The 56804-nt window shown below is 59.6% G+C and carries 56 protein-coding genes (2 of these 56 only partly in view); 27 read left to right on the forward strand and 29 right to left on the reverse strand.

Annotated elements, in window-relative coordinates:
- From RXV86_RS11515 to rbfA, 4 genes are all read right to left on the reverse strand, one after another.
- A protein-coding gene (locus RXV86_RS11515) for a carboxyltransferase domain-containing protein (protein WP_316300258.1) crosses the window boundary here: on the reverse strand, window positions 1–749 show its 5' portion. 4 nt of this gene lie to the left of the window's left edge; only the first 749 of its 753 coding nucleotides appear in the window; the start codon lies at window positions 747–749; its stop codon lies beyond the left edge, outside the window.
- 108 nt (window positions 750–857) lie between these two features.
- Window positions 858–1772, reverse strand: coding sequence for a tRNA pseudouridine(55) synthase TruB (gene truB, locus RXV86_RS11520; RefSeq protein WP_316299743.1), 915 nt, complete (start codon window positions 1770–1772; stop codon window positions 858–860).
- A gap of 64 nt (window positions 1773–1836) precedes the next feature.
- Window positions 1837–2562, reverse strand: a complete 726-nt coding sequence (locus RXV86_RS11525; RefSeq protein ID WP_316299745.1) for a phosphodiester glycosidase family protein — start codon at window positions 2560–2562, stop codon at window positions 1837–1839.
- Between the two features lie 4 nt (window positions 2563–2566).
- Window positions 2567–2962, reverse strand: a complete 396-nt coding sequence (rbfA, locus tag RXV86_RS11530; protein ID WP_316299748.1) for a 30S ribosome-binding factor RbfA — start codon at window positions 2960–2962, stop codon at window positions 2567–2569.
- Window positions 2963–3049: 87 nt separating this feature from the next.
- Between rbfA and dapB the strand changes: the two genes are divergently transcribed.
- Together dapB and RXV86_RS11540 are read left to right on the forward strand one after the other, a co-directional pair.
- Window positions 3050–3859: a 4-hydroxy-tetrahydrodipicolinate reductase gene (gene dapB, locus RXV86_RS11535; protein ID WP_316299750.1), complete on the forward strand. Its 810-nt coding sequence runs from the start codon at window positions 3050–3052 to the stop codon at window positions 3857–3859.
- 1 nt (window position 3860) lies between these two features.
- On the forward strand, window positions 3861–4310 hold the full coding sequence (locus tag RXV86_RS11540) for an HIT family protein (RefSeq protein ID WP_316299751.1): 450 nt from the start codon (window positions 3861–3863) through the stop codon (window positions 4308–4310).
- Window positions 4311–4315: 5 nt separating this feature from the next.
- On the opposite strand, the gene RXV86_RS11545 is transcribed toward RXV86_RS11540, so the two are convergent.
- Entirely contained in the window at window positions 4316–4495 is a 180-nt protein-coding gene (locus RXV86_RS11545; RefSeq protein WP_316299754.1) for a DUF1674 domain-containing protein, read from the reverse strand.
- A 44-nt stretch (window positions 4496–4539) separates the two neighbouring features.
- Between RXV86_RS11545 and RXV86_RS11550 the strand changes: the two genes are divergently transcribed.
- The 8 genes from RXV86_RS11550 (at window position 4540) to RXV86_RS11585 (ending at window position 14349) form a co-directional block, all read left to right on the forward strand.
- The gene (locus RXV86_RS11550; protein ID WP_316299756.1) at window positions 4540–5796 is read left to right on the forward strand and encodes an RsmB/NOP family class I SAM-dependent RNA methyltransferase; all 1257 of its coding nucleotides are present in this window, start codon (window positions 4540–4542) and stop codon (window positions 5794–5796) included.
- 100 nt (window positions 5797–5896) lie between these two features.
- Window positions 5897–7639 carry a heparinase II/III family protein gene (locus tag RXV86_RS11555; RefSeq protein ID WP_316299758.1) on the forward strand — a complete coding sequence of 581 codons (1743 nt, stop codon included), beginning with the start codon at window positions 5897–5899 and terminating at the stop codon, window positions 7637–7639.
- Window positions 7639–8712: a hypothetical protein gene (locus tag RXV86_RS11560; protein ID WP_316299761.1), complete on the forward strand. Its 1074-nt coding sequence runs from the start codon at window positions 7639–7641 to the stop codon at window positions 8710–8712. Before RXV86_RS11555 ends, RXV86_RS11560 begins: the two co-directional genes overlap by 1 nt.
- Window positions 8713–8811: 99 nt before the next feature.
- Entirely contained in the window at window positions 8812–10401 is a 1590-nt protein-coding gene (gene purH, locus RXV86_RS11565) for a bifunctional phosphoribosylaminoimidazolecarboxamide formyltransferase/IMP cyclohydrolase (RefSeq protein ID WP_316299763.1), read from the forward strand.
- Between the two features lie 73 nt (window positions 10402–10474).
- Window positions 10475–10969: a signal peptidase II gene (gene lspA / locus RXV86_RS11570; protein WP_316299765.1), complete on the forward strand. Its 495-nt coding sequence runs from the start codon at window positions 10475–10477 to the stop codon at window positions 10967–10969.
- A gap of 53 nt (window positions 10970–11022) precedes the next feature.
- Window positions 11023–11544: a DUF3035 domain-containing protein gene (locus RXV86_RS11575; protein ID WP_316299767.1), complete on the forward strand. Its 522-nt coding sequence runs from the start codon at window positions 11023–11025 to the stop codon at window positions 11542–11544.
- A gap of 160 nt (window positions 11545–11704) precedes the next feature.
- A complete protein-coding gene (locus tag RXV86_RS11580; protein ID WP_316299769.1) occupies window positions 11705–13042 on the forward strand; it encodes a pitrilysin family protein in 1338 nt (445 codons plus the stop codon).
- Between the two features lie 2 nt (window positions 13043–13044).
- Window positions 13045–14349, forward strand: coding sequence for a pitrilysin family protein (locus RXV86_RS11585; RefSeq protein ID WP_316300260.1), 1305 nt, complete (start codon window positions 13045–13047; stop codon window positions 14347–14349).
- 36 nt (window positions 14350–14385) lie between these two features.
- Here the strand turns inward: RXV86_RS11585 and RXV86_RS11590 are convergent, their stop codons facing one another.
- Together RXV86_RS11590 and deoC are read right to left on the reverse strand one after the other, a co-directional pair.
- Entirely contained in the window at window positions 14386–16728 is a 2343-nt protein-coding gene (locus RXV86_RS11590) for an aldehyde dehydrogenase family protein (protein ID WP_316299771.1), read from the reverse strand.
- Between the two features lie 4 nt (window positions 16729–16732).
- Window positions 16733–17716, reverse strand: a complete 984-nt coding sequence (gene deoC / locus RXV86_RS11595) for a deoxyribose-phosphate aldolase (RefSeq protein WP_316299773.1) — start codon at window positions 17714–17716, stop codon at window positions 16733–16735.
- Window positions 17717–17867: 151 nt separating this feature from the next.
- Here deoC and RXV86_RS11600 point away from each other — a divergent pair, with 151 nt between their 5' ends.
- The 7 genes from RXV86_RS11600 (at window position 17868) to RXV86_RS11630 (ending at window position 24954) form a co-directional block, all read left to right on the forward strand.
- Entirely contained in the window at window positions 17868–19358 is a 1491-nt protein-coding gene (locus RXV86_RS11600; protein WP_316299774.1) for a DUF4173 domain-containing protein, read from the forward strand.
- Entirely contained in the window at window positions 19343–20029 is a 687-nt protein-coding gene (locus tag RXV86_RS11605; protein ID WP_316299776.1) for a response regulator transcription factor, read from the forward strand. Before RXV86_RS11600 ends, RXV86_RS11605 begins: the two co-directional genes overlap by 16 nt.
- The gene (locus RXV86_RS11610) at window positions 20014–20979 is read left to right on the forward strand and encodes an ATP-binding protein (protein WP_316299778.1); all 966 of its coding nucleotides are present in this window, start codon (window positions 20014–20016) and stop codon (window positions 20977–20979) included. Before RXV86_RS11605 ends, RXV86_RS11610 begins: the two co-directional genes overlap by 16 nt.
- Window positions 20980–21078: 99 nt before the next feature.
- A complete protein-coding gene (locus tag RXV86_RS11615) occupies window positions 21079–22035 on the forward strand; it encodes a zinc ABC transporter substrate-binding protein (protein ID WP_316299780.1) in 957 nt (318 codons plus the stop codon).
- Between the two features lie 7 nt (window positions 22036–22042).
- The gene (locus tag RXV86_RS11620) at window positions 22043–22843 is read left to right on the forward strand and encodes a metal ABC transporter ATP-binding protein (RefSeq protein ID WP_316300263.1); all 801 of its coding nucleotides are present in this window, start codon (window positions 22043–22045) and stop codon (window positions 22841–22843) included.
- 3 nt (window positions 22844–22846) lie between these two features.
- A complete protein-coding gene (locus RXV86_RS11625; RefSeq protein ID WP_316299782.1) occupies window positions 22847–24028 on the forward strand; it encodes a metal ABC transporter permease in 1182 nt (393 codons plus the stop codon).
- On the forward strand, window positions 24025–24954 hold the full coding sequence (locus RXV86_RS11630) for a metal ABC transporter permease (protein ID WP_316299783.1): 930 nt from the start codon (window positions 24025–24027) through the stop codon (window positions 24952–24954). Before RXV86_RS11625 ends, RXV86_RS11630 begins: the two co-directional genes overlap by 4 nt.
- Here the strand turns inward: RXV86_RS11630 and RXV86_RS11635 are convergent.
- The 3 genes from RXV86_RS11635 to RXV86_RS11645 form a co-directional block, all read right to left on the reverse strand.
- Window positions 24951–25448, reverse strand: a complete 498-nt coding sequence (locus RXV86_RS11635) for a 2-dehydro-3-deoxygalactonokinase (protein ID WP_316299785.1) — start codon at window positions 25446–25448, stop codon at window positions 24951–24953. The genes RXV86_RS11630 and RXV86_RS11635 overlap by 4 nt on opposite strands.
- A gap of 4 nt (window positions 25449–25452) precedes the next feature.
- Entirely contained in the window at window positions 25453–26376 is a 924-nt protein-coding gene (locus tag RXV86_RS11640; RefSeq protein WP_316299787.1) for a DMT family transporter, read from the reverse strand.
- 509 nt (window positions 26377–26885) lie between these two features.
- Window positions 26886–27587 (reverse strand): hypothetical protein, encoded by a 702-nt coding sequence (locus RXV86_RS11645; protein WP_316299790.1) that lies wholly within the window; start codon window positions 27585–27587, stop codon window positions 26886–26888.
- Between RXV86_RS11645 and RXV86_RS11650 the strand changes: the two genes are divergently transcribed.
- Window positions 27580–29364 carry a winged helix-turn-helix domain-containing protein gene (locus RXV86_RS11650; protein ID WP_316299793.1) on the forward strand — a complete coding sequence of 595 codons (1785 nt, stop codon included), beginning with the start codon at window positions 27580–27582 and terminating at the stop codon, window positions 29362–29364. The two genes, RXV86_RS11645 and RXV86_RS11650, sit on opposite strands and share 8 nt — an antisense overlap.
- Window positions 29365–29496: 132 nt before the next feature.
- Here the strand turns inward: RXV86_RS11650 and RXV86_RS11655 are convergent, their stop codons facing one another.
- From RXV86_RS11655 to RXV86_RS11670, 4 genes are all read right to left on the reverse strand, one after another.
- Entirely contained in the window at window positions 29497–30081 is a 585-nt protein-coding gene (locus RXV86_RS11655) for an HD domain-containing protein (RefSeq protein ID WP_316299795.1), read from the reverse strand.
- Window positions 30078–31208 (reverse strand): TauD/TfdA family dioxygenase, encoded by a 1131-nt coding sequence (locus tag RXV86_RS11660; RefSeq protein WP_316299797.1) that lies wholly within the window; start codon window positions 31206–31208, stop codon window positions 30078–30080. The genes RXV86_RS11655 and RXV86_RS11660 overlap by 4 nt, the downstream gene beginning before the upstream one ends.
- Window positions 31209–31320: 112 nt before the next feature.
- On the reverse strand, window positions 31321–32022 hold the full coding sequence (locus tag RXV86_RS11665; RefSeq protein WP_316299800.1) for a response regulator: 702 nt from the start codon (window positions 32020–32022) through the stop codon (window positions 31321–31323).
- Window positions 32019–32516, reverse strand: coding sequence for a MarR family transcriptional regulator (locus tag RXV86_RS11670; RefSeq protein ID WP_316299803.1), 498 nt, complete (start codon window positions 32514–32516; stop codon window positions 32019–32021). The genes RXV86_RS11665 and RXV86_RS11670 overlap by 4 nt, the downstream gene beginning before the upstream one ends.
- A 174-nt stretch (window positions 32517–32690) precedes the next feature.
- On the opposite strand from RXV86_RS11670, the gene RXV86_RS11675 reads away from it, so the two are divergent.
- A complete protein-coding gene (locus RXV86_RS11675) occupies window positions 32691–33557 on the forward strand; it encodes a branched-chain amino acid aminotransferase (protein ID WP_316299805.1) in 867 nt (288 codons plus the stop codon).
- 423 nt (window positions 33558–33980) lie between these two features.
- On the opposite strand, the gene RXV86_RS11680 is transcribed toward RXV86_RS11675, so the two are convergent.
- The 7 genes from RXV86_RS11680 to RXV86_RS11710 form a co-directional block, all read right to left on the reverse strand.
- Window positions 33981–34778 carry an SDR family oxidoreductase gene (locus RXV86_RS11680; RefSeq protein WP_316300265.1) on the reverse strand — a complete coding sequence of 266 codons (798 nt, stop codon included), beginning with the start codon at window positions 34776–34778 and terminating at the stop codon, window positions 33981–33983.
- A 91-nt stretch (window positions 34779–34869) separates the two neighbouring features.
- A complete protein-coding gene (locus RXV86_RS11685; protein WP_316299807.1) occupies window positions 34870–36114 on the reverse strand; it encodes an ABC transporter permease in 1245 nt (414 codons plus the stop codon).
- A gap of 5 nt (window positions 36115–36119) precedes the next feature.
- Window positions 36120–37370: an ABC transporter permease gene (locus RXV86_RS11690; RefSeq protein ID WP_316299808.1), complete on the reverse strand. Its 1251-nt coding sequence runs from the start codon at window positions 37368–37370 to the stop codon at window positions 36120–36122.
- Between the two features lie 78 nt (window positions 37371–37448).
- Window positions 37449–38528 (reverse strand): ABC transporter substrate-binding protein, encoded by a 1080-nt coding sequence (locus RXV86_RS11695; protein ID WP_316299812.1) that lies wholly within the window; start codon window positions 38526–38528, stop codon window positions 37449–37451.
- Between the two features lie 116 nt (window positions 38529–38644).
- Window positions 38645–39745: an ABC transporter ATP-binding protein gene (locus tag RXV86_RS11700; RefSeq protein WP_316299816.1), complete on the reverse strand. Its 1101-nt coding sequence runs from the start codon at window positions 39743–39745 to the stop codon at window positions 38645–38647.
- A gap of 212 nt (window positions 39746–39957) precedes the next feature.
- Window positions 39958–41355, reverse strand: a complete 1398-nt coding sequence (locus tag RXV86_RS11705) for an aspartate aminotransferase family protein (RefSeq protein WP_316299818.1) — start codon at window positions 41353–41355, stop codon at window positions 39958–39960.
- 104 nt (window positions 41356–41459) lie between these two features.
- Window positions 41460–42146 carry a GntR family transcriptional regulator gene (locus RXV86_RS11710; RefSeq protein ID WP_316299821.1) on the reverse strand — a complete coding sequence of 229 codons (687 nt, stop codon included), beginning with the start codon at window positions 42144–42146 and terminating at the stop codon, window positions 41460–41462.
- 140 nt (window positions 42147–42286) lie between these two features.
- On the opposite strand from RXV86_RS11710, the gene RXV86_RS11715 reads away from it, so the two are divergent.
- From RXV86_RS11715 to RXV86_RS11735, 5 genes are all read left to right on the forward strand, one after another.
- Complete coding sequence (locus RXV86_RS11715; RefSeq protein ID WP_316299823.1) at window positions 42287–43372, forward strand: polyamine ABC transporter substrate-binding protein; 1086 nt, start codon at window positions 42287–42289, stop codon at window positions 43370–43372.
- Between the two features lie 69 nt (window positions 43373–43441).
- A complete protein-coding gene (locus RXV86_RS11720) occupies window positions 43442–44566 on the forward strand; it encodes an ABC transporter ATP-binding protein (protein WP_316299825.1) in 1125 nt (374 codons plus the stop codon).
- Entirely contained in the window at window positions 44563–45453 is an 891-nt protein-coding gene (locus RXV86_RS11725) for an ABC transporter permease subunit (RefSeq protein ID WP_316299828.1), read from the forward strand. Before RXV86_RS11720 ends, RXV86_RS11725 begins: the two co-directional genes overlap by 4 nt.
- On the forward strand, window positions 45450–46271 hold the full coding sequence (locus RXV86_RS11730) for an ABC transporter permease subunit (protein ID WP_316299831.1): 822 nt from the start codon (window positions 45450–45452) through the stop codon (window positions 46269–46271). The genes RXV86_RS11725 and RXV86_RS11730 overlap by 4 nt, the downstream gene beginning before the upstream one ends.
- Complete coding sequence (locus RXV86_RS11735) at window positions 46268–47605, forward strand: FAD-dependent oxidoreductase (RefSeq protein ID WP_316299834.1); 1338 nt, start codon at window positions 46268–46270, stop codon at window positions 47603–47605. Before RXV86_RS11730 ends, RXV86_RS11735 begins: the two co-directional genes overlap by 4 nt.
- A gap of 25 nt (window positions 47606–47630) precedes the next feature.
- Here RXV86_RS11735 and RXV86_RS11740 read toward each other — a convergent pair whose 3' ends face one another.
- Window positions 47631–48371 carry a glutamine amidotransferase gene (locus RXV86_RS11740; RefSeq protein ID WP_316299837.1) on the reverse strand — a complete coding sequence of 247 codons (741 nt, stop codon included), beginning with the start codon at window positions 48369–48371 and terminating at the stop codon, window positions 47631–47633.
- Window positions 48372–48562: 191 nt separating this feature from the next.
- Here RXV86_RS11740 and RXV86_RS11745 point away from each other — a divergent pair, with 191 nt between their 5' ends.
- Window positions 48563–49780: a glycosyltransferase N-terminal domain-containing protein gene (locus tag RXV86_RS11745; protein ID WP_316299839.1), complete on the forward strand. Its 1218-nt coding sequence runs from the start codon at window positions 48563–48565 to the stop codon at window positions 49778–49780.
- Window positions 49780–50781 (forward strand): tetraacyldisaccharide 4'-kinase, encoded by a 1002-nt coding sequence (lpxK, locus tag RXV86_RS11750; RefSeq protein ID WP_316299842.1) that lies wholly within the window; start codon window positions 49780–49782, stop codon window positions 50779–50781. Before RXV86_RS11745 ends, lpxK begins: the two co-directional genes overlap by 1 nt.
- Before the next feature lie 88 nt (window positions 50782–50869).
- Here the strand turns inward: lpxK and RXV86_RS11755 are convergent, their stop codons facing one another.
- From RXV86_RS11755 to RXV86_RS11765, 3 genes are all read right to left on the reverse strand, one after another.
- The gene (locus RXV86_RS11755; RefSeq protein WP_316299844.1) at window positions 50870–51982 is read right to left on the reverse strand and encodes a CaiB/BaiF CoA-transferase family protein; all 1113 of its coding nucleotides are present in this window, start codon (window positions 51980–51982) and stop codon (window positions 50870–50872) included.
- Window positions 51983–52263: 281 nt separating this feature from the next.
- On the reverse strand, window positions 52264–52905 hold the full coding sequence (locus tag RXV86_RS11760; RefSeq protein ID WP_316299847.1) for a DsbA family protein: 642 nt from the start codon (window positions 52903–52905) through the stop codon (window positions 52264–52266).
- Window positions 52902–53432: a DciA family protein gene (locus RXV86_RS11765; RefSeq protein ID WP_316299849.1), complete on the reverse strand. Its 531-nt coding sequence runs from the start codon at window positions 53430–53432 to the stop codon at window positions 52902–52904. The genes RXV86_RS11760 and RXV86_RS11765 overlap by 4 nt, the downstream gene beginning before the upstream one ends.
- 79 nt (window positions 53433–53511) lie before the next feature.
- Between RXV86_RS11765 and RXV86_RS11770 the strand changes: the two genes are divergently transcribed.
- Window positions 53512–54555, forward strand: coding sequence for an A/G-specific adenine glycosylase (locus RXV86_RS11770; RefSeq protein ID WP_316299852.1), 1044 nt, complete (start codon window positions 53512–53514; stop codon window positions 54553–54555).
- Between the two features lie 69 nt (window positions 54556–54624).
- Here the strand turns inward: RXV86_RS11770 and ureG are convergent, their stop codons facing one another.
- The 4 genes in view from ureG to ureC are tightly spaced (at most 11 nt apart) and all read right to left on the reverse strand, a layout consistent with a single transcriptional unit that may run on beyond the window.
- Window positions 54625–55272, reverse strand: coding sequence for an urease accessory protein UreG (gene ureG / locus RXV86_RS11775; protein WP_316299855.1), 648 nt, complete (start codon window positions 55270–55272; stop codon window positions 54625–54627).
- Window positions 55269–55922: an urease accessory protein UreF gene (locus RXV86_RS11780; protein ID WP_316299857.1), complete on the reverse strand. Its 654-nt coding sequence runs from the start codon at window positions 55920–55922 to the stop codon at window positions 55269–55271. The genes ureG and RXV86_RS11780 overlap by 4 nt, the downstream gene beginning before the upstream one ends.
- Complete coding sequence (gene ureE / locus RXV86_RS11785) at window positions 55906–56355, reverse strand: urease accessory protein UreE (protein ID WP_316299860.1); 450 nt, start codon at window positions 56353–56355, stop codon at window positions 55906–55908. Before ureE ends, RXV86_RS11780 begins: the two co-directional genes overlap by 17 nt.
- Before the next feature lie 11 nt (window positions 56356–56366).
- On the reverse strand, window positions 56367–56804 hold the 3' portion of the coding sequence (gene ureC, locus RXV86_RS11790; protein ID WP_316299863.1) for an urease subunit alpha. The gene runs 1272 nt beyond the window's last position; the window shows 438 of its 1710 coding nt (coding positions 1273–1710); the start codon falls outside the window, past its right edge — the gene reads right to left on this strand; its stop codon occupies window positions 56367–56369.

The following is a 56804-nucleotide window of genomic DNA, read 5'->3' on the forward strand; positions in this document are numbered from 1 at the left end:
TCCGTGATCTCCAGTCGCGCGCCACCGAACCCGTCTGCGTTGCCGCGTTCGATGCGGTCGAACTCCTCCGCCGACACCTGCGCAAACTGCAGCACATCACCGGGTAGCAAGGGAAACGGTTCTGCCGCTCCGGCGCGATAAGGTTTGAACGCCGACCGCCCCACCTGCCGCCATCCGGTGGGTGACGCATTAGCAAACACGATCAACTGCCGCACGGCGACCACAAGCGCTCCGGCAGGTACCTGCGGGTTAATCTCCTGCAGCCGTGGAATGTCCCACCGCTCGGGCAGCATCCCAAGATAGGGCTGTCCCGGCGCAAATCCGATGGCAAGAACCCGTACCGGGTGCGCCAGCAGATCGGCCACCGCCCGTTCCTCGCGCATTCCCAACAGAGCAGCAGTATCGGCCAGTTGCGGGCCATCTTCACCGCCGAACACAACCGGTATATGCCAACGCCGTTTCGGAGCCTCTTCGGGCAGGGACAACCAATCCGTCTGTCCCAACAAGGCTTTCAACCGGGCCGCCAACCGCGTTCGATCCGTCCGATCCGGATCAAACCGCAGATAGGCCGATGAGAGCGTCGTCGACATCTCAACCACGCCCTCGGGCATCGCTTCGTCAAGATAATCGGCAAAGCCCAAAACCGCGCGATTGGCCGCGTCATCCAGCCGTGTCGAAAACCGCACCAACAGCCCGTCCGCACCCAGCGGCAGGATCTCGGGGGCTGGTGTTTCATCAGGCTGGGTCAGGGCGTTTCCTTCGCGTTTTCAACCGCAATCTTTCCCTATCCGGTGCCCAAAGAAAAGCCCCGCGCAAAGCGGGACCAAATCAAGCCATTCAGGCCATGTTAGAGACTGTTACTGTGCAGCCCGGACAAAAACCCGGCTCGGATGCAGTTCTCCGGACTTGTAAATCCCGACGGCAACCGCCTCGCCATTCAGCGAGGCCCAGCATTCATCGCCATAGTCCACGTCCGCCGGGATCACCATGCCCGGATTGCCATTGCGCAGCCGCGCGGCCCCCTGCTCGGTCGTCTTGACCTCGGGCAGTTCGGCCAGGCCTTCTTCCAAGGGGCGCAGCCACTCGTCCATCTCCGGCGTTTTCGCCAGCTCTTCGATCTGTGCAAACGTGATCCCGTCCTCTGCCTCAAACGGCCCCGACCAGACCCGGCGCAACCAACCGACATGACCGTAACACCCCAGCGCCTCTCCCAGGTCGCGCGCAATCGAGCGCACATAGCCACCCTTGCCGCAGGTCATTTCCAAAATGGCGCTGTCGGGTCCCGGCCGATCCGCAAGCAGCAGCTCGTCCACCCAAAGCGGTCGCGCCTCGATCTCGACATCTTCACCGGCGCGGGCCAGTTTATAGGCGCGTTGCCCGTCGATCTTCACCGCCGAGAACTTGGGCGGTACCTGCATGATGTCGCCAAGGAACCCGTTCAGCGCTTCGATGATCTCATCGTCGCTGGGCCGCGCATCCGAGCGCGCAATCACCTCGCCCTCGGCATCATCCGTATTGGTCGCCTGCCCGAACCGCACCTCGAACCGGTACGCCTTCAGCGCGTCGGTGATATAGGGCACCGTCTTGGTCGCCTCGCCCAGCGCCACGGCCAAAACGCCGGTCGCCTCAGGGTCAAGCGTACCGGCATGCCCGGCTTTCTTGGCGTCAAATGCCCACCGCACCTTGTTCACCACGGCAGTCGAGGTCATCCCGGCGGGTTTGTCGACAACCAGCCAGCCGGAGATGTCGCGCCCTTTGCGTTTGCGTCCCATGAAATACGGTCCCTTTTGATAAGGCGCGCTGGGTAACCTAGCGCATCTGGCCCGTCAACAAGCCTCAGTCGCCAACAACACCCACGATCGGCCCCATCCGAAACCCGGGGTCCGACCGCTCCAGATCCGGCGCATGAAGTCGCGAGATATTTCCGTCGAAATAGAGCGCTTGCGGCAGGCCCAACCCCTCTTTGAACAGCATGCCGAATTCATAGAATGTCACCGGATGGTTCGAGATGGCAAAAACCACCCGTTTGCCATCCTCCGATGTCCCAACCCCGTTGCGCACATAGCGGCTGCTGCTGTCCTTAAGGAACCTGGGATGCAGATTGCCATTTATGACCAGCATCGGCCCCGATTGGGTGGCACCGCGGCAGTCCGGTTTGGTCTTGGCAAAGCGCCTGGTCTCGATCACGTCCGCGCGGCTGTCGCGGATACAGAAAACCCCGTTGGGCAGCATCCCGAAATTTCCCGGCCCCTTGGCCGTGATCAGCTTCTGCACCTGCTGGCCTTCTTCAAGATAAAGACCCACCGGCGCGCGGTCGTCGTGATACATGCCAGCGTTCATGGCAAAGCCCAGGGTCTTTTTCGTCTGGGTAAGTGTGGTCTCGAGCGAATGAAAGTGGCCATACAGCGTGCCGCTCGGGTCGCGCAGAAATAGGCGCAGTTCTTCCTTCTCGGCATCCACCTCACACAGGGTATAACGATCGTCCTGAAACTTGACATCCTGGCACTCCACTGCGGCAACCGGTCCTGCCGCCAGCAATAGGAATGTCAAAACCCGCCACATGGGCCTAACCCTCGATATCCCGGCGCACCTGCTCGTCACTGAAAAGCCGCCGGGTCTCGTCCATCTGGTCGAAGGTTTCATCCAGCCGGAAGCGCAGGTCGGGTGTGTATTTCATCGCCAGTTTTTTGCCGATCAACCGGCGCAGCTCGCCCCGGTTGCGAGCCAGCAGGGCAACCGCGTCTTCCTGCCCCTGCCCGCCAAGCGGCAATACATAGGCCGTCGCGATTTTCAGGTCGGGCGAAGTCCGCACTTCGCCCACCGTCATCGACAGCCGGTTCAATTCGGGGTCATGCACGTCGCCACGCGCCAAAACCTCGGACAGGGTGCGTCGGATTAATTCACCCACCCGAAGCTGCCGTTGACTGGGCCCGGGGCCATCTTGGAATGTGTTCTTTGCCATGCGCCGGACATAAGCCTTTGTCGGACCTTTGCCAAGCGCAAGCAGCTAGGCTAAGGAAAGCCCTAGCCAACGCATAGGAGCAAAAACATGTCCGACACCCCCGGAATCGTGATCACCGGCGCCTCGGGGCGCATGGGCCAGATGCTGATCAACACCGTGGTGGCATCCGACAAGGTCAAGCTCGTCGGCGCGATTGAACGCGACGGTCATGACTGGCTTGGTCGCGATGTGGGCGAGGCGATGGGCGGTCAGGCGCTGGGCGTCACCGTCGAAAGTGACCCATTGGAATGCTTTGCCCGCGCTCATGCTGTGATCGACTTCACGGCGCCGATGGCCACGCTAAATTTCGCCAAATACGCCGCCCAGGCGCGGGTTGTACATGTGATCGGCACTACTGGCATGGATGACGACCAGATTGCCGCGCTGGAGCCCGCTTCCCGTCATGCCGTGATCGTGCGCGCCGGCAACATGAGCCTCGGTGTGAACCTGCTGACCCAGCTGACCCGCAAGGTGGCCCAGGCGCTGGACGAGGATTTCGACATCGAGGTGATCGAGGCGCATCACAACCAAAAGGTCGATGCCCCCTCGGGCACGGCCCTGATGCTGGGCCAGGCCGCTGCCGATGGCCGCGGTGTTGACTTGAACGAGGTGGCCGACCGTGGTCGCGATGGCATCACCGGCGCGCGCAAACGCGGTGACATCGGGTTCACCGCCATTCGTGGTGGCGACATCGTTGGCGAACATGACGTGTTGTTTGCCGCCCCCGGCGAACGCATCGTCATTCGTCACATCGCAACGGATCGTTCGGTCTTTGCCCGTGGCGCGCTCAAGGCAGCGCTCTGGGGGCTCGACAAGAAACCGGGTCAGTATGACATGATCGACGTTCTGGGTCTCTGACATGACTATGGCCGACCACGCCGATTGCATCTTCTGCAAAATCGCCCGTGGGGAAATTTCGGCGACCGAAGTGTACCGCGATGACCGGATTGTCGCGTTTCTCGATCTCGGCCCGATCCGCCCTGGCCATGTCTTGATCATTCCGCAGGAACATTTCCCCTATTTCGACGATCTCCCGGCCGATCTTGCAGCAAGCATCATGCATCTGGGCCAGCGGCTTGCACGGGTTCAGAAATCAGAGCTTGGCGTGGACAAGGTCGGGTTCATGTTCTCGGGTGGTGACGTGGCGCATGTGCATGCGCACCTTGTGCCAATGCATGAAAAAACCGATCTCACGTCGCGACGCTATATCGTGGAAGAAAACGTCAGTTTCGCGCCATGCCTCCCGGCTGACGTGGATGATCTTGCAGCGATGGCAGAACAGATTTCGAAGGGGCTCGCGTCTGACTAGGTCTGTCAGAAATCGACCGCGATCCCTTTCTTTTCCCAATCGCCAAACCGCACTGGCTCGGGGCCGTCACGACCGCCGAGTTCCTTGGGCATCGCCTTGGCCTCGGCCTCGGCTTTCTTGCGGCGCGCTTCGGCTTCTTTCAGAGCGCGGATGGCGGCGGGGGGAAGGTCTTTCTTCTCAGTCATGGCGTTGATATACGCGCGGCTTAGGCCTTTGCCAAGGATAGCACATGCCCAAACCCTCTGCCCGCCGCTCCGCCATCTACATGCTCGACCAGATTCTGGGCGAAGGACGGCTGCTCAGCGAGCTGACCCCGTCCCTTGAACGACTCACCACTGCGGATCGCGCTCGGGCGCAACGGCTGACCACTGAAACCCTGCGCGGGCTGGAACGGGCCGATAAACTGCTCTCGCGCCACCTGCGCAAGAACCCCGCGCTCTTTATCCGCAATGTTCTGCGCCTTGCCACCGTCGAACTGGCGCTGGGCGGCGATGCCCATGGCGTGGTCAACGACGCGGTCAGCATCGTCGCGGAGCACAAGCGCCACAACCGGCTCAAGGGGCTGGTGAATGCCGTTTTGCGCAAGATGGTCGATGAGGCCCCGGCCAAGTGGGATTCCTTGCGCATCCCCCGCTTGCTGAAATGGCTGCGTGGCCCCTTGGTCGAAGCCTATGATGCCCCCACCGTCGCCGCCATCGAGGCGGCACATTTCCAGGGCGCACCGCTCGATATCACGGCTAAAACAGATCCTAACAAGACCGAAAAGACGCTGGAAGGCACGCTTCTGCCCACCGGTTCCATCCGCCTGCCCGGTGCGCCGCAGGTCTCGGCCTTGCCGGGGTACAGAGGCGGGCACTGGTGGGTGCAGGACGCCGCTGCTGCCGTACCGGCCAAGGTTCTCGCCCCACAACCGGGTGAGAAAATCCTCGACATGTGCGCCGCTCCGGGCGGCAAGACCCTGCAACTCGCCGCCGCTGGGGCCAAAGTCACAGCGCTCGACATCTCCGAAGGTCGCCTTGAGCGGGTCCGAGAAAACCTGCACCGTGCCCGCCTAAAGGCGAATGTTGTGGCGCAGGATGCTCTGGAGCATCAGGGCAGCTATGACGCCATCCTGCTTGATGCGCCCTGTTCCGCCACCGGTACCATCCGCCGCCACCCAGATCTGCCCCATGCCAAGGACGGTTCGGAATTTGGCGGGCTGATCGAACTGCAAGCGCAAATGCTCGACCACGCTCTGGCGCTGCTTAAACCAGGTGGGCGGCTGGTGTTCTGTACCTGCAGCCTTTTGCCCGATGAAGGCGAATGCCAGGTAGATGAGGCCCTGAAACGCCACCCGGACCTGATGGTGGATCGCGATGCGCTTAATCTTCCTGGCATCGACCGCGCCTGGCAAACTGAAGAAGGGGGCCTTCGCCTGCGCCCCGATTATTGGGCCGATCAGGGCGGAATGGACGGGTTCTATATCGCTTGCTTGCGAAAGTCTTAGGCAAATTCCCACCTGTGCGCACTTGTCTGATGACCTTGTGACCAAGCCGGGCTATCATGCATCGCAATGACGCCGATAACGGTGCAACAAGGTCGAGCTGATGTCCGAATCCCATGGCATGCGCGCGTGGTTCACGCGTTTTGCGAACCGCTGGCACGCGCGGACCTCTACCCGCGCCAAGGCGGTCACGGCCTTTGTCTCGCAACCCGAACCACGCACCATTGGCCTGTTTGCGCGTGGCAGACAGCTTGTCGCCGGCAATTTTCTCTTTGCGGGTAAGCTGGTTGAGGACAAGGAAAACAGCCTTTTTGCGCTGAGGGTGCAAAACCCAGCGTTTCTGGAAGAGATCCATGGCTTTGCCTGGCTTGATGACCTTGTTGCGGTGGGCGATGGCTCCGCCCGCACCCGGGCGCAGGACTGGACCTGGGACTGGATTGAGCAATTCGGACGTGGCACCGGCCCCGGCTGGACCCCCGAACTCACTGGTCGCCGCCTAATCCGCTGGATCAACCACGCGATCTTCCTGCTGCACGGCCGCGAGAAGGATCAGTCCGACGCTTTCTACCGCTCGCTCGCGCAGCAGACGATCTTCCTGTCGAAACGCTGGCCCGCCACCCGCCCGGGCCTGCCGAAATTCGAGGCGCTGACCGGTATGATCTATGCCGGGCTGTCACTTGAAGGGATGGAGGAGCATGTCGATCCGGCAGTCAGGGCTCTGGCGCATGAATGCGCCTCGCAGGTCGATGATCAGGGCGGCATTCCCACCCGTAATCCCGAAGAGCTGCTCGAGGTCTTTACCCTGCTGACCTGGGCCGCACTTGCGCTGGATGAGGCCGGGCGCACCGTGCCTATTCCGCATTTTGCGGCGATTGAACGGATTGCGCCAACCCTTCGTTCGCTGCGCCACTCCGATGGCTCGCTGGCCCGGTTCCATGGCGGTGGCAAGGGGCTGGAAGGGCGGCTTGACAATGCGCTCGCCCAATCCGGAGTAAAAACCCGCCCCTCAGAAGGGCTCGCCATGGGCTTTGCCCGCATATCGGCGGGTCGTACCTCGGTCATCATCGACGCCGCCCCGCCACCCAAAGGGCGGGCCAGTTTTGATGCTCATGCCAGCACGCTGGCTTTTGAGCTGACCTCGGGTCGCCGCCCGGTCATCTCCAATTGTGGTTCCGGCGCCAATTTCGGCGAGGACTGGCGCCGGGCCGGCCGCGCCACCCCGTCCCATTCCACCCTATGTCTCGAGGGGTATTCCAGCGCCCGTCTTTCCAGCGGTGATGGCGCCCGTTCGGAGTACTTTTCGGATGTGCCTGCCCATGTCCCGGTGGAAATCAGCCCGGTCCCCGATGGCATCCGGTTTCAGGGCGGCCATGATGGCTGGCTCAAGACTCATGGCCTGACCCATGCTCGCACGCTGGAGCTGACCTTCGATGGCCGTGGTATGGTGGGCGAGGACCTTCTCGTCTGCCTTGAAGATGCCGACAGGAAGCGCTTTGCCAAGGTCCAGGAAAACGCGCTTGAACCCGGTGTGTTGTTCCAAATTCGCTTTCACATTCACCCCGAGGTCGATGCCGAGCTCGATATGGGTGGCGCGGCCGTTTCGCTTGCGTTGAAAAGCGGCGAGCTTTGGGTTCTGCGCAGCGATGGCACCACTGCGCTGACACTGGAACCCTCGATCTATATGGAAAAGGGCCGTCTGAAACCGCGCGCAACCAAACAGGTGGTCCTGACCGGCCGTGCCGTGGATCAGGCGACTCGCGTGCGCTGGTCCCTCAGCAAGGCCCAGGACACCCCGATCAGCATTCGCGATCTGCAAATGGACAACGTGTACCCGGAGACAAGCTGATGCGCTTCTTGTTTATTGCCGCTTTGATCACAATCCCGCTTGCCGGGCAGGCGGACACGGCGCGCAAGGCAACGCTGACCATCACCGGGAACTCCACCTGCAATCACGGCGGGCGTATTGATGTGCAAACCTCGACCGACGTCATTCCACTGACCTTGCCACCTGTTGATGGCCCCGTTCAGGGCAAAGGAAAATACTCGGTCAGTGGCACGTTGGGGCCATACACTCTATCGGGACCAAGCGCCTCTTCAGGCCATGTTAGAGACGATTCTGATCTGGTTCTGACCTACGGTCAATGGAACTACAACGGCGAATGGATGAACTCTTCTGCGCCGTTCGTACCAACCCAGGGACAGCCCGTCGTCATCCCACTCGATCCGGGTGCTGAAACCGTGGTCAGCTTCACAAATGCCGGCCCACCCGAGGCCCCGTGCACCGGCCAGATGGTCTACAAGATCGACTTCACGCGTGAGACCCAGGTCTGGCAGGTGTCGCTGCCCGGCCATGTGCGGCTTGTATATCATAACAGGTACGAGCAGGTGGATCCGGCAACCGGGGTCTACAGTCCGCTCAACTACACCCATGGGTTCACCTTCCGCTACAAGATGGCAGCCGAAGTCACGCTGGAGAAACGCAAGGGCAGTTGGCAGTACAAATCCGGCACCGTGACACAGGCCCAGGTCGCCCCGGAATACGAACAGGCGCCTCCGCTCTACCAGGTCACAGGTCAAAGCTGCGCCAGGTGCAACAAGGTCGCCGCGCTCAAGGGTACTGCAATTGGCGGCACATCCGATGGCAAGACGCTCACGCTGAACTGGCCTGACATTCGACCCGCGGCGACGGTCTACAGTAAATTCGCGATGAAATGCGCTCCCGGTCCCAGTTTTTCGTCCTGTCAGAACAAGATCAAATACGGCACCAGTTTCTCGGATGATGAAGGCTATTTCCTTTGGCGGGCAGGTGAGCAGGTTCTGCCACTTCAGGACGGGCCGCACGCGTTTAAGGATGGCAAGCCAACCAACACCAGCACGCTTGAGATCGTGCACAATTATAACCTTATGCGCGTTAAATAGGGTTTTCACAGAACCGCGACATATAGGCGGTTCAATCTTTGCCTCGGATGGCGTATGCCGCAGCGCAGAAGCTGCTATCTGACCAATCCGGAGTCTCTGATGCCCGATCTCGCCCCTATCCGCCGCGCCCTTCTGTCCGTGTCCAATAAGACCGGCCTTATTGACCTGGCCCGCGCCCTGTCCGAACGTGGTGTCGAACTGCTGTCGACCGGTGGCAGCGCCAAGGCCATTCGCGACGCGGGGCTGACGGTCAGGGATGTTTCGGACGTGACCGGCTTCCCGGAAATGATGGATGGCCGGGTCAAGACCCTGCACCCGATGGTGCATGGCGGCCTTCTGGCTCTGCGTGACAATGACAGCCACGTCGCCGCGATGAATGAACACGGCATCGGCGCGATCGACCTGCTCGTGGTCAACCTCTACCCTTTCGAAGAAACCGTCGCCAAGGGTGCCGATTATGACACCTGCATCGAAAACATCGACATCGGCGGCCCGGCGATGATCCGTGCGGCGGCCAAGAACTACGCCCACGTGACCGTTGTCGTTGATGTCGAAGACTACGATAAACTGCTCGGCGACATGGATCAGCATGACAATGCCACCTGCCCGAAATTCCGCCGCAAACTGGCCCAACGCGCCTATGCCCGCACCGCCGCCTATGACGCCGCGGTCTCGACCTGGATGGCCGATGCCATCGGAGTCGATACGCCCCGCCGCCGTGCCATCGCCGGCACCCTGGCCCAGACCCTGCGCTATGGAGAAAACCCGCACCAGTCGGCCAGCTTCTACACCGATGGCTCGAACCGCCCCGGTGTTTCCACCGCCCAGCAGCACCAGGGCAAGGAACTCAGCTACAACAACATCAACGACACCGACGCCGCGTTCGAACTGGTCTCGGAATTCGCCACCGCGGACGGCCCCGCCTGCGCCATCATCAAACACGCCAACCCCTGTGGCGTGGCCCGTGCTGACAGCCTCAAGGATGCCTATGTCAAAGCCTTTGACTGCGACCGGACCTCGGCCTTTGGCGGGATCATCGCCCTGAACCAACCGCTTGATGCCGCCACGGCAGAAGAAATCGTCCAGATCTTCACCGAGGTCGTCATCGCCCCCGAAGCCAGCGACGAGGCCAAGGCGATCTTTGCGGCCAAAAAGAACCTGCGCCTTTTGACCACCGGTGGCATGGCTGATCCGATGACCGCTGGTCTGACCTATCGTCAGGTGGGCGGCGGTATGCTGGTTCAGGACCGCGATAACGGCCATGTCGGTGCCGATGATCTCAAGGTCGTCACCAAACGCGCCCCGACTGAGCAGGAATTTGCCGATCTGATGTTCGCCTGGAAGGTGGCCAAACACGTGAAATCCAACGCTATCGTCTATGTTCGTGACGGCGCCACAGTGGGCGTCGGCGCCGGCCAGATGAGCCGCCTCGACAGTGCCAACATCGCCGCCATCAAGGCCCAGCGCATGGCCGATGCCATGGGCCTGCCCGAAAGCCTGGCCAAGGGTTCGGTCGTGGCATCCGACGCGTTCTTCCCGTTTGCCGATGGTCTGATGGAGGCCGCGGCAGCCGGTGCAACAGCCGTGATTCAACCCGGAGGCAGTATGCGCGACAACGAAGTTATCGCTGCCGCAGACGAGGCCGGATTGGCAATGGTCTTGACCGGCATGCGTCATTTCCGGCACTAAGGGAAAAAACAAGAGCAGGCAGATGGGGCAATCAACCATAAATATAGCGCCCCACCAGAGGCAGGAGAGCAAGATGCGCACCGTTTTCTGGGTGGGATTCTGGACGTTTCTGGCCGATCAGGCCAGCAAGTACCTTGTTGTCCACAGTCTCAATCTGCGTGAACTGGGCGAACTCATCGCGGTTCCCGGCTTTCTCAATCTTCGGATGGCTTGGAATTATGGTGTCAATTTCGGTCTCTTTGCCGAAGACAGCGACCTGACCCGTTGGGTACTGGTCGCCGTTGCGCTGGTGATTTCCGGCGCGGTTCTGTGGTGGACTCATCACGAGGAAAACAGCTGGCAAGCGCGTGTTTCTGCCGGGCTTCTGGTCGGTGGGGCGATGGGTAATGTAATCGACCGCCTGCTTTACGGCGCGGTGGCGGATTTTCTGAACGTCACCTGCTGTGGATTCAACAACCCCTATTCCTTCAACATCGCCGATATCGCGGTCTTTGCAGGTGCTGTTGGAATGGTGGTCTTTACCGGGTCGAATACCGGCTCGAAAACCGGGGCGAAAAAGCCCTCGTGACCTTGGTGCTGCAATAGGGTAATACCCTGTTAAAGCGGTGTGGGAGAAGAGCAATGCGCAAACGCATAGCATTCCTGATTTTGGCGGCTGCAGGTCTGTCGGCTTGCAGCGGATACGAACGCGACATCACGTTGCGCGACATACGCTCGGCAACGCCGGGTCCGGACGAATTTGCCGTTCTTCCCGGCAAACCGCTTCAGGCACCCAAAAGCTTTGCCGAACTTCCGACCCCGACCCCGGGATCTGCCAACCTGACCGATCAGAACCCGGTGGCGGATGGCGTTGCTGCGCTGGGCGGCCGACCTGATCGACTTCAGGATAAAGGCGTGCCTGCCGGTGATACCGCTCTTGTGCGGGCCGCATCACGCAACGGCGTCGACCCGAACGTGCGCGCCGAACTTGCCGCCGAAGACGAAGAATTCCGTCGCCGCAAGTCGCGCTTTACCCGTATCCGGATTGTCCGGCAGGATCTCTACAACAAGGTTTACAAGCGCGAAACACTGAACGCGCGTCGCGAGTGGAATCGCTATCGCCGCGCCGGGGCCCGTACCCCTGCGGCACCTCCGGCACAGTAATTCGCCCTCAGCAGGTGGTCTTCAGGATCTTCAGGTGGTTAACCCTTTCTCGACCTGTCTGAGCTTGCCTCACAACTGCGTCAGAACCCGCGCGCAGGCTTGAAGCCTTGCGTCCTGCGCTTATTGTCATGATCAACCGAAACCTCGGGAAAGACGGAATATGAAGCAACTCTTTGCGGCTCTGTCCGCCATGATTGCCCTCGCCCTGCCGGCATGGGCCAATGACCAGATCACGCATTTTACGCTGGACAACGGCATGGATGTTCTCGTGATCGAAGATCACCGCGCGCCAGTGGTGGTTCATATGGTCTGGTATCGGGCTGGCTCGGCCGACGAAACCCCCGGTGTGTCCGGCGTTGCCCATTTTCTCGAACACCTCCTGTTCAAGGCGACCGAAAACCTCGAATCCGGCGAGCTTTCCGCCACCGTCGCCCGCAATGGTGGCCGCGACAACGCGTTTACCAGCTATGACTACACCGGTTACTACCAACGGGTCGCTGCAGACCGGCTGGAACTGATGATGCGGATGGAAAGCGACCGCATGGTCAACCTGAGGCTTGACGAAAACGATATCGCGACCGAGCGTGACGTGATCATCGAAGAACGCAACCAGCGGGTCGAAAACAACCCGTCGTCGCTGTTTCGCGAACAGAAGAACGCCGCGCTTTATCTCAACCACCGATACGGCGTGCCGGTCATTGGCTGGCGCCATGAAATGGAGGGCCTGACCCTCGACGCGGCGCAGGCCTATTACGATGAATTCTACGCCCCGAATAACGCCATCTTGGTTGTCGCCGGAGACGTCATGCCCGACAAGGTCCGTGACTTGGCACAGGCATATTACGGTGTGTTAGAGTCCAATCCTGCGCTGGAGCCCCGCAACCGCCCGTCCGAGCCGCGCCAGATGGCCGAACGCCGGATGATGTACCGCGATGCCCGCGTGGCGCAACCCTATGTCAGCCGTTCCTACATTGCTCCGGAACGCGACCCCGGTGATCAGAAAAAAGCCGCAGCCCTTGTCATGCTGGCCGAACTTCTCGGTGGTGGTCAGACGTCGTGGCTGACCGAAAAGCTCCAGTTCGAGACACAGACGGCGGTCTATACCGGTGCCTTTTACGATGGGCTTTCGCTGGACGACACCTCGTTCACTCTATTCATCGTCCCGGCACAGGGCGTCACCCTGCAACAGGCCGAGGATGCCATGGACAAGGCTGTTGCCGACTTCCTCGAAGCAGGTGTCGATGCCGATCAGCTTGCCCGGATCAAGTTTCAGCTTCATGCCGCACAGGTTTATGCCCGCGATAATGTCGAAAGCCTTGCCAACCGTTACGGCGAGGCCTTGGCCTCGGGCCTGAGGGTCGAGGACGTACAGGCGTGGCCTGATGTCCTTCAGTCGGTAACCGAAGAGGATATCCTGACCGCCGCGCGCGAGGTTCTGGTGCGCAAACACTCCGTGACCGGCTGGTTGATGAGCGACACACAGGAGGTAAGCCAATGATCCTGCGTCTTGTTTTTGCCCTGTCCATTGCCCTGACTTTTGCCGTGCCCGCTCGTGCCGGTGTCGAGGTCCAGGAAATCACGTCGCCTGGCGGGATTGACGCCTGGTTGGTCGAAGAGCGCTCGATCCCCTTTGTTGCGCTCGAACTGCGGTTCAAGGGCGGAGGGTCGCTTGATGCCCCTGGCAAGCGTGGAGCCACAGCCCTGATGACTCATCTTCTTGAGGAAGGTGCCGGGGACCGCGACGCACGCGCGTTCGCCCGTGCCGCCGAGGGGCTTGCCGCCTCGTTCAAGTTCAGAATCAGCGATGACAACATCTCTGTTTCGGCCAAGTTCCTGACTGAGAACCGCGATGAGGCCGTCGCACTTCTGCGCGATGCACTGGGGAACCCACGGTTTGACACTGACGCAATCGAGCGGGTCCGTGCGCAGGTGCTTTCCGGTATCCGCTCGGATCTGAAAGATCCCGATGCCATTGCCGGCCGTACCTTCGATGCGATGGTCTTTGGCGATCATCCCTATGGCTCGAATCATGATGGCACGGAACACAGCGTCGCCGCCCTGACGCGTGATGATCTTGCGGCCGCTCATCGCGGAGCAATTGCCCGCGATCGGTTGTTTATCTCGGCTGTGGGTGACATTTCTGCTGATGAACTGGGCCAGATGCTGGACATTCTGTTGGGCGACCTGCCGGAAAACGGTGCACCAATGGCCGCATCGGTAACGCCGTCCTTTTCCGGCGGTGTGCATGTCACCGATTTCGAGACCCCGCAGTCGGTTGTGCTTTTTGGCCAACCGGGAATCGGCCTCGATCACCCCGATTTCTTTCCTGCCTACATCATCGACACCGTTCTGGGTGGTTCGGGGCAAGAATCCCGCCTGATGCGCGAGGTGCGTGAAAAGCGCGGCCTGACCTACGGCGTCTATACGTACACAGTCGACAAGGATCACGCCGACTATATGGCCGGTTCCGTGGCCTCCGCCAATGACCGTGTCGCCGAGGCCATCGCGGTGATCCAGGATGAGTGGCAGAAGATGCGTGACCGCGGCATCACCGAGCAGGAATTGGAGGATGCCAAAACCTACCTCACCGGCGCCTACCCCCTGCGGTTTGACGGCAACGGCCCGATTGCACGGATCATGGCCAACATGCAGGCCAGTGACATGCAGATCGATTACATCGCCAACCGCAATGATCGGATCAATGCGGTTACTCTGGATGAGGTCAACCGTGTTGCCCGGGAATTACTTGACCCCAAACGGCTCACATTCGTGGTTGTTGGCCAACCCGCGGGCCTGTCGAACTGATGAATAATGTGGGTGCGTGATTTCACGCACCCTCCGTCACTCGCCGTAGGGCACCCAGATATTTTTCACCTCGGTCGCGGCTTCCAGGAATACGCGGCTATCTCCTTCGCCATACCAATCCCGCGCCGTGCCGTTGTTGACCCAACTGCGCTTCAGGTTTCCGGCGCTTTCGTGCTCGATCATCCCGGAAATGTCCGACGATGAGAAACTCCAGACCGAATCCACATCCATATGCCCGGCCAGAGTCGGGGCCAGCTCGTTATGCGCCCCGGTAAGGATATTCACTACGCCCCCCGGCACGTCCGAGGTTTCCAGCACCTGATAGAAATCAGTCGCCGCCAGCGGGTAGGGCTCGGATGCGATCAGCACCGCGCGATTGCCCATAGACATTGCCGCCCCTATTGCAGTGACCAGCCCCAGCAACGGCGCTTCGTCGGCACAGACCGCGCCGATCACCCCAACCGGCTCGCGCATCGCCAGCGCCACACCCCGGATTGGCACACCATGGGCCTGCCCGTCGTACTTGTCGGCCCAGGCGGCATAGGTGAACAGCCGATTGATGCTGGCCTCCACCTCCTTGGCTCCCTGGCGTCCGCCTTTCATCGTATCAATGCGTTTGGCAAATTCGTCGGCCCGCGCCGCCAGGTTCTCGGCGACATAGTAAAGGATCTGCGCCCTCAGATGTCCGGTGGTCTTGCTCCAACTGGCTGCGCCGCGCGCCGCTTCGACGGCGTTGCGGATATCTTTGCGATTGGCAATCGGTGCCTGGCCCAACAATTTGCCCGACTTGGAAAAAATGCCCCGTGAATACCCGCCATCGGGCCGCTTCTGCTTGCCCCCTACATAAAGCTTCGCCGTCTGGTCAATCCCGCCATCCGGGCCGTCTTTGGCAGGGTTAGGCTCTATTTTTGTCAGTTGCCGAACCCGTCCCTTGGGCTTTGTATAGGCACTTAGTCCTTCCCAACCCCCCTCACGGCCAAACCCGCTTTCACGCACTCCACCAAAGCCCGCGGCGGCATCGAACATGTTAGTTCCATTTACCCAGATGACCCCAGCGGCCAGCTTGGGTGCCACGTCCAGTGCCAGGTTCACATTCTCGGTCCAGACACTCGCCGCCAGTCCGTAGCGCGTATTGTTGGCCAGGTTCACCGCCTCGCTCGGCGTGCGGAATGTGGTCGACACAAGCACTGGCCCGAAAACCTCTTCTTGCATCAGCCGGTGCGAGGATTCGAGACCGGTAATCAGCGTCGGAGGATAGAAACACCCTTCCACCGGCAAGGGAGTATCTGCACGGAATACCTTACCCTCATCGCAGCTATCGACCATCTCGGTGATCGTCTGCAATTGCACCGGGTCCACCACGGCCCCTACATCGACGCATTTGTCCATGGGTGAGCCGATCCGCAGGGTCTGCATCCGCGCCTTCAGCTTGTCGTGAAAATCCTGTGCAATGCCTTCCTGAACCAATAGCCGCGACCCGGCACAGCAAACCTGGCCCTGATTGAACCAGATCGCATCGACCAGTCCTTCGACCGCGCTATCAACATCGGCATCGTCAAACACGATATACGGGCTCTTACCCCCCAGCTCGAGGGTCAGTCCCTTACCGCTCCCTGCTGTCGCTTCGCGGATTTTCCGCCCCACCTCGGTCGATCCGGTAAAGGCGATCTTGTCGATATCCGGATGGGTCACGATCATCTCGCCCACCGCGCCGTCACCGGTGACGATATTCACAACTCCCTTGGGCAGCCCTGCCTGCCGGCAGATATCAGCAAACAACAGCGCCGTAAGCGAGGTGTATTCGGCAGGTTTCAACACCACCGCATTGCCCATCGCAATCGCCGGGGCCACTTTCCATGCCAGCATCAACATCGGAAAGTTCCATGGAATAATCTGCCCGCAAACCCCAAGCGCCTCGCGCTCGGGCAATTCGCTCTCCATCAGCTGCGCCATGCCCGCGTGGTAATAGAAATGCCGCTGGACCAGGGGTATGTCGATGTCCCGGCTTTCCCGGATCGGCTTGCCATTGTCCAACGTCTCCAGCACGGCAAAAAGCCGCCCGTGCTTCTGCAATAACCGTGCCAGCGCATATAGGTATTTCGCCCGTCCATGCCCGCCCAGCCTCTGCCATTTCGGCTGTGCTTTGCGCGCAGCCACAACGGCGGCATCCACCTCACCTTGTATCGCTTGACTAAGATGCGCCAAGGTCTCGCCATTGGCCGGATTTTTTGAAGAAAAATCGCCCCTCGGCGCGGTGAATTCGCCATTGATGAAATGCCCGAACCGATCCCCCTGATCCACCAGCCAGGCAAACGCCTCGGCGGCGCCTTCCGGGGCCGGGCCATAGTCCATGCTTTGAAAAATCTCTTTCACGCTCATCTGCTCATCCCATCGCATGTCTGTAGCTGGCCGAATACCGACCGGTCACATGATGCTCTAACTGCCGCTCGATATCTCCCAGCAGGCTCGACGCCCCGAACCGGAAAAGATGCGGATCCAGCCAGTCATTTCCCAGTTCTTCCTTGATCAACGTCAGATAGGTCACCGCGTCCTTGGCTTTGGAAATACCGCCTGCTGGTTTGTAGCCAACTTTCGCACCAGTTCGGCCGTAATAGTCTCGAATCGCCCGGATCATCACCAAGCTCACCGGCAGCGTCGCATTGACGCTTTCCTTGCCGGTCGAGGTCTTGATGAAATCCGCACCCGCCATCATGCAGACCACGCTTGCCCGCGCCACATTGCGCAGAGTGCCAAGCTCGCCGGTTGCCAGGATCGCCTTTACATGCGCCTCGCCACAGGCAGCCCGAAAGGTGCGCATCTCGTCATAGAGTGCTTGCCAATTGCCACTCAGAACATGCCGGCGCGAGATCACGATATCGATCTCCCGTGCCCCGGCCTTGACGCTCTCCTCGATCTCTTTCACCCGCAGGTGAAACGGCGACAACCCCGCCGGAAAGCCGGTGGACACAGCCGCCACCGGAATACCCGATCCGTCCAGCGCCTCGACCGCTGGGGCAATCATGTCGTGATAGACACAGATCGCGCCTACGGTCAGCCCCTGCATATCCAGTGCTTTCAGCAGATCGGCTCGCACCGGTTGGCGCGCCTTGGCACAGAGACGGCGCACCCGACCCGCCGTGTCATCGCCCGACAGGGTGGTTAGGTCGATACAGCTCACCGCCTTACACAGCCAAGCCGCCTGGTAATCCTTTTTGACGCTACGCCGCCCCGGCAAGGTTGCCGCGCGCCGTTCGATCGCTGACGTGTTGGCCTGCACCCGCCGTACCCAATCCAGGTCCAGCGCCATGCCCGGATTTCGCATTTCAACCTTCTGCGGCAGCGTCGTCATCTCTGTCTCTTTTTGCATCGCCCTCTCCCGACACCTATTCCGAACGTGTCACGCACAGACAGCCCATGCAAGCACCCCAATCTGCGAAAAAACTGCACAAACACTCCCGGCATCCCTGCACGCCCGCCGCCTACCCCTGAACGCAACCAAACAAAAAAGGGACAGGCAAATGAAAACCTTTCTTCTCCGTGGTGTTCCAAATTCCCTCGCCATGGATGCATGGTGGCTGACGAGCAGCATGCCACCGCGCCCCCGCCCGCAAGACCCCGGTCTGGAGAGCCCCCTTTGGCCGATGCGGGCGGGGGCTTTGGTTGGCCTGATTGCTCTGGCTGATTTCCTTCTTTGGCAAGTGGCCGCGCCTGGCATCTCGCTGGCGGTGTTCGGTATGATGGTTTTGCTGGTTGCCTGGGTTCTCGCCGGACGTCGTGGCACATCGGGCCTTGTGGTGGCCTTCGTCCTGTTCATCCCCGTGATCGAGAGGGTCCAGGCCCTCTCGTTCTTTTTCTGGGTCACCGGCATGATCGCCGGTGCCACCTGTGTCGCACTCGCCCGTTGGCCGACACTTGCTGCAGGGCTTCGCTTCGTCCTGCACGCACCGGGCCTTGTGGTCTTGAACCTGATCGAACTCACCAAGTCCACCGATGGGATCGAGATGCGCGGCAACCTGCGCTCCGCCTATCTTGGCTGGTTCCTGCCGCTTGGGCTGGGCCTGCTCTTCCTGTTGCTTCTCATCAACGCCAATCCAGTGCTTGAGGGATGGCTGAACACCACCTTTCGCGGCCCTTCGAACCTCAACCCCGATCGCATGATCTTTTGGGCCGGGGTCGGCTTCCTCGCGTGGCCTTTCCTGTCACTGCGATTCATGGTGCAGCGTTTGTTGCTAGGTTTCGCCGCGGGCAAGACCCGCACCCTGCCCGCCTTCTTCAACGCCCAATCCATCCGCCGCTCGCTGATCCTGTTCAACGCGGTCTTCGCGATTCAAACCTTGCCGGACATCGCTATCTTCTCGGGCGGTGCCTCTCTGCCCTCGGGGATGAGTTACGCTGAATATGCCCATCGCGGTGCCTATCCACTGTTGGCGACCGCGCTTCTGGCCGGGGCCTTCGCCCTCGCCGTAAGGCCTTTCGTGCGTGGTAACATCACCCTCCGTGCCGCTCTCCTGTTCTGGATGGCACAGACCCTTCTGCTGGTCATTTCGTCTCTAATCCGCTTGGAATCTTATGTGTCGGTCTACGGGTTGACCCAATTTCGACTGGCCGCGATGGTCTGGATGGGCACAGTTGCCATCGGTATCACGCTTGTCATCGCTCAGGTCCTTCGTGACCAGACTGCCGCTTGGCTCCTCAAACGTTGCGCGGCGCTGGGCGTGATGGTGCTTTACCTTTGTTCCCTCAACAGTTTTGCTGCCACCATCACCCAATATAACCTTACCCATGACGTGGTGCGCGACGCACATTACCTCTGTTCGCTGGACAGCGCGGCCCTGCCGGTCATTCGCCAGAACGAAATCACCACAGGCACCACAATCTGCTATGGCTCGTCAATCCAGCCGTTCCATCTGTCCTCGGACTGGCGCGAATGGGGCTTTCGCGACTGGCGTACAGCGCGTAGCCTTTCCGCATTCAAGGCCGGTTCGGAGGCTCCATGGCCGACATATTGATCATAGATGATGACCCCGAGATCCGAAGCGTGCTGCGCATCGCCCTGAAGCAGGCCGGGCTCAAAACGCGCGAGGCCGGGGACGGTGCAGAGGGTCTGGCCAAGGCCTTGAACGGGCAGGACGATCTCATCATTCTCGACATTGGCCTGCCCGCCATGGACGGTTTCGAGCTCTGCCGCCGTCTGCGGGCCGAGAAACAAACGCCCATCCTCTTCCTCACCGCCCGCGATGACGAGATCGACCGAATCCTCGGTCTTGAACTGGGCGGCGACGACTATGTCTCGAAACCCTTTTCCCCGCGCGAACTCGTCGCCCGTGTCCGTGCCATCCTCAAGCGCAGCCAAGGCAACACCACCGCCAATGGCGTCATGCAACGTGGCCTTCTGGAGCTTGATCCCAACCGCCATCTTTGTCGTTTTAACGGATCGAATGTGGCTCTAACACAGCGTGAAATGGCAATCTTGGCTCTTCTCATGGCGCGGCCGGAAAACGTCTATTCCAAGCCTCAGCTTTCCGATGCGGTATATGGTCCGGTCATCCACGTGTCGGACCGAACCCTTGACAGTCACCTGCGCAACTTGCGCGGCAAGCTGCGCGAGGCCGGGGCAGGGGATGCCATCGAAACCGTGCATGGGGTCGGCATCAGGATGGGCGCATGCAAAGGCGCGTGATCGACCCCATCACCCGCAAATGGCGCCCGCCCCTGGCGCTTGTCATAGGCGGTACGCTGGCGGCCGTGCTTTGCCTGCCGCTTCTGGGTATCGGCTATTTCAAACTTGCCGGGAATATCCTCGGATGGGGCGAAACCTCCTGGCTCATCGCCTGGATGGCGGTTGTTTCCACCGTGATCCTCGGTTTTCTCCTCTGGCGTCTTGTTTTGCGCCCGGTTTATGCGCTCACCACCTACGCCAAGGCGGTCAAAGAGGGTCATCGCGATCTGCCCCTGCCACCGCATTTCGGCACGCCTGAACTCACAGCGCTTGGCGAAGCGGTGCATGACATGGCCACCACCCTGCAAAGCCGCGAGGCCGGCATTCGTGCCTATTCCGACCACGTTACCCACGAGATGAAGTCACCGCTGACAAGCATTTCCGCCGCTGCCGAGCTTCTTTCCGGTGACCTGGACGAAGCCGATCGCGTGCCGCTTCTCGACACGATTCGTACCTCGTCGGCAAGGATGGAGCGCCTTTTGAACGATCTGCGCCGTCTTGCCGCGGCTCGCACGCCCATGTCGCGTGGCCCCTCCGATCTGGACGCCGTTGTGGCCGCTTTGTCAAAACGCACGCCGCTGGAAATCAACGTTGCCCGATCCGGTCTGGTTTCTTTCGATGCCGATGGCCTTCTGGCGGTCCTCGAACAACTCGCTCAGAATAGCGTAGCTCACGGAGCACAGTCTCTAACATTGCATAATTCGCCTCAAACCTTGCACATTCAGGATGACGGTACCGGCATCTTCCCCGGTGATCAGTCCCGTATTTTCGATCCCTTTTTTACCACCCGGCGCGACAGTGGCGGCACAGGTTTGGGCCTTGCCATCGTGCAGGCCATTCTCGAATCCTCGGGCGCGTCCATCGCCCTTGTCCCCTCAGATCATGGTACCGCTTTCGACATCCGCTTCTGACCCGTTGGCGCTTTCTTGCGAATAATTCGCAATAGCATTGACACTCTTGCGAATGACTCTCATATTCACTCTGTCCTTGATGAACGAGGGGTTTAACCCGTGCACCTTCAGCGCCGTCATTTCCTGACCCTTGCCGCCAGCGCCGCGCTGGCCGGTCCGGTACGTGCTGCAGGAAAGCTCAAACTCGTGGCAACTACCGGCATGATCGCCGACACTGCCCGCCAAATTGGTGGCGATCTGGTCGAGGTGCAGGCGCTGATGGGCCCCGGCGTTGACCCCCATTCCTATCGCCAGACCCGCTCCGACATTGTAACGCTCACGCGCGCCGATGTCGTTTTGCGCCACGGTCTCTATCTCGAGGCGCAGATGGAGGACCTCTTCGATAAACTCTCGCGTCGTGTGTCGATGCATGCGGTTGGCGTCGCCGTGCCGCCGGAACAGCTGATCGCGCACCCGAACTATGCTGACAAGAAAGACCCGCACGTCTGGATGGTGCCGACCCTCTGGACCCATGTCGTCCGCCAGATCGCCGGTGCCATCATTGCCAAGCTGCCCAATGCGCAGGACCAGATCGAGGCCAGCACTGTCGCTTACCTGACCCAGATGCAGGCGTTGCAATCCTATGCCGAGACCACGCTTGCCACCGTGCCCGAACCGGCTCGGGTCTTGCTGACCGCCCATGATGCCTTCGGCTATTTCGGCCGCAGTTTCGGCTATGAGGTGATCGGCATTCAGGGCATCTCGACAGAATCCGAGGCTGGTCTCAACCGCATTGCCGAGCTGGTCGACCTTTTGGTCACGCGCAAGATCACCGCCACCTTTGTCGAAACCTCGGTTTCCGACCGCAACATCCGCGCCCTGATCGAAGGCGCCGCGGCACGCGGTCACATGGTGCAAATCGGTGGCGAGCTGTTCTCTGACGCCATGGGCCCCGACGGCAGCTATGAAGGCACCTATATCGGCATGATTGACCACAATGTTACAACCATCGCCCGCGCCTTGGGCGGCACCGCACCGGACAGGGGGCTGAATGGCCGTCTCGCCGCCGGATCGTGAGGACCCAATGACCCAACTCGAACTGGCTTCGCAAAACGGTCAGACCGTCACCGACACATCGCTTGACGCCGCCGCCCTTGCCATTCGCGGTCTCACGGTCAGCTATGGTGAGAAACCCGCCGTTTTTTCGGTCGATGCCACTTTTCCAAAGGGCGTGATGAGCGCGATCATCGGTCCCAACGGCGCCGGAAAATCGACCCTGCTCAAGGCCGCGCTGGGTATCGTCAAACCAATTTCGGGCACCGTGCGTGTCATGGGGCAGCCGATTGCCGAGCAAATGCACACCATCGCCTATGTGCCGCAACGCGCCAGCGTTGATTGGGACTTCCCCGCGCGGGTGATCGACGTGGTGCTGATGGGCCTTTCCCGCGAGTTGGGCCTCTTGCGCCGCACCCGCAAGGCGCATACCGACAAGGCCATGTCCTGCCTGACACGCGTCGGCATGCAGGACTTTGCCCATCGCCAGATCGGGCAGCTTTCCGGTGGTCAGCAACAGCGTGTTTTCCTCGCCCGCGCCTTGGCGCAAGAGGCGCATGTCTATCTTCTGGATGAACCTTTCGCCGGGGTCGATGCCGCCACCGAAAAGGCCATCATCAACGTGCTGAAATCCCTGCGGGACGAAGGCAAGACTGTCATTGCCGTGCATCACGACCTGGCCACCATCCCCGAGTATTTCGACCATGTCTTCCTGATCAACACCACCCGCGTGGCCGAGGGCCCGGTGGACACGGCCTTTACCCAGGACAATCTGCAAACCGCCTATGGTGGTCGCCTTGCAGCTGGACAAATCAATAATCTGGCAGTCTGATCCATGCTTGACCTCGGCTATAACGCGGCGCTCGTGGCAGTCGGTGCGACCTTGTTGGGCGTGGCAGCCGGGGTGACCGGAACTTTCCTATTCCTGCGCAAACGGGCGCTGGTGTCGGACGCCATCTCCCACGCCACCCTGCCCGGCGTTGCGCTGGCCTTCATGGTCATGGTTGCGCTGGGTGGCGATGGCCGCTCCCTGCCCGGCCTCCTTCTTGGATCCGCCATGTCGGCCTGGGCTGGTCTGTTGGCCGTCAGCTGGCTGTCGCGCCGGACCCGCCTGGCCGAGGACGCTGCCATCGGCGCGGTTCTTTCTGTCTTCTTCGGCTTCGGGATAGTGCTTCTTACCGTTATTCAGTCTCTGAATGCGGGTCGTCAGGCGGGCTTGGAAGGATTTCTGCTCGGCTCCACTGCAGGCATGCTCTACACCGACGCCTTGGTTATTGTCGTGGGCGGCGCACTTGCCCTCGCCTTGGTTCTGCTGCTCAGACGCCCGATGCTGATCGTCACCTTTGACCCTGAATACGCTGCCGCCACCGGCCGGGATGTCACCCGGATCGACCTTGCCATGATGGGGCTTGTTCTCGCCGTCACGGTGGTGGGGCTCAAGATTGTCGGCCTGATCCTGATCGTCGCTCTGCTGATCATACCCCCGGCTGCCGCACGCTTCTGGACGGACCGCGCCGACCGCGTTGTTCTCTTGTCCGGCGCACTGGGCGGCATCGCTGGTCTTGTCGGAACGCTGCTGTCGGCCTCCGCGCCCAACCTGCCCACTGGCCCGATCATTGTACTCGTCGCCTTCGCGCTTTTTGCCACCGGCTTCTTCCTGTCGCCCCATCGCGGAATCCTTGCTGCCGCGCTACGATATCGTCACTACCAGCGTCAGGTCCACGTCCGCCAAGGTCTGCTTGCCTTGGCTCAGGGACAACCGATCTACGAACGCCTTACCCTGCGTCTGTTGCGCCGCGCAGGTCACGCCCGTCCCGATGGCGTGGCCACCGACCAAGGCAGAGCCGCTGCCGCCAAATCCCTGCTTGATGAACGTCGCTGGCAGCTCCTGCGCGCGGATCCCGATTTCGAAGCCGCCGCTGCGCTTTATGACGGGTTGCGCCCGATCGAGTCTGTTCTGACCGCTGATCAGATCGCCTTGATCGACCGCACGCTTACACCAGAGGCCCTGGTATGAGCGGCGCCGAGTTTGTCCCCCTCTCGTTGCCGCCACTCTTGATCGGCACATTCGCCGCGCTGGCCTGTGCCATTCCGGGCAATTTCCTTGTGCTGCGCAAACAAGCCCTGATCGGTGATGCGATCAGTCACGTCGTCTTGCCTGGCATCGTCATCGGCTTCCTGATCACCGGCACCGTTTCGACCTGGCCGATGATGCTGGGCGCGGCGGGGGCTGCGATTCTCGCGGTGGTGTTGATCGAAACAATCCGCCGCCTTGGGCGGATCGAGCCAGGCGCCGCAATGGGGGTGGTGTTCACCACGCTTTTTGCCGCCGGGGTACTGCTTTTGGAACAGTCCGATACCTCGACCGTGCACCTCGATGTGGAACACGCGCTTTACGGGAACCTCGAAAGCCTGATCTGGCTTGACGCCATGGGGTGGGAGTCGCTTCTGGATACACAGGCCCTTGCTGGCCTCCCGCCAGAGCTTCCCCGCATGGCAATTGTATTCCTTGCCATCACCGTCCTGACCATTGCCTTCTGGCGCCCGCTCAAGATCGCCACCTTCGACGAGGGCTTTGCCCGCGCCATCGGCTTGCCGGTCACCGCGCTGTCCATGGGTCTGGTGATCGCCGCCGCCATCGCTGCCGTCGCTGCCTTCGATGCGGTCGGTTCGATTATCGTCATCGCCATGTTCATCTGCCCGCCAGCGGCTGCCCGGCTGATGACCAACCGCCTCGAACATCAACTTCTGTGGAGCGCGGGTTTCGCTATCCTCTCTGCGGTGCTCGGCTACGTCCTTGCGGGTTACGGTCCGCTCTGGCTTGGTTTCAACAACTCAGTCAGCGCGGCAGGCATGATTGCTACCGTGTCGGGCATGATCCTCGCTGTTGCGGCGCTCATCGGCCCTTGTCGCAGTCGCACCGGAGCGGCACAGGAAATCTAACTCCGCGCCACTGGAACACCCTGTTTGGTCAGTGCTTCGACATAGCTGTCAGCCCAAACGCCTTCGCCCAGAACGACCACCTGTTGCCCCAGCCAGAAAACCTTAGTTGCGGCCATTTCGGCTCCAAGCAAAGCACCCAGAATCTCGTCTCTATTGCCGCCCAACTCGGCCGCACGCAGGTGCATCGCCAACTTTTCGGGTCGCACCATCGTATCGCCCAGCTGTTCCATCTCCGGCACGGCGCCCTCGGCCCCCAATGCCGATGCCAATCGTACCGTCAGGAAGGATTGGAAACTAACCACCTCACCGGCACTCAGATGCACCCAATGGCTCGGATCGCTCGGGATCACCACCACCCCGTCCCACTTCGGATTGGCCTTGGCAAAACCCGCTACCAGCGCTCGCGCTTCCGGTTCCAACCGCCCGCGCGGTTGTCTCTGGATCAATGCACCCTGTCCCTCGGCCGGTGCCGGCACCATAACCCCGTCGCTCATCAAATCACCCCTGCGGCGTCATGTTCTTGCGTGCCCGGCCCCGTTTCAGACCCAGGCGATGTTCCCTCAGGATAATCACCACGCCGGCGCAAATGACAATCCCCGCCCCGATCAGCATCTGCCCGGTTGGCACCTCGTCAAAGACAAAGTAGCCGATCACCAGCGCAAACAGCATCGACGCATAGTCAAACGGCGCCACTACACTCGCCCCTGCAAAGCGATAAGCCGAGGTCAGCAGGATTTGTCCAACCCCCCCGATCAGCCCAGCCAGGATCAACAGCGTCGCCTCGTATCCGCTGGGCATGATCCAGCCAAACGGCAGAGTGAAAAGCGAAAACACCGTCGCGCTCAGCGAAAAGTAGAACACGATGGCCGAGGTCTGTTCGGTTGCCACCAGCTTGCGAATGTAAACCTGCGCCAATGCGGCACAGCCCGCCCCTGCGAGAACCACCAGCGCGCCCAGCGCCTGGGTTGTCTCGACCGTGTCGCTGGAAAACGCCGTCAGGCGCGGTGACAAAACCACCAACACCCCGACAAGGCCAAGGCCAACCGCACTCAGCCGGAAGAACCCCACCGGTTCATTCAGAAACATCGCGGCAAAAACCACCGTCAGGATCGGTGCGGCAAACCCGATCGCCGTAACCTCGGGCAGGGGCAACAGACCCAGCCCCGCAAACATCAGCCCCATCGCGGTGGTGCCGACAAACCCGCGCCAGAAATGGCCAATGGGGGACGCCACCTTCAGACCGGTGCGCAAATCGCCCCGTGCCCAAAGCCAGCCGATGATCACTGGAATGGCAAAGAACGAGCGGAAGAAAACCGCCTCTCCCGGCGGCACGTGATCCGACACCGCCTTGATCAGCGAAGCCATGGTGACAAACATCACCACCGAAGCCAGTTTCAGGGCAATTCCCTTGAGCGGCGACATCGCGCGTCCTTTCCGTTGTCACCGGGCTACGGGGCAGGGCGCGCAAAATCAATCTTTGTCGCGAGATAGCCGCTATGCGCGCGGCGAAAGGCTCATGTGGCAGTGTTTATGTTGGGTGGCGCGTTCGGGCTCGTACCAGACATTAGCCGCGGGTTGCACCAAAGGCAGCAACGCGGGACGTCTGCCGACGTTCGCTGCAACTGCACCAAGGTCAGCTGTACAGATAGAGCTGATTTTTTGGAACCTCTGTGCGCAATCTCCGTTGCCATGATCACGACTATCCATACGCCAATCGGACGGACGGTGAAACCGAGCCTTTCAGGCCGAACAGTCGGCCCAACGCCGCCTGTTGCCAATTGTATTGCCCGAGATCCGGTTCCCGCGTTATGCGGGCAGGTCCATATATGCAGAGGGTTGCATCAAGACGCACGACTAGTGACTAACACGACGCTTTAGCTGAGAAAATCGGAACACGATGCCGCCGGCTTTGCATGACCTGCGGCCGGCCCTTACCACTCCGAGATCCGGACGTTCCGATATGATACCGAGACGTTGTCGGCGTCAGGGATATTCTTGGCACCGAAGAGGCCATATCTGAACTGAATCTCACCGCCTTCGGCCAAATTGGGTCTGCCAGATGTGTCGGCAATTACCTTTCCATCGCATTCGACCACAAACACACCGGGCGTTTTGTCCTTGAGGGATTTGCGCGGCGTGGAGTCGTAGTGGATGCGCACAGAGACCTTGTGCCAGTCACCAAAACCGTCCGCAGAGATGCAGTCGCGTGCTCGGAAGGTGTAGCCATCGTTGTTCAGTTCGAAACCGTAAAGCATATCGGTAACAGTCTTGAATTGGACGGCGGTCAGTCGTTCGTTGAGTGCGCTGTAGCTGAAGTCCTCCGGAACGAAGATTTCCCATTCGTACAAACGCCGGTCTCCGGCACCTGCCGTTGATGTTTCGAAATACTCGATTCTGTTTTGTTCGCGGGCGCAATCGGTGGTGGTGATATTTAACTCGGTAGAAAAGTATTCAACATCGCTGCACTCGCCCGAAAGTAGTTGGAACGTCTCGCTTCCGTCGGCGTTTCGAACAGGGGCATCCGCACGAGGCGTGGTCAAGTCAAAACTCTCGGCAGCGGCTGGGCTGGCAAGTAACAAGGCAACTGAAATTGCAAGAGTGCGCGGCGGCACACCCGTCCGTGCAGTGCGCATTAAAAGATTGTTCGCTATTCTCGTCACACGTTTCATCAAGTATCCTCAATCTTGGGAGCGGAAGATGCTCCTCCCCGTTGCCGAAGGGCCACTGTCGGAAAAGTCGAGACAGTGGGCATTGGCGATGGTTGAATTGGAGGACCAGCCGATGCGATTTACCAAACGAAAAACCTTAAAATCTTCTGAAATCCCTCTGGGAACCGTGGTTGTTGAGCGGACAACCGGCCGGGTCTACGACTTGGCCGGAAGCGAAATAGAGCTGAGGCATCAATCCCGCGAAGTCCTTCTGGCATTGGCAAAAAATGCCGACCAGACAGTAACGCGAGACGCGCTGATCGACGAAATCTGGTCGGGCCGCGCCGTTGCGGCCGACAGCGTTGCGCAATGCATCGCAGAAATCCGGCGCGTGGTGGGCGATACCGAAAAACGCATAATCGAAACTGTTCCGCGCGAGGGCTACAGGCTGGTCCTGCCCGTCCCGGAAACCCACTCCACGACATCAACGAAACGGCTTGGCTCCTATTCGATGGTGGCCGCCCTCGCGGTTTTCGCCCTGATCACCGCCTATGTTCTGACGCGCCCCGACGACGCAACCGATGCACCGGTGGTTGCCGTTCTGGCATTCGAAGATTTCTCTGCCGAGCCACACAAAGGCTTCTTGAGCGACGCCATCAGTGAAAACATCATAACCGCCTTGGCACGGTTTCCACAGATGGCAGTCATTTCGCGCCGCTCCAGCTTTCAGTTTCGCGACTCGCCTCAAGGGATTGCCGAGATCGCCAAGGCGCTTGGGGCCGATTTGGTTCTTGAAGGTAGCCAACAATATGACGGCTCCCGACTGAGGATCACCGCGCAATTGATCGACGGCGCAACAGAAGCCCATATCTGGGCGGATGAGTTCGACGTGCCCTTGGGCGCGATGCTTGAGGCAAACAGCGAAATCAGTCGAATGATTGCCAAGGCTGTAGGCACAAGCGTAATCGATACCGCAGCCGCCAGCATGTCCGCTGGCGATGTCAGTGCCTTGATGATCTCGAATGCAGCACAAAGCCGGATCATGCGAAGCTTCACGCGCGAGAACCTGCTGATCAATATCGAGGAACAGGAAAGGTCGATAAAAGACTACCCGGAATCTGCCTGGGGTTTTCTGGGTCAGGCCCTGTCGTTGCGTATTGGGCTTCAATACGGCTGGATCGAAGGCGACGAAGTGGCACTCCGCAAGCGGATGTACGATCTCGCCCGCCGAGGCGTCGAGCTCGATCCTAACAATTTCATGGCCTACCATGCGCTCGGGCGGGCTTTGATGTTCGACGGCCAAGTCGAAGACGCGACACGCGCATTCGAGCGCGGGATCGAACTGAATCCTTCGTCCACCATCGTTGGCAACGGGCTCGCGGTATCGCAGATATACCAGGGCAAGTCGGATGAGGCCTTGGCGACACTTGATCAGCTGGAGCGCATTGATCCGCTCAAACACTTTGACCTTCAATGGAACAAGGCGTGGGCGTTGTGGCAGAAAGGGGACTGTGACGAGGCTCTGGCTTCCTTCAAGTCAGCGCCCTCAATGCCAATCGCGGCCAACAAACTCCTTGCAGCCATCCACCATTGCATTGGCGACAAAGACAATGCGACGAAGGCCATGGATGAGTACCTTGCGGAGAACCCTCACTGGACCGTTTCGCGGGTGAAGAGCATAGAATCCCGGATGTGGACGGCCCCCGGTGTATTGGATCGCTGGCTCATCGCGATGGAGGCATCCGGAATGCCTCGGCATTGATGGCGTCCCGCAATCGCAGCATGCAGACAATCATCCATCGCGCAGAAAAACGCACTTTGGGCTCGAAACTGACTTTCGCTGCACCAAGGTTGAATTGCGGCTGTGAACCGAAAGCCATCTACCTGATCTTGCTCACCCGCAGTGCCGGTCCACAACCCGTTGCACCATCGGTGCGAAATGCTCGTATCCGGGCGTTACCATGTCCGGATCCTTCCCAGCCTCATCCAGGTAACGCACTTTGATGATGTCTTCGAGGTTCGGGTTCTTCGCGAACGCCGTCCTCTCTTCGTCATTCATCGGCCCGCCTTGAAGGTTCAGAGAATGCACCGAGGCTTCGCTCAGCAGGCCGAAGTATTCCGGGCGCGCGGCGCACAGATACCGCTTGGCCGCCACGTGATAGCGCACGCAATCTGTCACCACCGAAGGAAAGAACTGCTCCAGCAATTCCGCGCCGGCGTCTTCGTGATGGCGGTCCTCGGTGTCGTCCATGCTGAACGTGCCGAACTCCGATGTGAAATGACCGATATCATGCAACAGCGCCGCAACGATGATCTCTTCGCTCTCACCTTGTGCCTCGGCAATCGCCGCGCCTTGCAGCATATGTTCGGCCATGGTCACAGGCTCGCCCAGGTATTCCTCATCGCCGCGACGGGTGAATACATCGCCTATGAACTCGACTATATTTGCTTGTGTTAGAGACTGGAAATCCGGTGTCATGCCGCCCCTTCCGTCAACGCCGCGTGGGTGGATCGTACCCCGTCCATGTCTGCATAACAGCCCTGAAGCCATCGCGATCCTTCCCCGGAATAACCCTTGCGTGCATGTAGCACCCGCGTGTTCTGGACCACGAAACTCTCTCCTGGGTTCAGCTTGAATGTGACCTCCATCGCCGGATCATCAATGATTTCACCCAGCCGCCGATAGGCCGCGTAATAGCTTTCCATGTCCTCGTAAGGCACGTCCGTGATCGCTGCCGTCGAGCGGTTGTTGAACCGCACCGCGATCAGTTCCCCGTCTGGTGCCAGCTCGATCATCGGACGGCGTGACCGCAAGATCACCCCGTCGCTTCCGGCATATTCGAACCGCGCGCAATACCGGCTCAGCAACTCAAACCCCCCTGGGTTTTCCTCGCGCAGCCGCAACGCACAGGCAAACCCGTCCACCACCATGTTCTCGCCGCCCTCTGCCGAGTTCTCCAGGCAATAGAGGATCTGCACCGTCGGCACCGGGTCGCGATAGGGGTTGTCGGTATGTGCCTGCAACCCCAGTCCGGTATAGGCAAGGTTGGTCGGGTTCACTTCGGTGCGCACCTCGAACCAGCGGCCATAGTTGGTTTCGCGGATATGCCCGAACAGGTCGGCAACTTTCGCCAATGATCCCGGCTCCACCGGCCCGCCCGTCAGCTTGGCAAAGCCATGCCGTACCAATCCGCCCAGCCACGCGGCGCGCGCTCCGGAATCGTCTCTAACCTTGCTGAATTCGCCCTCAGGGATCGCATTCATCAATCCGGCATCCCAGGGAGTGATCCCTTCCGCCAACCAACCTTGTTCGTCCGCGCCGTCGCAATCATATCCATGATCCATCAGCCAACCGAGGTCAAAAACCACGCGCTTATCCTCGGGGTCGAACCGAATGTTCAGCCGGTCGCCTTCAACCCCAGCCGCGCCAATCACCGTCCCGTCCGGAATATCTCGAAGTGCGATCAACCGCTGCCCGTTCCCCGGGTCTCGCGTCTCCGCATCCCGGGCATTGTCGCGCAGCCATATGGCGTGGAATCGCATCCTCTGCCCGCCATGCTCAACCGCCAATGCAGCCCCGCCCTCAAGAATGGAAACTTCTGTCATCGCGTCCTCCCTGTTTGCCCGCCATGTTCGGTGGGGCAGGGGGTCTCAATCAATCATGTCTGCGACGCTCTACTGTGCCTAAAAACGACACAGGCGTGTGACAGGGGCGACCTCAGTCCGGTGCCAGCATGTACCCGGCACCCCGTACCGTCTGCAAATACCGCGGCTGCTTCGGGTCCGCCTCGATCTTGCGGCGCAGCCGGGTGATCTGTACATCAACTGCCCGCTCCTGCGCCTGACCTCCATCACGGCCCAGGTCCTCGACCAGCTTGGTGCGGCTCACCGCTTCGCCCGGGCTGGCGGCAAAGATGCGCATCAACTGCCCCTCGGTTGCGGTCAGCCGGATCAACTCGTCACCCTGCCACAGCTCGCCCCGGTCGATGTCGTAACGGATCGCGCCCAAGTGTAGCACCTTGGGCCGGATATCCTCGCCAGCCACATCCGGTACCCGCCGCAGGATCGCATTGATCCTGAGCAGCAATTCCTTCGGTTCGAACGGCTTCGACAGGTAGTCATCAGCGCCTGCTTCAAGCCCCGCTATCCGGTCGTCGGTCTCTCCCTTCGCCGTCAAAAGCAGGATCGGCACGTTTGATGATTTGCGCAGATCGCGAGTCAGCGCGATCCCGGTTTCCCCCGGCATCATCACGTCCATTACGATCAGGTCGAAATCCAGACCACTCAGTATTCGCCGGGCGTGCGCTCCGTCCCGTGCTCCGGTCACAAGGAACCCGCTGCGGATCAGGAATTTCTGCAGCAGCGTGCGAATTCGCTCGTCATCGTCAACGATCAGCAGATGCGGTTCGAAATCACTCATGATCCACCCTCTTTCAGCGCGCTGTATTTGCGTCGGATTTCTGGATCCATCATCGCTTCCAACACCGCCCGAAACCCGGTCACCGCCTCGGGCCCTGCCTTGCGATAGGCTGCCCGCATCCGCGCCCGCTGGGCGTCGCTAAGACGTCGTTCAAGCGCCAGCCCATCCTCGGTCAGATACAGGTTCCGTTCCCGCCTGTCGGTCTTGCCTACCATGCTTTCCACAAGGCCATCTTCCATCAATGTGCGCAACACACGGTTCAGTGACTGCTTGGTGACACCGAGGATTTCCAACAAGTTGTTCACCGTCGTCCCTGGTGCCCGTGCAATGAAGTGAAGCGCCCGGTGATGCGCCCTGCCATAGGCCATCCCAGCCAGGATGCGATCGGGATCGGCGGTAAAGCTGCGATAGGCGAAAAACACCGCCTCGATGCCTTGCCGCAGTTGCTCATCGGTCAGGAATAGCAGGCTGTCGCTGCCGGAACTCTCTGACATGGCCCATACCTCTCAGTTCACAAATAACCGCTCGCCCTGTCATAATACGTCAGCTTTGTTGACATTCCAAGGTGCAACTGGTAGCGAATCGAGGCTTTAGCGAAATTTTATGTCCGATGCGGACGTAAGTTGCGCAACAAATGAAAACCCCAAGGGCCTCGAAGGAGAGAGATGATGACAGGCTATGATGATCGCGACGGCAAGATCTGGTTGGACGGACAACTGGTAGATTGGCGCTCGGCCAACGTACACATCCTGTCGCATGCGCTGCACTATGCCTCGTCGGTATTCGAAGGCGAGCGCCTCTATAACGGCAAGATCTTCCTCAGCCGCAAGCATTCCGAACGGCTGCTGAAATCGGGCGAATATCTCGACATGCCGATCCCCTATTCCGTCGATCAGATCGAGGCCGCCAAACAGGCTGTTGTCGACGCCAACGGGTTGGAAAACGCGTACGTTCGTGCCGTGGCTTGGCGCGGGGCCGGCGAAGATATGGGCGTCAGTTCCGCCCGCAACCCCGTTCGCATGGCGGTCGCCGCTTGGGAATGGGGCGATTATTACGGCGAAGCCAAGTTCAAAGGCGCCAAGTTGGACGTGGCCAAATGGAAACGGCCCAGCCCAGAGACCATCCCGGTCCACGCCAAGGCGGCAGGTCTCTACATGATCTGCACCATGTCCAAACACGCCGCCGAGGCCAAGGGCTGCTCGGACGCCATGTTCCTCGACTATCGCGGCTACGTGGCCGAGGCGACCGGCGCCAACATCTTCTTCGTGAAAGATGGCGAGGTCCACACGCCCAAACCCGACGCCATCCTCAACGGCCTGACCCGCCAGACCGTGATCGGAATGCTGGAACAGCGCCAGATCAAGGTGCACGAACGCTACATCGAGCCCGACGAGCTCTCGTCGATGGAGCAATGCTGGCTGACCGGTTCGGCGGCCGAGGTCACCCCTGTGGGCCAGATCGGTGATTGGAATTTCGAGGTCGGTGATCTGACCAAGGATATTTCGACAAGTTACGAGAAACTTGTTCGCGAATAACCCGGTGCTGACACCCTGACAAACTCCTTTCTGTCAGAGGTTGAATTTACCCTTCTGCCCAACTCGGTGCAGAAGGGTTTTTTCATGCAATGCATCGGTGACGAATGTCTTTTGCCTAGGCCGGCGATCCAAGATCGCGACCGCCTCGCGTGTCGCCGCATTGCTAGGGGGCTGGCCATTTTTGGTTTTCGTGCCGGTGTTGGTTATGCCATTGCTCCGATGCCGTGTGACGCGGAACCTCAAAGCCACTTGGCCATCGCGCCAACGGCGGTGAAGGTCTCGGAGATTTTCGCACGATAGTGGCAGCACCGCACGCTGCGTTAGCCTTTTGTGTCGTTAACGCGTAAAGCAAAAAATGCCCGACAGGTGCCCGACAGATAGCAGACGGATTCCAGCCCCCAAAACCCGGACCGTACGGTGTCGTTAACCTTTACCCTGCGCGGCCTTGAAATAGCGTTGCAGCTTGGCCATTCCGCCGATCCAACGGTCGTAATCCTGTACCTTGTTCTGCATGTAACCAGCGACGTTTTCGTGCGGCAAAACAAGGAACTTTTCGTCTCGGATCGCTTGCAGCGTATCCTCGGCAACCCGTTGAGTTGAAAGGATTCCATCCGCCGTCGCCGGGTTTTCGCCCGCGCCACGCACCATCTCGGTATCCACCCCTTGCGGGCACAAAACCGTTACCCGGATATTGTCGTCCTTGTGACCCAGCGCCAAGGCCTCGGCAAAGCCCACGGCGGCGTGTTTGGTGACCCCGTAAACCGCTGATCCCACTTGATTTAACAGCCCTGCCGCGCTTGCCGTGTGCATGAAGTACCCACCCCCGCGCGCCTTCATTTTCGGAATCAGATGGCGGGCGGCGTGAACATGGGCCATGACGTTCACGGCCCAGGCCTTGTTCCACTCCTCGGTGCTGGCGAACGCGATGTTATCGAAAGATTCATCAAGCCCGGTCAGGATGCCCGCATTCGAGCAAAACAGATCAATCGGCCCAATCTCGTCTTCCACCCGGTCGATCATCGCTTCCATTTGCGTCTGATCGCCGACGTCACAGGCCATCGCCGTGCCACTGGTCATGTCAGCAGTTTCCTGCGCGCCTTGGAGCTTCAGGTCGACGGCCACCACATGTGCGGCACCGGCCTCCTTCAACGCGACACACAGCGCCCGCCCAATACCCTGCGCTGCGCCAGTGACCACGGCGACTTTTCCTTGAATTTCGATAACTTGCCCCTCCCTGACCCGCGCAATGAAAAACGCTTCGCCTTATTGAAAGGCGAAGCGCTCAATGCTTGCAAGTTTTCCGCTGCGTCGGTTACGTCCCGGTGATCCCACGCATCCGCTCGGAACGCCGCCGCAGCAGTTCCACCGCCGTCAGCAGGGCAATCGAGATGATCACCAGGATCGTCGCCACCGCCAAGATCGTCGGGCTGATCTGCTCGCGAATACCGCTGAACATCTGCCGTGGAATGGTCCGTTGCTTCACGTCCGCCAATTGCAGCACCACAACCACCTCGTCGAATGAAGTGATAAAGGCAAACAGGCCGCCGGAAATCACACCCGGCAGGATCAAAGGCATCTGCACCTTGAAGAAGGTCTTAACCGGCCCGGCACCCATGTTGGCCGCAGCCCGTACAAGGCTCTGATCAAAGCTGACCAGCGTCGCCGTCACTGTGATGATAACAAACGGTGTGCCCAAGGCGGCGTGGGCCAGGATCAACCCGACATAGGTCTTGGCCAGGCCCACATCCGAGAAGAAATAGAACAGGCCCGACGCGGTGATCACCAGCGGCACGATCATGGGCGAGATCAAAAGCGCCATGATTCCGCGACGATAGGGCATTTCCGATCGGCTCAGGCCGATGGCGGCCAGCGTGCCCAGCGCCGTTGACAGCAGCGTCGCCCAAATGCCGATCCAGAAGCTGTTCTTGATCGACCGCACCCATTGCGCGTTGTTCCACATGTCCGACCACCAGCCGCTCACGGCTTCCGGTGCGGCCATGCCGTTCTTCAGGATGTCCCAGTACCAGCGCAAGCTATAGGCCTCGCTGTCCAGTGCCAGCATGCCAGGCGTAAAGCTGAAATAGGGTTCCTGGTTAAACGACAGCGGGATCAGGATGATGATCGGTGTGATCAGGAACAGGAAAATCAAGCCGCAGATCGTACGGAACGCATAGAACCAAAGCACCTCGCCTGACGTAGCGTAGGGCGGGACGTTAAGACGATAGTTACCCGAGCTAAGCCAAAGTGACATGCGACCGATGAAATAGCCCACCACGCCCATCAATACGCCATAGGCAAAGCTGAAGACCTGCCAACCCAGTACGAAGAACAGAAGTGTGACCCCAAACCCTGCTAGAGCACGGTTTTGCGTCACATTGGGTACGATCAGAGCTACGAGGCCGAACAGAACCGCGCCCACCGCCAGGTAGGGCAGAAAGAGTGCGAAATTTCCTTGCGCCGTAGCAAGCCCGATGATGGCACCAAATCCGGCCAGCCACGCGATGTTGAACCACGTTGGCGGTTGCGGAGGGATGTATCTGTATTCGCCAGTGCTCATGCTCGTCACCCCAGTTTCATATTGTCGATGCCGACGATGCGGTCATAGAGCCAGAACATGAACAGCACGAAGACAAGAAGCACGAGGCCCAGCGCCGCAGCAAGGTTCCAGTTCAGCGATTTGCGCATGTGGAAGTCGATGATGTTCGAGATCATCTGACCGTCCTGCCCACCAACAAGGGCCGGCGTGATGTAGTAGCCGATGGCAAGGATAAAGACGAGAAGCGCACCGGCACCGATCCCAGGCACCGACTGCGGGAAATAGACCCGCCAGAAGGCCGTTGCGGGTTTGGCACCCATCGACTTTGCCGCGCGGACATAAGAGGGCGGTATCGTCTTCATCACCGAATAGAGCGGCAGGATCATGAACGGCAGCAGGATATGTGTCATCGAGATCAGCGTGCCGGTCTTGTTGTAGATCAGGCTGAAACGGTCATCATCTGTTGCCAATCCAAACACGACAAACAGGTCGTTCAGAACCCCCTGACCCTGCAACATGGCAATCCATGCCGTGGTCCGCACCAGAAGCGAGGTCCAGAACGGCAGCAGCACCAGGATCAGAAGAAGGTTCGAGGTCTTTACCGACAGCGTCGACAACAGGTACGCCACCGGGTAGCCCAAGAGCAGAGTGAACACTGTCACCAGGAACGAGATTTCCAGAGTCCGATAGAATAGCATCCCGTGAATCCGCCGCTCTTCGCTTTGGCGCGAGAATGATCCATCGGCGTTGTATTTCAAGTCGACCGCGGCGGCGACATAGCCGGGGTTGAACTTCTTGGCCGAGATCTTGACCGCTTTCCAGGTCTCGATATCCGCCCATTTCTTGTCCTTTTTGATCAGGGCATCCAGATAGGGCGGCTCCATCTTCTTGGCGCTACGAGCGGACTTGGTGAACAGGCTGCGCGTGCCGGACTTCTCGCGATTCACGCGGGTCGCGACCTTGCCGATGTTCTTGGTTTCTCGCGCGACTATCAGGTCGGCCACCATGGCGGCGGCCATCTCTTCCGTAGGGTCCGAAACCGCGTCCCAATTTGCCACCGCTGCCGTCGAATTCGGCATCAGATCGGCATAGCGCGAGTCGTACACGCTTTGCGTCAAAAGCAGGATGATCGGAACGATGAAGGAAATGATGATAAAGGCCAGCAGGGGAAAGACCAGGCCAAAGGCGCGAACCCGCGAACGGAACAGCGTCTGCGCCAGCTTTTTCTTAAGCGGGGTGCCGTCGGCGGCCAGGATCGGACCGGAAGTATCGCTCATAAGTGTCACGCCTTGGGGTTGGTCTTGTCAGGGGATGGGGAAGGGCCGTGCGGCCCCTCCCCAATGCTCACGTCAGGATTACTTGGCCAGCCAAGCGTTGAAACGCTCGTTCAACTCGTCCTGGTTGTCGGCCCAGAACTCAAAGTCGTTCTGAATCGCAGTCGCGAAGTTTTCCGGCGCGGTGGGCATTTGTGGACCCATCGCAAGGTCAGGCTTGGTAGCGTAGTTGCCAACCAGCGGAGCCGAAGACTTGCGCGCCGGGCCGTAGGAAATCCACGAGGCTTGTGCTGCCAGCTGCTCGGTCGCGGTCGAGAACGCCAGGAAGTCCATTGCCAGGTCCTTGTTCGGCGCACCCTTCGGCATCACCCACAGGTCAAGGTCAAACACCTGTCCGTCCCAGACGATTTCGAACGGCTTGTCTTCGGCTGCAACCGCGTTGAAGATACGGCCGTTATAGGCGGTGGTCATGGCGACTTCGCCATCTGCCAGAAGCTGCGGCGGTTGTGCGCCAGCTTCCCACCAGACAGTGCTGTCCTTGATGGTGTCGAGCTTGGCAAACGCACGGGCCACACCTTCTTCGGTGCCCAGCATTTCATAGACGTCGGTGTTGGCAACGCCATCGGCGATCAGAGCCATTTCCAGGTTCGCCTTGGGGCCTTTACGAAGGCCGCGCTTGCCCGGGAACCCTTCCAGGTCAAAGAAATCGGCCATGGTTTTCGGGCCGTTTTCCATTTTCGAGCTGTCATAGGCATAGATGGTCGACCACACGATGTTGGCAACAGCACACTCGGAGACCGCGCCGTCGATGAAGTCTTCCATCGCCGGGGTGCCATCCGGCGCCGGCGGCAGGATCGCCGGGTCGATGGTTTCCAGTAGGCCTTCGTCGCAGCCGCGCACGGCGTCCGAAAGCTCAACGTCGACCAGATCCCAGGTCACGTTGCCAGCTTCAACTTGGGCTTTCACCTCGGCCAGGCCACCGTTGTAGTCCTCGGACACGATGGTGTTGCCGGTCTTGGCCATCCAGGGTTTGTGATAGGCTTCAACTTGCGACTTGGTGTATGCGCCGCCCCAGCTTACTACGGTGATTTCGCCTGCCGTCGCTGCACCTGCCGCAAAGGCAAGTGCAGTGGTGGCAAGGAGAGTTTTCGTCAGTTTCATAAGTTACTCCCTATGTCTCCCGGTTACTCGTTTTTTGGCACAATGGTCCGGGTATGTATTGCGCCAGGGGTTGAACCGGGCATGGGCGAGCCACCCCCGGCAAATTCCTTGTACGATCAGGCGTCCAGCGCCCGGCAATCTTCGGGCAGCCAGCCAATTTCGATCTGCTCACCAGGTTTCAGGCGAACCTGGTCGGGGGCGTTCCGGCTTTTGATGACGAACTCATCATTGCCCGCCACGCGCAGCTTGGTGCGGAAGCTGTCGCCCATGTAAATGAACTCCAGAACCTCGGCCTTGAGAAGATGCGCGCCCTCTTGCAACCGGTCTTTGTTGAATTCCACCCGCTCCGGGCGAATCGAAACGCGTGTGCGCTCACCCGGCTGGCCGACATTGACCGGTTTGCAGTCGATCAACTCGCCGTCGTCAAGCTCAACAAGGGCAAGACCGTTGTTGATCTCTTTGACCACGCCTTCCAGCGTGTTGTTCTCTCCGATGAATTGCGCCACGAAACTGTTTTCCGGCTCTTCATACAGTTGATCCGGCGGGGCAATCTGTTGAATGCGGCCGTCATCGAACACCGCAACCCGGTCCGACATGGTCAGCGCCTCGGTCTGGTCGTGGGTCACGTAAACCACGGTGATACCAAGGCTGTGGGCCAAGTGGGTGATCTCGAACTGCATCTTTTCGCGCAGTTGTTTGTCGAGCGCGCCCAGCGGTTCGTCCATCAGAACCAGTTCCGGTTCAAACACCAGCGCACGGGCCAGGGCGACGCGCTGTTGCTGACCACCCGAAAGCTGTGCCGGCCGACGCGCGCCAAAGCTGCCCATTTCGACCATATCGAGGGCGCGGCGCACTTTTGTTTCGCGGTCGGATTTGCCGATTTTGCGGACTTCCAACGGAAACGAGAGGTTCTCCTCGATCGTCATGTGCGGGAAGAGGGCGTAATTCTGGAACACCATGCCGATACCGCGCTTGTGCGGTGGGATGTTGTTGATCGGCCTGCCATCCAGCTTGATCTCGCCATGGGTGGCGGTTTCAAAACCGGCTAGCATCATCAGACAAGTTGTCTTGCCCGAACCGGACGGCCCAAGCATGGTCAGAAACTCGCCGCGTGGCATTGTCAGGTTGAGGTCTTTTACGACGAGCTGTTCCCCGTCATAGCTTTTCTGCACGCGTTCGAATTCCACGAACGCATTTTCGTTTTGCGCATCAGCCAAGTCTGACTCCCTGTCAGTATATGTGGGCTTTCACCCTTCTTTGACAGCAATGTAAAACCACAGTTGCCGGGTCATGCAACCAGTTTGCGGCATTTTAGAGCAGAATCCGCATTTTGTTCAGAAATCGGGCCGTTTTTAGCAGGTATGCCCTATGAGCGGCGTAGTAACGGACCCGCAATGGTTGCGGGTCCGTCAATGTGCGTAGCACTGAATCAGCTCGCAGCTTGCATCAACCCGTCCTTTTCGACCTGGGCCAAGCACTCGTCCAGCGACAGGGTGGCCCGCTCGATCAGCAGGTCGATTTCGGGTTTCGAAATCACCAGCGGCGGAGAAATGATCATCCGATCGCCAACGTGACGCATGATCACGTTGTTGGCAAAGCAACGTTCCCGGCAGATATAGCCGACTGTGCCCGGATCGCTGGCAAACTTGGCGCGGGTTTCCTTGTTTGGGGTCAGCGCGATTGACCCCATCATGCCGACGATGCTGGCTTCGCCCACCAGCGGGTGCTCGGCCAAGCTTTTCCATTTTTCTTGCAGGTAGGGGCCGGTGTCGGTTGCGACGCTGTCGATGATGCCTTCCTCGTCCAGGATGCGCAGGTTTTCCAACGCAACAGCGGCGGCGACCGGGTGGCCGGAATAGGTGTAGCCGTGGTTAAATTCACAAGCCCCCAGAACGCTCGCCACCTCGTCAGACACGATCGATCCGGCAATCGGCGCGTAACCCGAACTGAGGCCCTTGGCGATGGTCATGATGTCGGGGCGGATATTCACGGTTTGGCTGCCGAACCAATTGCCAGTGCGGCCAAAACCACAGATAACTTCGTCCGCGATCAGCAAGATTTCATGCTCGTCACAAATTCGTTGGATTTCCGGCCAATAAGTCGAAGGCGGCACGATCACGCCACCTGCACCCTGAATCGGTTCGGCGATGAAGGCAGCGACCTTGTCTTCGCCCAGTTCCTGAATGGCCTTTTCCAGTTCGCGCGCGCGGGCCAGACCAAATTCCTCGGGGGTCATGTCCCTACCTTCGGCCCACCAATTGGGTTGGTCGATATGGTGGATACCGGGAATCGGCAAACCACCCTGTTCATGCATTGGAGTCATGCCGCCCAAGCTCGCCGCTCCCACGGTTGAGCCGTGATACGCGTTTTTTCGGCTGATGATGATCTGCTTTTCCGGTTTACCTTTCTGCGCCCAATACACCCGCACGGCGCGCAGGTTGGTATCGTTCGCTTCAGACCCCGACCCGGCAAAGAACACGTGGTTCAGATCGCCCGGTGCCAGTTCGGCTAGGCGTTGCGATAGGGCAATCGCGGGGACATGTGTGGTCATGAAGAACGTGTTGTAATACGGCAGTTCCCGCATTTGGCGTGCCGCAACCTCAGCAAGCTCGTCCCGGCCATAGCCGACATTGACGCACCACAGACCGCCCATGCCGTCGAGGATTTCATTGCCTTCGCTATCGGTCAGCATCACGCCCTTGGCACGGGTGATGATCCGCGCGCCTTTGGCGGCAAGTTCGTCCCCGGTGGTGAACGGGTGCATATGGTGCGCGGCATCAAGGGCCTGCAGTTCGGCGGTGGGCATGTGGTTGGTGATCTGCGCCATGGGGGCCTCGCTTTCGTGAATCGTTCAAAGTTTGGGCAAGAAGTCTCACCCAAGAATATGATCAAATTTCAGAGTGTCAATCGAATCAACTGATTCGCCGCAATTTACCCGGCAATCGAGCGACGCACTTGTTCCATCCCTTGGATTACGTCATCGCGCATGGCCTTGGCCGCTGTGGCGGCATCGCCCACCCGCATTGCGTTCAAAGCTTCCTTGTGCTGATCCGGCAGGTTCTGCGTTCCAAGCCTGCCACAGACCACCCTGAGCGAGGGCCCGAAGCGCAGCCAAAGACCACGTGCGATGGCCTGAAGGATAGGAGCGTCGGCCAAATCATAGATCGCCGTGTGGAAGCGATAATTCAATTCCAAGTAAGCAGGAACGTCGCCATTGACGATTGCTTGGTCCAATCTTGAGTCGATATCAATCAGCCGCGACACGTCCTGTTCGTTGGCCCTTTCCGCTGCGCGCGAGGCTAGTTGAGGCTCAATAGCTTGACGAACAAAGATTAATTCGTTCACATTCTCAACTGACAATTGCGGCACGCAAACCCGGCGATTGCCTTGGAACTCCAAGGCACCTTCAGCCGTCAATCGGCGGATCGCCTCGCGAACCGGGGTAACACCAGCGTCTAGCTTAGCAGTGATCCCTTGGATGGTGACGGGTTGTCCTGGTGCCAGTTCGCCAAACAGAATAAGATCGCGAAGCTGTCGATAAACAGTCTCGTGGGCCGGTGTCGGTGCAGGTTCAGACTTGCTGTCCTGGTGTTTTTGCTCTGCTTTTGATTTGGTCATTGCCGCGGAATTCATAGTCGCTTTACCGTAATTGTCGCCAGCTTACAGGCGAGGCAAAAAAAAAGCCATGTTGCATTTGATCAAAAAACTTGATCAAATTGCAAAAAGGGGGATGCTGACCCCACAACCGGGAGAACGAAATGATAAAACACCTATTTACCGCAACCGCCACCATTGCCCTGATGGTCGGGATGGCAACGGCGGAAGAAGTCCGCGTCTACAACTGGTCGGACTATATCGATGAAGGTCTGCTGACCAAGTTCGAAGAAGAAACCGGCATCAAGCTGATCTACGACGTGTTCGATTCCAACGAGGTGCTTGAAACCAAGTTGCTGGCCGGTGGGTCAGGGTATGACGTCGTCGTTCCCTCGGGTACTTTTCTGCAGCGCCAGATCGTGGCCGGAGCGTTTCAGAAGCTGGACACATCCAAGCTGCCCAACCACGGCAATATGTGGGACGTGATCAGCTCGCGGACTGCGGCTTATGATCCGGGCAACGAATACTCGATCAACTACATGTGGGGAACCACCGGGCTCGGCGTAAATGTCGGCAAGGTGAAAGAAGTGCTTGGCGGTGATGCGCCGATCGACAGCTTGGCGCTTATCTTTGATCCCGCCAACATGGAGAAGCTGGCGTCATGCGGTGTGCATATCCTTGATGCTCCGGCCGAGATCATTCCGGCGGCTCTGGCCTATCTGGGAGAGGACCCCGACAGCCATGATCCCGACGTGATCAAGAAGACCGAGGCCGTGCTGGCCGCAGTTGCGCCTTACGTGCAGAAATTCCACAGCTCGGAATACATCAACGCGCTGGCCAATGGTGATATCTGTGTGGCCGTAGGCTGGTCCGGTGACGTTCTGCAGGCCCGCGACCGTGCTATAGAAGCGGAAAACGGTGTCGAGATCGCCTATAACGCAGCCAAAGAAGGTTCGCTGATGTGGTTCGACCAAATGGCGATTCCCGCAGATGCCCCGAACCCTGATGGTGCGCACAAGTTTCTGAACTTCATTATGGATGCGGGCAACATGGCGACGGCGTCGAACTACGTCTATTACGCCAATGGAAATCTGGCATCGCAGCCGATGCTGGAAGAGGATGTGATCGGCGATCCGGCGATCTATCCGACCGAAGAGGCCCTCAAGACGCTCTATACAACGCGACCTTATGACTCGAAGGTGCAGCGTGTTGTGACGCGGCTCTGGACCAAGATCAAGTCCGGTACCTGAAGCCAAAAAACCAAGCCCGCGCCAAAGCAGTTTGGCGCGGGTTTTTCTATATCCGTTCGGAGGGGCCCGATGTCTGACACCGATTTCGAACCGTGGAACGATCCCAACGCAGAACCGCTGATCCATTTTCAGAACGTGACCAAGCGCTTTGGTGACTTCACGGCTATTGATGATCTGACCATCGACATCTACGAGAAGGAGTTCTTTGCTCTCCTTGGTCCGTCCGGATGTGGTAAGACCACGCTGATGCGGATGCTGGCCGGGTTTGAGAATCCGTCCGAAGGCAACATCTTTCTGGCGGGCCAGGACATCGTACCGATCCCTCCGAACCGGCGCGCCGTGAACATGATGTTCCAATCCTATGCGCTATTCCCGCATCTTTCGATTTGGGACAACATTGCGTTCGGCCTAAAACGCGACAAGATGAGCAAGGACGCCGTTGGTGAACGCGTCGAAGAAATGCTGCGCCTGACCCGGTTGGAACAATTCGCCCGTCGTAAACCGCACCAGATTTCTGGTGGTCAGAGGCAGCGTGTCGCCTTGGCCCGGTCCCTGGCCAAGGCGCCGAAGCTGCTGCTATTGGATGAACCGCTAGGCGCGCTCGACAAGAAGCTGCGCATCGATACGCAGTTCGAGTTGATGGACATCCAGGAAAGCACCGGCACCACCTTTGTAATTGTCACGCACGACCAGGAAGAGGCGATGACAGTCGCGTCTCGCGTGGCTGTGATGGACCATGGTCGCATCGTGCAGGCCTCGACCCCTGCTGAAATCTACGAAGCACCGAACTCGGTCTATGTCGCTGACTTCATTGGTGACGTTAACATCATCGAGGGTTATGCCGAGAAATCCGGTGACGGGTTCAACCTGACCTGGGGCGAGAGTCGACCCATACTGAAGGCAGAAACCCAGAATGGGTTCGCGGGCGGCAATTGCGCCCTGGCGATTCGGCCTGAAAAAGTCTCTGTTACGGCAGAAAAACCTGAAGATGCCGCCAATGCCATCAAGGGCAAAGTCCACGATATTGCCTATCTGGGTAACCTATCGACCTATCATGTCGAAATTCCCGGCGGCCAGATCATCAAGGCGCAAACCGCCAATACCCGCCGCTTGTCGCGCCGGTCTTTTACATGGGAAGACGACGTTTGGTTGAGCTGGACAGCCACCGCCGGTGTGTTGCTGGCTGAACTATGAGACGCGCAATCCTCATAGCGGTGCCTTATCTTTGGCTTCTGGCCCTGTTTCTGGTGCCGTTCTTCATTGTCCTGAAAATCTCGCTTTCCGACACAGCGCTGGCAATCCCGCCCTATACTCCGACGCTGGACATTTCCGGTGGCTGGAGCGCGATCAAGGAATATTTCAGCCAGCTCGATCTCGAGAACTTCTGGTTCTTGACCAGCGATGATCTTTACTGGAAAGCCTACTTGTCCAGCCTCTGGATTGCGGTGATTTCGACCTTCCTGACGCTGCTGGTCGGCTATCCAGTGGCCTATGCCATGGCTCAGGCCCCGAACGAATGGCGCCCTACGTTGATGATGCTGGTGATCCTGCCGTTCTGGACCAGCTTCCTGATCCGGGTTTATGCATGGATGGGAATCCTCAGTCAGGAAGGGCTGCTCAACCAGTTCCTGATGTGGACAGGCTTGATTTCCGAGCCTCTTACGATCCTCAACACCAACACCGCGGTCTATATCGGCATCGTCTACACCTATCTGCCCTTCATGATCCTGCCGATCTATTCGGCATTGGAGAAGCTGGATGCTTCGTTGCTTGAGGCGGCCGAGGACCTGGGCTGTTCGCGCTTTACTGCGTTCTGGCTGGTCACGGTCCCGCTGTCAAAAAACGGAATTATTGCCGGGTGTTTCCTGGTCTTCATTCCAGCGTTGGGTGAGTTTGTAATCCCATCGCTGTTGGGCGGGTCCAAGACGTTGATGATCGGCAAGGTGCTATGGGAAGAATTCTTCAACAACCGTGATTGGCCTGTGGCAAGTGCTGTGGCGATTATCCTGCTACTGATCCTGATCATTCCGATCATTCTGTTCCAACGTAACGAGCAGAAGGCACGGGAGGCCGAGCAATGAGACGGTTTTCCTGGTTCAATGCAACCGCGCTGACGCTTGGGTTTGCGTTCCTTTATATTCCCATGGTCATCCTGGTGATCTATAGCTTCAACTCATCCAAACTAGTGACGGTTTGGGCCGGGTTCAGCACCAAGTGGTATGGTGAGCTGGTCCAGAACGAGGCGTTCCTGAACGCCGCTTGGGTCACGGTTAAGGTCGCCGTGGCCTCATCGACGCTCGCCACGGTGCTGGGAACGATGGGTGCCTATGTGATGGTACGCGCCGGCCGGTTCCGGGGGCGGACGCTGTTTTCGGGGATGATCTATGCGCCGCTGGTGATGCCCGAAGTGATTACTGGTTTGTCGCTGCTTTTGTTGTTCATCGGCATCGGGCTGGATCGCGGAATCTTCACCATCATTCTGGCGCACACGACGTTTTCGATGTGTTACGTGAGCGTCGTGGTTTCCTCGCGCTTGGTCAGTTTTGACCGTTCGTTGGAAGAAGCGGCGCTTGACCTGGGTTGTTCCGCGTTCGAAGCGTTCCGGCTGGTGACCCTGCCGATCATTGCGCCAGCGGTGATTTCGGGGTGGCTGTTGGCCTTTACCCTGTCGCTGGATGACCTGGTGATCGCATCGTTCACATCTGGTCCGTCAGCCACAACATTGCCGATCAAGATCTTCTCGGCGGTGCGCCTTGGAGTTAGCCCCGAGATCAACGCCCTGTCGACGATCATGATTGCCATCGTGACCGTGGGTGTGATCAGTGCATCGCTGATATCCAAGCGCGCAGCTGTCAAGCAGATGGCCGAGGAAAAGGCAGCCGAGCGCGCTGAAGCATGAGACGACTCTACCCGGACTACGCCTATTCTGATCAGAGGATTGCAGGCTGTTTTTGGGCAGAAACCGTGCCTGATACTGTTTTGCAGCGCCCCGCACCCGGGGGCGATCTGGTGGTGGATGTCGCGATCATCGGTGGCGGATTCACGGGCCTGTCAGCGGCGTTGCATCTGGCGCAGTCCGGGGCGCGGGTTGCGGTTCTGGAGGCGCGGTTTCCGGGCTGGGGGGCATCGGGGCGCAATGGCGGGTTCTGTTGCCTGGGCGGCTCCAAGGCGCGCGATGGCGCCATCGACAAGGCACTTGGGCGGGAGGCACGGCTGGAATGGATGCGAGCCGAGAAGGCGGCAGTTGATCTGGTTGCGCGACTGATTGAAACCCATGGGATTGAGGCCAGTGTGCATTCGAAGGGCGAAACGATGCTGGCTCACACTCGTGCGGCCGCACGGTTCGAAGGATATGCCGAGCAATGCCGTGAGAACTTTGGGGTCGAACCTGAACTCATTGACAAGTCCGATCTGGCCGATCACGGGTTGGGCGGCGCATTTCACGGGGCCATGACAATTCCTATAGGGTTTGGTCTTGATCCGCGCCAGTATCTGGCCGGGTTGTTGCAGGCCGCCGAAACCGCAGGGGCGACGGTTTTCGGCAATTCGCCGGTTCTGAATATGACACGTGACGGCGGCCAATGGCGGCTGACGACCGCCGACGGAAGGTTGCGTGCGGATCAGGTGATCGTTGCAACCAACGGCTATTCCAGCGAGGACGTGCCCGAGTGGATGGCGGCGCGCTATATCCCGACACAATCCAGCGTGATCGTGACCCGACCGCTTACGCAGGACGAGCAGGAGGCGCAGGGCTGGACCAGCGATCAGATGGCCTACGACACGCGCCGGTTGCTGCACTATTTCCGCAAGATGCCCAACGGTCGGTTCCTGTTCGGGATGCGCGGTGGGCTGCGATCTTCGCCAACGGCCGAGGCGACGAACCGGCGGCTGATCCGGCGTGATTTCGATACTATGTTCCCGGAATGGCGGCACGTGGAAGCCACGCATTATTGGAACGGCATGGTTTGTCTAGCGGCGAACCTGACTCCGTTTGCCGGACCCGTGCCGGATATGCCGGGGGTGTTTGCCGGGTTTGCCTATCACGGGAATGGTGTCGCCATGGGGAGTTATACTGGCGCACTGTTGGCGGATCATCTATCCGGCGATGGCAGCGACCGGCCAATTCCCACGATCATGCAGAAACCTGCGGGCAGGTTCCCGTTGGGCCGATTTCGGCGGGCGTTGATGTTTCCGGCCTATGCGCTTTACGGGTTGTTGGACCGATTCGGGTGAAATCCTTCTGTGATCCGACTTGCGATCAATCCTGCCCGTAAATCTTAATAAAGTTCCTAAGGATGCGTTCGGGGGCGTGCACATCCGCCGCGCGGCACATCGCGACCAGCTTGTCGGCATCTTCGGGCGGAAAATAGCCGCGGTGCTTGTAGATCCCGATCCGGACCTCAAATCCGTCGCTGTCGGCCTCCGGGTGGAACTGGGTGGCATAGACATTCCGGCCAAGGCGGATCATCTGGTAAGGGCAGGTCGGTGAGGTGATCAGGTGGGCACAACCCTCGGGCAGCTCCTGTACCGCCTCCTTGTGTCCGACAAAGGCCTGGAACGCATCGGGGAGGCCCTCGCATAGCGGGTCGTCCTCAGCGTCGTGCGTCAGTGCACAGTCCGAGGTACCGACCTCTTCGCTGTAGCGTTCCTTGGTCACCGGTGCGCCAAGGTGATGGCCGAGGATGCCGATGCCGTAGCAACAGCCGAGGAAGGGAAAGTCGCGGTCTGTGATTTCGGGCATCAGCGACAGGACGGCCGCTTCGATCTGGGCCTCTACCGGGGTTTTCTTGTTTTCCGGGTCGCTGACACAGCCGGGGCCGCCGCCGACGATCACGCCGGAATAGTCATCAAGGCTGAGGTTATCTGGCAATGCCGTCTGATCCAGCCTGATCCGATGGGTCTGATCCGGGGTCAGGCCGCCCTTGGACAGAATGGCGGCGAATTCGTCATCCGAGGCCTCGGTTTCGGGGCGCAATTGCAGGATCAGAAAGGGCTTCATTTTGGGTCCTCCTGATGCATCGTTTCGTCGCTGTGGGCGGCAAGGTCAACCCTCTGCAATGTCGCTGCTGGCTTGAGGTTGGTTTGTCCTGGGCCTAGGTTGGCCGAACCAGATACAGGCCGTGGGGGTGCCTCCAGTGCAACATCGTCGGAATACACCACCGAGGCCGGGAGTGGCATAAGCAGATGGCGATGCGACGATCCCTGTCGATGGCGACGTACCTGGCGCTTGCCAGGCGTGGACCAAAGGCGCCGTTGCGGTTTCCAACGTCGCGCCCGGAAGGCACGCTGTTGTGGGGCCATGCTACGTCGCCGGGGCGGGTGGCGGCCCTGTCGCAGATCGCCGCGCGGCTGCGGGTAGGACGGCCCGATCTGCAATTTCTGCTCACAGCTGCGCCGGGATTGGAATGCCCCGAGCATTTGGGCGAGCAGGATTTTTTTCAGATGCTCGACGAAGACACCTTGCCAGGCGCTGAGGCGTTTTTGGATCATTGGCAACCCGATCTATCCCTGTGGACCGGAGGGCATTTCAAACCGGCGCTGCTGCATCAATGCGCGAAACGCAACTTGACGGTATTTTTGATTGATGCGGATGAAGAAGGTCTTAACGCCTCGCGCCAACGTTGGCTGCCCGAACTGGCGCGGGCCAATCTGCGCGATTTTTCGACGATCATGGCGCGGGATGGAACCACCGCGCAAATCCTGCGGCGGTTGGGTGTACCCGGGGGCGAGATCACGGTGACTGGACCCTTGCAGGAAGGCAGTACAGCGCTGAGCTGTAACGAGCAGGAACGTGATGAGATGGCGCAGGTGCTGGCCGGGCGACCGGTTTGGTTGGCGGCGATGGTGCAGCCCGAAGAGTTGCAGGTCGTGATCGATGCCTACCGAGAGATCAGCCGCCTTGCCTTGCGATTGCTGTTGATCCTGGTGCCGGACGATGAAACCGATGGGCCGGAGTTTCTTGAACGGCTGCAACAGGAACAGCTGCAGGTGGCGGTTTGGTCCGAGGGGGACATGCCGGACGAAACCACTCAGGTTCTGTTGGCCGACACTTGGGGAGAGATGGGGCTTTGGTACCGATTGGCACCAGTGACCTTTATGGCAAGCTCGTTGTTGCAGGGACTTGGCGGGTGCGATCCGTACGAGCCGGCAGCGCTGGGATCGGCGGTGCTGTACGGTCCCAATGTGGGCCGTTACCTTGGTGCCTATTCGCGACTGGCGGGGGCCGGAGCGGCGAGAATTGTCAAGGATTCCGATACTTTGGCGCAGGCCCTGCAACAGTGCCTTTCGCCTGATCAGGCAGCGATAATGGCTGCCGCCGGTTGGAACGTGGTCTCGGAAGGTGCTGAGGTGACAGACAGGGTAATCGACCTGGTCCATGACACGCTTGATGCGCTGGGGGTGGTGTGATGCGGCCGCCGGGGTTCTGGTCAGCTTCGCCTGAGAGGCCGGGTGTCATGGCGCGGGTTTTGGCGCCGTTGGGGTGGCTTTATGGTGCCGTGACAGCGCAGCGGGTGAAGAGGGAAGGTACACCGGTTGGGTGCCCGGTGATCTGTGTTGGCAACATCAATGCGGGCGGTACCGGCAAAACGCCGACGGTCATTGCATTGGCCCAGTACCTTCAGGGTAAGGGGCTGAAACCCATTGCGGTTTCAAGGGGTTACGGGGGTTCCATGGACGGGCCCATGGAGGTTGATCCACGGGTGCATGACGCGGGGCAGGTGGGGGATGAACCGCTGCTTTTGGCGGCTTTTCTACCGGCGTGGATTGCCAAGGATCGATTGGCGGGATGCCAAGCGGCGGTCGAGGCCGGGGCGGATGTGATCCTGCTGGATGACGGGTTTCAAAACCCGTTGGTTTTCAAGGATTTATCCATTGTCGTGGTGGATGCGCATCGCGGGTTTGGCAATGGGCGGTGCATCCCTGCCGGGCCGCTCAGAGAGCCTGTGGAAGAGGGGATGAAGCGGGCCAGTGCGGTATTGTCTATTGGTCCCGATGAGGCGCAGAAATCCTTTGAAAAACAATGGGGTAGTCGGGTTACCGTGCCCCACGCCAAGGGGGCTTTGCAGCCGCTTCAGACCGGGATGGACTGGCAGGGGCAGCGGGTGATGGCATTTGCCGGGATTGGACATCCAGAAAAGTTCTTTGCCACGCTGCGTGGCCTGGGGGCTGAGCTGGTCGAGATGCGGGCTTTGGATGATCATCAGGAACTAACCCCGGCAATCTTCAACCGTTTGGAATCACAGGCAAAAGCGTTGAACGCGCAGTTGGTGACAACCGAGAAGGACGCGGTGCGTTTGCGCCCCGAAGACCGGTACAAAGTGCTGGCCCTGCCGGTGCGATTGGAGATCGACGACTGGGGTGGGCTGGATGAGATTATCCAAAGGTTAATCCCGTCGAAATTAGGTTAGCGGCCCCGAAAATCTGGGGGCTGGTATCCGTCTGGCACCTGTCGGCTATCTGTCGGGCAAAACTGCCATTAACCTATTGCTTGATAGGTCAGTTATCCTGACCAAGCTTTGGGCTGGGCCGGTCGAGGGACAGCTCGGCATCCGAGAAAATGATCGGTGCGCGAACACCGGGAACCCCCTCGGGTTCGATCCGCAGACCCCGGGCCTGTACCTGCGGATCGGCAAAGACATCGGCCATGTCGTTGATCGGTCCGGCGGGGATGCCCTTATCCTCGCAGGCGGCCAGAAGGTCGGCCTTGGTCCATTTGACGGTTTGGCCCATCAGCAGCTCGATCATCTCGGGGCGGTTTTCTACCCGGTCGGCGTTTGTCAGGAACTTTGAGTCTTCGGCCATCCAGTCGAGGCCGAGCAACCGGCACAGGCGCTGATACTGAGGGTCATTGCCGGTGGCGATGATGATGAAGCCGTCGGAACAATCGAACACCTGGTAGGGTGTCAGGTTGGGGTGATAGTTGCCAGTGCGGCCCGGGGGCGTACCGGTGGCGAGATAATTGAGCGACTGGTTCGCCATGGCGGCGACGGCGCAATCCAGAAGCGCCATGTCGATCTGCTGTCCCTTGCCGGTTTGCGAGCGTTGATGCAGGGCGGCGAGGATGCCGGTGACGGAGTAAAGCCCGGTGAACAGATCGGTGATGGCGACGCCGGCGCGTTGCGGCTGACCCTCTGGGTCGCCAGTGATCGACATAAAGCCCGACATGCCCTGGATGATGTAGTCATACCCGGCGCGGTGGGCATAAGGCCCGGTCTGGCCGAAACCGGTGATCGAGCAGTAGATCAGGCCGGGGTTCAGGTCCTTCACGCTGTCATAGTCAAGCCCGTATTTGGCAAGGCCACCGACCTTGAAATTCTCGATCAGGATGTCTGCGTCGGCGATCAGCGCCTTGAGACGATCCATGTCTTGCGCATTCTTGAAATCGACAGTGACCGAGGCCTTGCCGCGATTGCAGGAGTGAAAATAGGCGGCGGTCTTGTCGTCTTCACGGGTGATGAATGGGGGGCCCCATTGACGGGTATCGTCACCCGAGATGGCCTCGACCTTGGTCACTTCGGCGCCAAGATCCGACAGGGTCTGACCGGCCCAGGGCCCGGCAAGAATGCGGGCCAGTTCGATAACCTTGAGCCCGGCAAGCGGCGTGGTCATGGGCGTTCCCTTTCAAATGCAAGTCACCCGCCGGATAGGCGGTTTCAGGCTGTTTTAGAGCAATAAAGCGAAGGATGGAAATGGGTGGTTTTGGTGGAGGGATCGGCGTTGAGGGACAAGCCGTGAGATCGCCAGGCCGCGGGGTGGTTTGGCAATCTCGCAGCGGCCCAAGGGCCTTGATTACGCTCGGGTTCTGATTGGCAAGCCCTATGCCAAGGCGAAAGAGCATATGGCCCTCCCATCCGCGAACGGGAGGGCGGTTGATTGAATGCGGGTCGAGCTTACGAGCCCAGTTTCTCGTCGAGGATCGCCTTGAGTTTCTCGTAGGACATGTTTTTGTACTTTTCGCCATTGATGATCAGGGTTGGCGTGGCGTTGATGTCATCGGCCGCGGTATTTGCCTGGAACCAGTCGACCAGCGCCTTGGCTTTGTCGCCGTCCTCCATACAGGCCTTGATCTTGTCCTCTTCGAGACCGGCGATCTTGCCCATCTTGCGCAGGTTGGCAGCGAGCACGACCGGATCCTGCGAATTCATCCATTCGCCCTGTTTCGAATAGATCAGGTCCGAAACGCCGAAAAAGCGATCGGATTCGCAGCGGGCGACCATTGCGGCCCAAAGGCCGACGCGGTCAAAATAGACATCGCGATAAACAAAGTTGATCTTGCCGGTGTCGATATACTCAGCCTTGAGCTGCTTGAACTGGTTGGCGTGGAACGTTGCGCAGTGACCGCAGGTGAAGGAAGCGTATTCCATCAAAGTAACGGCGGCGTCGGGGTTGCCGAGCGTCATTTCGACAACTGCGGGCTCTTCCTCGGCTGCGACTTCCGTGACCGCGGTCTGGCTTTCGGCCAAAGCGGACATGGGTAGTGCGGCAAGTGCAAGCCAGGCCAATGCGGGGAGGGTGTGTTTCAGCGACGTCATTGACGGTGCCCTTTCTGGTGTTTTGATTTGGATAGGACGTTTTCGCCCAGAGTTTCAAGCGCAGCGCGAAGGTCGCTGTCGGCGACCGGTTTCACGGCGTCATGCGCCGCCTGTTTGACGGCTGGGTCTGGGGTTTTAGGGGCCGGTTTCGCTGCGCGGTGTTCAAAGCTGACCTGACCTTCGGCGAAGCCGGTGGCATGGGTTTGCGTGATGCGGATGCGTGAAATGGCGTTATAGCCATAAGTGGCGTTGACCCGTTCGCGCAGCTTTTCCTTTTGCATTTCCAGCATGGGGGCGTTGGCACCCGTGGTCAGAAGCGACAGTGTGGCGCCGAACCCGCCCCGGCCATAGGAGATTTCCACCGGACGGGCGATGTCGGCAATGTCCGGGCCCGCGATTTCCGGCCAATGGGTCAGAAGCCGGGTCACGGCAAATCCCCGCGATTCACCGGCCTTGCGAATCTGGCCGGAGAGCAATTTCGAGGCGCGGGCAAAGCCTTTGCTGAAGCCGGGCTTGCGGGGGGTCATGGATGCTCCCTTGGTTTGGGGCCAACTTAATGGCAGGAAGGGGCAGCGAACAGGGAAAACGTCATGCGAGGATTAACAGTTGCGTGAGAAAGCGCGTGAACTTTTGGCGTGGTACGATGTGCATGCGCGGGAATTGCCGTGGCGGGTAGGGCCGCGTGACGCGGCCCGGCCCGATCCTTATGCCGTTTGGCTGAGCGAGGTCATGCTGCAACAGACGACAGTCGCGGCGGTGAAAGAGTACTTCACGCGGTTCATGGGCTTGTGGCCGACGGTCGAGGATCTGGCGGCGGCGCGCGACGAAGACGTTATGGGGGAATGGGCCGGGCTTGGCTATTACGCGAGGGCGCGCAACCTGTTGAAATGCGCGCGGGTGGTGGCCGCGCGTGGGGGGTTTCCGGAGACGCGGGAAGAGTTGGTGAAACTGCCGGGAATCGGGCCCTATACCGGGGCGGCGATTGCGGCGATTGCCTTTGATGAGGCCGAAGTCGTGGTCGATGGCAATGTCGAGCGGGTGATGGCGCGGATGTTCGCGATTGAGACGCCATTGCCGGTGGCGAAGGGGGAGTTGACCGAAAAAGCGGCTCTAATAACGCCCAAAACGCGCCCGGGTGATTATGCGCAGGCGGTGATGGACCTGGGGGCGACGGTGTGCACGCCCAAGTCTCCGGCCTGTGGGATCTGCCCGTGGATGTCGGATTGCAAGGGGCGCCAGGCGGGGATCGCGGCCGGATTGCCGAAGAAGCTGGCGAAGAAACCCAAACCGGTCCGGCAGGGGGTGGCCTATGTCGGACGGCGGGCCGATGGGGCGTGGTTGTTAGAGCGACGGCCGGATAAGGGATTGCTAGGCGGGATGCTGGGCTGGCCCGGCGCGGAATGGGGTGAGGTAGCGGTTGAAAGCCCGCCGGTTGAAGCCGAGTGGCGCGATATCGGCACCGAGGCGCGGCACACGTTCACGCATTTTCATCTGCGGCTGGGGATACGGGTCGCAGAGTTGCCGGAGGGCATCGATCCTGATGTCGGCCAATTCATACCGAAAGAGATGTTCCGCCCGTCCGATCTTCCCACGGTTATGCGCAAGGTGTTTGATCTTGCCAAGGACGGGTTGAGCGAGGAGAACAATTAGTCGAGTATGGCCTTTGCCAGCCATTCATGCCGTCCACGGCGAAGGTCTGCTTCGAGCCCATTTCAGCCATTAGGCGAAGTTAGCCAACCGCCCGTCTTGCCGAACATCTAGCTCTCCAATTTCTCCGAGCAGTTTGACAATCTCGGCAACACCGTCGCGATTGCGCAACGATGAAAAGACGAACGGACGGTCACGTCGCATTTTTCCAGCGTCTCTCTCCATAGCATCAAGCGACGCGCCGACATACGGGGCAAGGTCCGTCTTGTTGATGATCAGGATGTCGGACTTGGTAATCGCTGGCCCGCCCTTGCGGGGTATGTCTTCACCCGCGGCCACATCAATCACGTAGAGCGTGACATCGGCTAGTTCGGGGCTGAAAGTTGCCGAGAGGTTGTCTCCGCCGCTCTCGATGAGAACGATTTCTATGCCCGGGTGGCGCCTTTCCATCTCGGCCACGGCGGCAAGGTTGATCGAGGCATCTTCGCGAATGGCAGTGTGCGGGCACCCCCCGGTTTCCACGCCAATCACCCGATCCCGCGGCAGGATTTGCAGGCGCATCAGGGCCTCGGCGTCTTCCTGGGTGTAGATGTCGTTCGTGATGACGCCGATCGAATGGCTGTCGCGAAGCGCTTCGCTAAGCGCGGCAGTAAGCGTGGTTTTACCAGCGCCCACCGGGCCACCGATGCCAACGCGAAGCGGGCCGTTCATAGTGCTCATGTTCGGAACATCCTTGAGTATTGAGTTTCATGTTTCATCGCGGCGATGTCGCTGAGGAAGGCTGTGGATGCCAGCTGGGACAGGTCAGTGGACAACGCCGCGCCAGCGATGGCTTGGCACCGTGGCGTCAGGTCGCGGATCATTTGCTGCCCATCCGTTTGCCCAAGGGGCACCAGCCGGGTCGCCGCGGCCACGAGGTTGGCCATGAAGGCATGCAAATAGAACTGGGTGGTCAATCTCAGGGGCAGGTCTACCAGATTAGCCGCGCGGCCCACGACCACGGGATAGCTCAATTCAGCAAGTTCCCTGGTCCAGACCGAGGCCGTGATGCCGCAGAACGCTTCGCCCTGCAGACGGGTTTCCATCATCCGTTCCGACGACGCCGAAAGTGCAAGCGACATGTCGTTGATGCATGTCAAATCCTGCGGCGAAGCCGCCTGATAGGCGGCACTAATAAACAGGCAATCGTTCCATCCTGCCCCATGTTTCAGCACATCCGAAATCCAGGCCTGCGTGGTTTTTGCATCTCCGACATCGCCCGCGTCCACGGCCCATTCCAAGCCATGCGAATAGGCAAATGCCCCCACCGGATAAGCCGGTGAAAACCACTGTGCCAGGGTCAGGATTTGTGTCTCAGTGGGCATGGCCATGGGTTCTTCCGTGACCATAAGCTCCGCCTTCGGGCGTGAAGGGTTCGACCACCTCTCGCAGAGAGGCACCGATCTTGCTCAGCATGCCGTGGATCACGTGATCGCGCTGGATCAGCAGGCGGTGCACTTCGATCTGGCAGGGTGTGTGACGGTTGCCGATATGCCAGGCTAGGCGGGTCAAGTCCGGACCGGTGATTTCCAGCAACTCCTCCTCGGCGGCGATACATTCGATCAGGCGGCCATCCTGCAACTCGAACGCATCGCCATGATCGAGCGAGGTCGTATGCGCCAGATCGACAAGAAATGCCTCGTCATGCACCGTGGTCAGTTTCTTACGCCGCAGGAACCGGTCGTCATAGCTGAGGGTCACAAGATCATAGGCTCCTGACCATTTCCCGGTCTTGCGTATGTCGCGACAGCGGGGAAGTTCCATAAATGCCTCCTTCAGAACAGGAAATAGCGTTGCGCCATCGGTAGAACCTCGGCGGGTTGGCAGGTGAGCAGCTCGCCATCGGCGCGCACCTCGTAGGTTTCGGGATTGACCTCAACCTTGGGCGTGGCGTTGTTGAGGAGCAGATCGGATTTGCCGATTTGGCGGGTGTTTCTGACCGCGAGGGTATCCTTGGCAAGACCCAGCTTGTCACCAATCCCTGCGTCCTGTGCGGCGGCGCTGACAAAAGTGACAGCGGAGTTTTCTACCGACCGGCCAAAGGCCCCGAACATGGAGCGCGAATAGACCGGCTGCGGCGTCGGGATCGAGGCATTGGGGTCGCCCATCTGTGCCATGACGATTGTGCCACCCAACAAAACCATCTCGGGTTTCACTCCGAAAAATGCCGGATCCCACAGAACAAGGTCGGCACGCTTACCTTCCTCGACACT

The organism is Aliisedimentitalea sp. MJ-SS2 (assembly GCF_032586155.1).
Taxonomy (GTDB): Bacteria; Pseudomonadota; Alphaproteobacteria; order Rhodobacterales; family Rhodobacteraceae; genus JAWHTC01.

Bases quoted from the DNA above. Each gene is read 5' to 3' on its own strand.
- deoC (WP_316299773.1), bottom strand. From the start codon at position 17,716: ATGCAAAAAGAGACAGAGATGACGACGCTGCCGCAGAAGGTTGAAATG.
- RXV86_RS11730 (WP_316299831.1), top strand. From the start codon at position 45,450: ATGAGACGGTTTTCCTGGTTCAATGCAACCGCGCTGACGCTTGGGTTT.
- RXV86_RS11665 (WP_316299800.1), bottom strand. From the start codon at position 32,022: ATGAGTGATTTCGAACCGCATCTGCTGATCGTTGACGATGACGAGCGA.
- RXV86_RS11755 (WP_316299844.1), bottom strand. From the start codon at position 51,982: ATGACCACGCCGCTTGCCGGGCTCAAGGTTATCGAACTGGCCCGCATT.
- RXV86_RS11590 (WP_316299771.1), bottom strand. From the start codon at position 16,728: ATGAGCGTGAAAGAGATTTTTCAAAGCATGGACTATGGCCCGGCCCCG.
- ureG (WP_316299855.1), bottom strand. From the start codon at position 55,272: ATGAGCACTATGAACGGCCCGCTTCGCGTTGGCATCGGTGGCCCGGTG.
- RXV86_RS11555 (WP_316299758.1), top strand. From the start codon at position 5,897: ATGTCCGAATCCCATGGCATGCGCGCGTGGTTCACGCGTTTTGCGAAC.
- RXV86_RS11710 (WP_316299821.1), bottom strand. From the start codon at position 42,146: ATGACCAAATCAAAAGCAGAGCAAAAACACCAGGACAGCAAGTCTGAA.
- RXV86_RS11635 (WP_316299785.1), bottom strand. From the start codon at position 25,448: ATGAGCGACGGGGTTATGGTGCCGGCACCGGCCGAGGGACAGGGTGCA.
- RXV86_RS11765 (WP_316299849.1), bottom strand. From the start codon at position 53,432: ATGACCCCCCGCAAGCCCGGCTTCAGCAAAGGCTTTGCCCGCGCCTCG.
- lpxK (WP_316299842.1), top strand. From the start codon at position 49,780: ATGCGGCCGCCGGGGTTCTGGTCAGCTTCGCCTGAGAGGCCGGGTGTC.
- RXV86_RS11720 (WP_316299825.1), top strand. From the start codon at position 43,442: ATGTCTGACACCGATTTCGAACCGTGGAACGATCCCAACGCAGAACCG.
- RXV86_RS11575 (WP_316299767.1), top strand. From the start codon at position 11,023: ATGCGCAAACGCATAGCATTCCTGATTTTGGCGGCTGCAGGTCTGTCG.
- RXV86_RS11630 (WP_316299783.1), top strand. From the start codon at position 24,025: ATGAGCGGCGCCGAGTTTGTCCCCCTCTCGTTGCCGCCACTCTTGATC.
- RXV86_RS11625 (WP_316299782.1), top strand. From the start codon at position 22,847: ATGCTTGACCTCGGCTATAACGCGGCGCTCGTGGCAGTCGGTGCGACC.
- RXV86_RS11560 (WP_316299761.1), top strand. From the start codon at position 7,639: ATGCGCTTCTTGTTTATTGCCGCTTTGATCACAATCCCGCTTGCCGGG.
- RXV86_RS11640 (WP_316299787.1), bottom strand. From the start codon at position 26,376: ATGTCGCCGCTCAAGGGAATTGCCCTGAAACTGGCTTCGGTGGTGATG.
- RXV86_RS11540 (WP_316299751.1), top strand. From the start codon at position 3,861: ATGACTATGGCCGACCACGCCGATTGCATCTTCTGCAAAATCGCCCGT.
- RXV86_RS11580 (WP_316299769.1), top strand. From the start codon at position 11,705: ATGAAGCAACTCTTTGCGGCTCTGTCCGCCATGATTGCCCTCGCCCTG.
- RXV86_RS11715 (WP_316299823.1), top strand. From the start codon at position 42,287: ATGATAAAACACCTATTTACCGCAACCGCCACCATTGCCCTGATGGTC.
- RXV86_RS11545 (WP_316299754.1), bottom strand. From the start codon at position 4,495: ATGACTGAGAAGAAAGACCTTCCCCCCGCCGCCATCCGCGCTCTGAAA.
- RXV86_RS11690 (WP_316299808.1), bottom strand. From the start codon at position 37,370: ATGAGCGATACTTCCGGTCCGATCCTGGCCGCCGACGGCACCCCGCTT.
- rbfA (WP_316299748.1), bottom strand. From the start codon at position 2,962: ATGGCAAAGAACACATTCCAAGATGGCCCCGGGCCCAGTCAACGGCAG.
- dapB (WP_316299750.1), top strand. From the start codon at position 3,050: ATGTCCGACACCCCCGGAATCGTGATCACCGGCGCCTCGGGGCGCATG.
- RXV86_RS11660 (WP_316299797.1), bottom strand. From the start codon at position 31,208: ATGACAGAAGTTTCCATTCTTGAGGGCGGGGCTGCATTGGCGGTTGAG.
- RXV86_RS11610 (WP_316299778.1), top strand. From the start codon at position 20,014: ATGCAAAGGCGCGTGATCGACCCCATCACCCGCAAATGGCGCCCGCCC.
- RXV86_RS11695 (WP_316299812.1), bottom strand. From the start codon at position 38,528: ATGAAACTGACGAAAACTCTCCTTGCCACCACTGCACTTGCCTTTGCG.
- lspA (WP_316299765.1), top strand. From the start codon at position 10,475: ATGCGCACCGTTTTCTGGGTGGGATTCTGGACGTTTCTGGCCGATCAG.
- RXV86_RS11675 (WP_316299805.1), top strand. From the start codon at position 32,691: ATGACAGGCTATGATGATCGCGACGGCAAGATCTGGTTGGACGGACAA.
- RXV86_RS11605 (WP_316299776.1), top strand. From the start codon at position 19,343: ATGGCCGACATATTGATCATAGATGATGACCCCGAGATCCGAAGCGTG.
- RXV86_RS11725 (WP_316299828.1), top strand. From the start codon at position 44,563: ATGAGACGCGCAATCCTCATAGCGGTGCCTTATCTTTGGCTTCTGGCC.
- RXV86_RS11760 (WP_316299847.1), bottom strand. From the start codon at position 52,905: ATGACGTCGCTGAAACACACCCTCCCCGCATTGGCCTGGCTTGCACTT.
- ureE (WP_316299860.1), bottom strand. From the start codon at position 56,355: ATGGAACTTCCCCGCTGTCGCGACATACGCAAGACCGGGAAATGGTCA.
- RXV86_RS11600 (WP_316299774.1), top strand. From the start codon at position 17,868: ATGAAAACCTTTCTTCTCCGTGGTGTTCCAAATTCCCTCGCCATGGAT.
- purH (WP_316299763.1), top strand. From the start codon at position 8,812: ATGCCCGATCTCGCCCCTATCCGCCGCGCCCTTCTGTCCGTGTCCAAT.
- RXV86_RS11685 (WP_316299807.1), bottom strand. From the start codon at position 36,114: ATGAGCACTGGCGAATACAGATACATCCCTCCGCAACCGCCAACGTGG.
- RXV86_RS11735 (WP_316299834.1), top strand. From the start codon at position 46,268: ATGAGACGACTCTACCCGGACTACGCCTATTCTGATCAGAGGATTGCA.
- RXV86_RS11705 (WP_316299818.1), bottom strand. From the start codon at position 41,355: ATGGCGCAGATCACCAACCACATGCCCACCGCCGAACTGCAGGCCCTT.
- RXV86_RS11525 (WP_316299745.1), bottom strand. From the start codon at position 2,562: ATGTGGCGGGTTTTGACATTCCTATTGCTGGCGGCAGGACCGGTTGCC.
- RXV86_RS11745 (WP_316299839.1), top strand. From the start codon at position 48,563: ATGCGACGATCCCTGTCGATGGCGACGTACCTGGCGCTTGCCAGGCGT.
- RXV86_RS11550 (WP_316299756.1), top strand. From the start codon at position 4,540: ATGCCCAAACCCTCTGCCCGCCGCTCCGCCATCTACATGCTCGACCAG.
- RXV86_RS11780 (WP_316299857.1), bottom strand. From the start codon at position 55,922: ATGGCCATGCCCACTGAGACACAAATCCTGACCCTGGCACAGTGGTTT.
- RXV86_RS11655 (WP_316299795.1), bottom strand. From the start codon at position 30,081: ATGACACCGGATTTCCAGTCTCTAACACAAGCAAATATAGTCGAGTTC.
- RXV86_RS11740 (WP_316299837.1), bottom strand. From the start codon at position 48,371: ATGAAGCCCTTTCTGATCCTGCAATTGCGCCCCGAAACCGAGGCCTCG.
- truB (WP_316299743.1), bottom strand. From the start codon at position 1,772: ATGGGACGCAAACGCAAAGGGCGCGACATCTCCGGCTGGCTGGTTGTC.
- RXV86_RS11645 (WP_316299790.1), bottom strand. From the start codon at position 27,587: ATGCGCACTGCACGGACGGGTGTGCCGCCGCGCACTCTTGCAATTTCA.
- RXV86_RS11670 (WP_316299803.1), bottom strand. From the start codon at position 32,516: ATGTCAGAGAGTTCCGGCAGCGACAGCCTGCTATTCCTGACCGATGAG.
- RXV86_RS11620 (WP_316300263.1), top strand. From the start codon at position 22,043: ATGACCCAACTCGAACTGGCTTCGCAAAACGGTCAGACCGTCACCGAC.